This is a genomic window from Pseudomonas sp. PDM20 (genome assembly GCF_014852575.3).
GTDB lineage: Bacteria > Pseudomonadota > Gammaproteobacteria > Pseudomonadales > Pseudomonadaceae > Pseudomonas.
Genome location: NZ_CM181224.1, coordinates 6,603,262 through 6,646,015, shown reverse-complemented (window position 1 = coordinate 6,646,015; position 42,754 = coordinate 6,603,262). Strand labels below are relative to the sequence as shown.

The window sequence follows — 42,754 nt, the reverse complement described above, 5'->3', positions numbered from 1 at the left end:
GGATATCCCCCAAAAGAAGTCGCAAAGCGAAACAGGCGGCTATTGTATCCCCGCCGGACCAACTTATCCACAGTTAAGCGTGCCGGGATGCAAGCAAAATCAAGGTGTTAATGATTTTACCGGTGGTCGGGTAATAGCGCCTTGAACCTTGTGGATAACAGCTTGATGGGGCAGGGGATGACCCTGGTGATGGTTCTGTGGAAAAAATCCCTGTGGAAAAATCCGCATTCCATACCCAGCTTTCCAACCGGCTCCGCACAAGCGGCCCACGACTTCCCGACAGGGTTATCATTTCCTCAGAGGCGCTTGTTCAAAGGCTGAAGGACAGTTATGCACAGGCATTGGCCGCCATAAACATAATCATCGCTTCAATCTCTAGAAAAAGAGATTTCCTCCCTTTCTATAGATTTTGTATCGGGGTCTGGTTGGAAATTGACCTGACCGCGCGATTTCACTAGAATCGCCGGTCTCTTTAAACGGGGTCACTGCGACCTCATGTCGTCAAACCCAGGTACCGAATCATGAAACGTACTTTCCAACCCAGCACCCTCAAGCGCGCTCGCGTGCACGGCTTCCGCGCTCGCATGGCCACCAAGAACGGTCGTCAGGTTCTGTCGCGTCGTCGCGCCAAGGGCCGTAAGCGTCTGACCGTCTGATTTGTCTGACACAGGTGGTGAGTCGAGATTTCAGCCGGGATAAACGTCTTCTGACAGCCCGGCAATTCACAGCAGTCTTCGACTCCCCCACCTCCAAGGTTCCCGGCAAGCACATCCTGCTGCTGGCGCGCGAAAACGGTCTCGATCACCCCCGCCTGGGCCTGGTGATCGGCAAGAAGAACGTCAAGCTCGCCGTCGAGCGCAACCGCCTCAAACGCCTTCTCCGTGAATCCTTCCGCCATCACCAGCAGAAGCTGGCCGGCCTGGATATCGTGGTGATCGCGCGCAAGGGCCTCGGCGATCTGGAGAACGAAGAGCTGCATCAGCAGTTCGGAAAACTCTGGAAGCGCCTGTTGCGCAACCGGCCCAGCCCGGAACCTTCGACAGAATCTCCGGGAGTGGCCGACAGTTCCCATGCGTAGACTGGCGCTGTTACTGATCCAGTTTTACCGCTACGCCATCAGTCCCATGATGGGCAGGCACTGTCGTTTCTACCCCAGCTGTTCCTGCTACGCGCAAGAAGCCATTGAAACCCATGGTTTCCTGCGTGGTGGCTGGCTGGCCGCTCGTCGCCTAGGCCGCTGCCACCCCTGGCATCCCGGTGGCTACGATCCGGTACCGCCAGATCCTTCCAAGCCCGCCCCTTCCTCGACGGCCGAGTAACCATGGACATCAAACGTTCAATCCTATTCGTCGCCCTGGCAATCGTGTCCTACGCGCTGGTTCTCCAGTGGAACAAGGACTACGGCCAGCCCGAACTGCCGGCGCAGACCGCGACCTTCAATCAGACTGAAGGCCTGCCGGACACTTCCGTGCCTGCCGGCAATGCGGCCAATGCCGACGTACCCACCACGCAGAACGCCCAGGCCAGCCTGCCCAATGAGCAGAAGCCGGCTGCAGCCAGCGAACAGCTGATCCGCGTGAAGACCGATGTCCTGGACCTGACCATCGACCCGCGCGGCGGCGACGTGATCAAGCTCGGCCTGACCCAGTACCCGCTGCGCCAGGATCGCCCGGACGTACCGTTCCCGCTCTTCGAGCGTGACAACCAGCGCACCTACCTGGCCCAGAGCGGCCTGACCGGCGCCAACGGCCCGGATGCCGCTGCCAGCGGTCGCCCGCTCTACGCCTCGGCCAAACCCGTCTACGAACTGGCCGACGGCCAGGACCAGATGGTGGTCGACCTGACTTATGCACAGGATGGCGTCAGCTACATCAAGCGCTTCACCTTCCACCGCGGCCTGAAAAACGACTGCACCGAGAAGGAAAAGGCACAGAAGAAGCTCGAGTGCATCAACCCCAATGCCTATCAGGTTGGCGTGAGCTACCTGATCGACAACCAGAGCGACAAACCGTGGAACGCTTCGCTGTTCGCCCAGCTCAAGCGTGACGCCAGCGTCGATCCGTCCTCCACCACCGCTACCGGCGTATCGACCTACCTCGGCGCTGCGGTCTGGACCCCTGAAAAGCCCTACGTGAAAGTGTCCATGAAGGACATGGACAAGGAGCAGTTCAAGGAAACCGTCCAGGGTGGCTGGGTAGCCTGGCTGCAGCACTACTTCGTCACCGCCTGGGTTCCCGCGAAGGGCGATACCCACAGCGTGATGACCCGCAAGGACGCCCAGGGCAACTACATCGTCGGCTACACCGGTCCCAACCTGACCGTTGCGCCGGGTGCCAAGGGCGAAACCAGCATGACCCTGTATGCCGGCCCGAAACTGCAGGCGTACCTGAAGGAACTGTCTCCGGGTCTGGAACTGACCGTCGACTACGGCCCGCTGTGGTTCATCGCCCAGCCGATCTTCTGGCTGCTGCAACATATCCACAACCTCGTGGGTAACTGGGGCTGGTCGATCATCTTCCTGACCATCGTCATCAAACTGGCCTTCTTCCCGCTGTCCGCCGCCAGCTACCGCTCCATGGCCCGCATGCGCGCCGTGTCGCCGAAACTGGCAGCCCTGAAGGAACAGCACGGCGACGATCGCCAGAAGATGTCCCAGGCGATGATGGAGCTGTACAAGAAGGAGAAGATCAATCCGCTGGGCGGCTGCCTGCCGATCCTGGTTCAGATGCCGGTCTTCCTCTCCCTGTACTGGGTACTGCTGGAAAGCGTCGAGATGCGCCAGGCCCCGTGGCTGGGCTGGATCGTCGACCTGTCGGTGAAGGATCCGTTCTTCATCCTGCCGATCATCATGGGTGCCACCATGCTGGTTCAGCAGATGCTCAACCCGACTCCGCCGGACCCCATGCAGGCCAAGGTGATGAAGCTGATGCCGATCATCTTCACCTTCTTCTTCCTGTGGTTCCCGGCCGGCCTGGTGCTGTACTGGGTTGTGAACAACTGCCTGTCCATCGCACAGCAGTGGTACATTACCCGTCGGATCGAAGCGGCCGCGAAGAAGGCTTCTGCCTGACATCGCCGCCCGACACCGATCGACAAGACGCCCCCTCGTGGGGCGTTTTGCTATGTGGATAACTTTGCCTTGCCGCGAGCCACGACAACAACCGCGAGACCGCCGACATGAATGCAGCCCGTGAAACCATCGCCGCCGTCGCCACCGCCCAGGGCCGTGGCGGGGTGGGCATCGTCCGTGTCTCCGGTCCTCGTGCGCGCACCATGGCGATCACCCTGAGCGGCCGCGAGCCCCAACCGCGCTATGCCCACTACGGGCCTTTCCACGCTGATGATGGCGAGGTCATCGACGAAGGCCTGCTGCTGTACTTCCCCGGCCCGAATTCCTTCACCGGCGAAGACGTGCTGGAGCTGCAGGGCCATGGTGGCCCCGTAGTGATGGACATGCTGCTGCAGCGCTGCCTCGAGCTGGGCGCCCGCCAGGCCCGCCCCGGCGAGTTCAGCGAGCGCGCGTTCCTCAACGACAAGCTCGACCTGGCCCAGGCCGAAGCCATTGCCGACCTCATCGAAGCCAGCTCCGCGCAGGCCGCACGCAACGCCGTGCGCTCACTCCAGGGTGAGTTCTCCAAGCGTGTGCATAACCTCACCGACCAGTTGATCGGCCTGCGCATGTATGTCGAGGCTGCCATCGACTTCCCGGAAGAGGAAATCGACTTCCTCGCCGACGGCCATGTTCTCTCGCAACTGGATGCAGTACGCGCGGAACTCGCCTCGGTGCTGCGCGAGGCAGGTCAGGGAGCGCTGCTGCGTGACGGCATGACGGTAGTCATCGCCGGGCGTCCCAACGCCGGCAAATCCAGCCTGCTGAATGCCCTGGCAGGGCGTGAGGCGGCCATCGTCACCGATATCGCCGGCACCACCCGCGACGTGCTGCGCGAACATATCCACATTGACGGTATGCCGCTGCACATCATCGACACTGCCGGCCTGCGCAGCACCGATGACCATGTGGAAAAAATCGGCGTGGAACGCGCCCTGAAGGCCATCAACGAGGCGGATCGAGTCCTCCTCGTGGTGGACTCCACTGCGCCGGAAGCCAGCGATCCCTTCGCGCTTTGGCCGGAATTCCTCGACAGTCGCCCGGATCCGGCGCACGTGACCCTGATTCGTAACAAGGCGGATTTATCCACAGAGAGCATCGGGCTCGAAGAGAGTTCTGACGGCCACGTCACCATCACCCTGTCCGCGCGCTCCGGCAATGGCCTGGAACTGCTGCGCGAGCACCTCAAGGCCTGCATGGGCTTCGAGCAGACCGCAGAGAGCAGTTTCAGCGCGCGCCGGCGCCATCTGGAGGCCCTGCGCCTGGCTGGAGACAGCCTCGAGCACGGCCGCGCACAGCTCACCCTGAGCGGCGCGGGCGAGCTGCTGGCCGAAGACCTGCGTCAGGCCCAGCAAGCCCTGGGCGAGATTACCGGTACCTTCACGCCGGATGACCTGCTGGGACGCATTTTCTCCAGCTTCTGCATCGGCAAGTAATCCACAACGCTGTTTTTCCCTGCCGGTGACGGGTCCATCCCGTCACCGCGCCTCCGGCTGCCCGGCAATCAGCGCCAGGATCAGCTATCCACAGCCATAAACTCCATAGAACGCCCGATATCCGGGGCTTACAGAGCATAAATAGTACATTCCACAGGCCTCCGCGAACCTTGTGGAAAAGTCGCGTACAGATACGTTAACAAACCCTGCCTCATCCAGTGGATAAATCCACCTGTTGATAACAATGCACTTAATCTACAAGCTAGGCACGGGAGATCCCCTGCCAACGTACAGAATCGGCACAGGGTTGTTAGCCTCTGAAACTCAGGAGTTACTTGGCCTTGAGTTGGTTATCCACAGAAAACGGCTTCACCATACATAAACACAAGCTCTAAAAAGATTTAAAAAGATTCCTCTCTTTTAATTTCTATAGAGGCGAACAGGACCCGTTGGCTATTTTTTGTTCAGGTGCCTTCAATCGAAAGCCCTTACCCCCTATACTGTACGGCTCTCTTCTTTCTCCTTGATCAACAGGCACGAGGTGCGTGGTGGATTTCCCTTCCCGTTTTGACGTGATCGTGATCGGCGGCGGCCATGCCGGCACAGAGGCCGCACTAGCGGCCGCACGCATGGGCGTGAAGACGCTGCTGCTCACCCACAATGTGGAAACCCTTGGCCAGATGAGCTGCAACCCCGCCATCGGTGGGATCGGCAAAAGCCATCTGGTAAAGGAAATCGATGCGTTGGGCGGTGCCATGGCACTGGCCACCGATAAAGGCGGCATCCAGTTCCGTGTGCTCAACAGCCGTAAAGGCCCGGCAGTCCGTGCGACCCGAGCCCAGGCTGACCGCGTTCTCTACAAGGCCGCCGTGCGCGAGATCCTGGAGAATCAGCCGAACCTGTGGATATTCCAGCAGGCCTGTGATGACCTGATCGTCGAACAGGATCAGGTGCGCGGCGTAGTGACCCAGATGGGTCTGAAATTCCATGCGGATAACGTCGTACTCACCGCCGGCACTTTCCTCGGTGGACTTATCCACATCGGCCTGGAGAACTACTCAGGCGGCCGCGCAGGTGATCCGCCCTCGATCGCCCTGGCCCGCCGCCTGCGTGAACTGCCGCTGCGTGTTGGCCGCCTGAAGACCGGCACTCCGCCACGCATCGATGGCCGCAGCGTCGATTTCAGCGTGATGACCGAGCAGCCCGGCGATACGCCGATCCCGGTGATGTCCTTCCTGGGCTCCAAGGAAATGCATCCGCGCCAGGTCAGCTGCTGGATCACCCACACCAACGCGCGGACCCACGAGATCATCGCGTCCAACCTCGATCGCTCGCCCATGTACTCCGGCGTTATCGAAGGGGTCGGTCCGCGCTATTGCCCGTCGATCGAAGACAAGATCCATCGCTTCGCCGACAAGGACAGCCATCAGGTCTTCCTCGAACCCGAAGGCCTGACCACCCACGAGCTGTACCCGAACGGCATCTCCACTTCGCTGCCCTTCGATGTGCAACTGGATATCGTCCGCTCGATCCGCGGCATGGAGAACGCGCACATCGTTCGCCCGGGCTACGCCATCGAGTACGATTACTTCGATCCGCGCGACCTGAAGTACAGCCTGGAAACCAAGGTCATCGGTGGTCTGTTCTTCGCTGGCCAGATCAACGGCACCACCGGCTACGAAGAAGCCGGCGCCCAGGGGCTGCTCGCCGGCGCCAACGCCGCGCTGCGCTCGCAAGGCCGTGAAAGCTGGTGCCCGCGTCGCGACGAGGCCTACATCGGTGTACTGGTCGACGACCTGATTACCCTCGGCACCCAGGAGCCGTACCGCATGTTCACGTCGCGCGCCGAGTACCGGCTGATCCTGCGCGAGGACAACGCGGATCTGCGCCTGACCGAGAAAGGCCGCGAACTGGGCCTGATCGACGACGAGCGCTGGGCTGTCTTTGAAGCCAAGCGCGAAGGCATCGAGCGCGAGGAACAGCGCCTGAAGAGCACCTGGGTTCGCCCCAACACGCCGCAGGGCGACGCTATCGCCGAGCGCTTTGGCACTCCGCTGGCTCACGAATACAACCTGCTGAACCTGCTGGCCCGCCCGGAAATCGACTACCTCAGCCTGGCCGAAGTGACCGGCGCCGGTGCCGAAGACCCGCAGGTCGCAGAACAGGTGGAGATCCGTACCAAGTACGCCGGCTACATCGATCGCCAGCAGGAAGAGATTGCGCGCCTGCGAGCCAGCGAAGATACCCGCCTGCCTGTGGATATCGACTACGCGTCCATCTCCGGGCTGTCCAAGGAGATCCAACTCAAGCTGGGCACCGCACGACCAGAGACTCTCGGTCAGGCCGGGCGCATCCCGGGCGTGACCCCGGCGGCGATCTCCCTGTTGCTGATCCACCTGAAAAAGCGCTCGTCCGGTCGACAGCTGGAGCAGAGCGCCTGATGTCCCTGGTCACTGCCCGCCACGCCGAAGAACTCGCGCGTGGCATCCGGACGCTCGGCCTGGATATCGACGAAGCCGCCCAGCAGCGCCTGCTGGATTACCTGGCCTTGCTGGCCAAGTGGAACAAGGCCTACAACCTCACCGCCGTGCGCGATGTGGATGAAATGGTCTCCCGCCACCTGCTCGACAGCCTGAGCATCGTCCCGCAGTTCGAAGCTGCCGGTGGCGAGCGCTGGCTGGACGTCGGCAGCGGCGGCGGCATGCCCGGTATCCCGCTGGCCATCCTGTTCCCCGGCAAATCCCTGACCCTGCTGGACAGCAACGGCAAGAAGACCCGCTTCCTGACCCAGGTGAAGCTGGAGCTCAAGCTCGACAACCTGCAGGTTATCCACAGCCGGGTGGAGGCCTTCCAACCGGAGCTGCCGTTCAATGGCATCGTCTCGCGGGCTTTCAGCAGCCTCGAGGACTTCACCAACTGGACGCGCCACCTGGGTGACACCCAGACCAACTGGCTGGCCATGAAAGGCGTACACCCCAGCGACGAGCTCGCGGCACTCCCGGAAGATTTCCGGGTCGAAGCCGAACGCGCTCTGGCGGTGCCGGGTTGCCAAGGCCAGCGCCATCTGCTGATACTGCGCCGCACTGCATGACGGGGAGTGGGGAAAACCATGGCTAAGGTATTCGCGATCGCCAACCAGAAGGGCGGCGTCGGCAAGACCACGACCTGTATCAACCTCGCGGCATCGCTGGTCGCCACCAAGCGACGCGTGCTGCTGATCGACCTCGATCCACAGGGCAACGCCACCACCGGCAGCGGTGTGGATAAGTTGTCCCTGGACCATTCCATCTACGACGTGCTCACCGGTGAATGCGACCTGGCCCAGGCCATGCAGTTCTCCGAGCACGGCGGCTACCAGCTGCTCCCCGCCAACCGCGATCTCACCGCGGCTGAAGTGGTGCTGCTGGAAATGGACATGAAGGAGCATCGTCTGCGCCATGCCCTGGCGCCGATTCGCGAAAACTACGACTTCATCCTCATCGACTGCCCGCCGTCGCTGTCGATGCTGACGGTCAACGCCCTGTCCGCCTCGGACGGCGTAATCATCCCGATGCAGTGCGAGTACTACGCACTGGAGGGCCTGACCGACCTGATGAACAGCATCCAGCGCATCGCCGAGCGCCTGAACCCGGCGCTGAAGATCGAGGGTCTGCTGCGCACCATGTACGACCCGCGCATCAGCCTGACCAACGATGTCAGCGCGCAGTTGCAGGAGCACTTCGGCGACAAGCTCTACACCACCGTGATCCCGCGCAACGTGCGACTGGCCGAGGCACCCAGCTTCGGCATGCCGGCGCTGGTCTACGACAAGCAATCGCGCGGTGCCCTCGCCTACCTGGCGCTGGCCGGCGAGCTGGTGCGCCGTCAGCGCGCCGCCCGCACCACCGCCCCCGCCTAAGAGATTAAGGAACCCGCATGGCCGCCAAGAAACGAGGTCTCGGACGCGGGCTGGACGCCCTGCTCAGTGGCTCCAGCGCCGCTACGCTGCAGGAAGAAGCCGTTCAGGTGGACAGCAAGGAGCTGCAACACCTGCCGCTGGACCTGATCCAGCGTGGCAAGTACCAGCCCCGTCGCGACATGGACCCGCAGGCCCTCGAAGAACTCGCCCAGTCGATCAAGGTCCAGGGCGTGATGCAGCCGATCGTCGTGCGCCCGATCGACAAGGGCCGCTACGAGATCATCGCCGGCGAACGCCGCTGGCGCGCCAGCCAGCAGGCCGGCCTGGACAAGATCCCGGCCATGGTCCGCGAAGTACCGGACGAAGCCGCCATCGCCATGGCGCTGATCGAAAACATCCAGCGCGAGGACCTCAACCCCATCGAGGAAGCCGCCGCGCTGCAGCGACTGCAGCAGGAATTCCAGCTGACCCAGCAACAGGTCGCCGACGCCGTGGGTAAATCCCGCGTTACCGTGGCCAACCTGCTGCGCCTGATCGCCCTGCCGGAAGAGATCAAGACCCTCCTGTCCCACGGCGACCTGGAAATGGGCCACGCCCGTGCCTTGCTTGGATTGCCCGAAAACAGGCAGGTTGAGGGTGCGCGACATGTTGTCGCACGCGGCTTCACCGTGCGTCAGACTGAAGCATTGGTGCGCCAGTGGCTCAATGCCCCCGAGGAACCTGTCAAAGCGGTCAGGACCGACCCGGACATCAGTCGCCTGGAACAGCGCCTGGCCGAGCGCCTGGGCGCTCCGGTGCAGATTCGCCATGGGCAGAAGGGCAAAGGCCAGTTGGTGATCCGCTACAACTCCCTCGACGAGCTTCAAGGCGTACTCGCCCACATACGTTGATACGAACGTAGCATGTAGGGGTCGTCGGAAATCACTACCTGACGGTTGAACGGGGGGCCTGCAGCCCCCTATACTCTGCGCGCAATTTTGTCGGCACAAAGTATGCCAAGTTATTGATTTGTGACGCCGACGCCAGAGGACTGTGAGCTGAAGATGGAACCCCGCAAGCCCGATCGTTTGCCCTTCCATCAACAACCGGCTTTTCGCCTGTTGCTCGTCCAACTGGTGGTGCTGCTTATCGGTGCAGCAGTCCTGTGGTTTGCACGGGGATCGGTCGCAGGCTATTCCGGTTTGCTCGGGGGCCTGATTGCGTGGTTGCCGAATCTGTACTTTGCTCGCAAGGCGTTCCGCTACAGCGGCGCGCGTTCTGCCCAGCTGATAGTCCGGTCCTTTTATGCCGGTGAGGCGGGAAAACTGATTTTGACGGCAGTGCTCTTCGCACTGACGTTTGCAGGTGTGAAGCCCCTGGCGCCACTGGCGCTGTTCGGCCTCTACCTGCTGACCCTCGCGGTCAGCTGGTTTGCACCCCTGCTGATGCGAAACACATTTACAAGACCTTAGAGCGATTGAGGCAAACATGGCAGCAGAAAGCGCTTCGGGTTACATCCAGCACCACTTGCAGAACCTGACCCTGGGTCGTCTGCCGGATGGTTCCTGGGGGTTCGCCCACACCGCCGAACAAGCCAAGGAAATGGGCTTCTGGGCATTCCACGTTGATACCCTGGGCTGGTCCGTATTCCTCGGCCTGGTGTTCATCCTTATCTTCCGCATGGCAGCCAAGAAGGCCACCAGCGGTCAACCTGGCGGCCTGCAGAACTTCGTCGAAGTTCTCGTGGAGTTCGTCGACGGCAGCGTGAAGGACACCTTCCACGGCCGTAACCCGCTCATCGCACCGCTGGCGCTGACCGTGTTCGTCTGGATCTTCCTGATGAACCTGATCGACCTGGTGCCCGTGGACTTCCTGCCGCTCGCGGCCCAGGCGGTCACCGGTAACGAGCACCTGTTCTTCCGCGCCGTAGCCACCACCGATCCGAACGCCACCTTCGGCATGTCGATCGCGGTCTTCGCGCTGATCATCTTCTACAGCATCAAGGTCAAGGGCATCGGCGGCTTCCTCGGCGAACTGACCCTGCACCCGTTCCACAGCAGCAACATGGTGGTTCAGATCATCCTGATCCCCGTGAACTTCCTGCTGGAATTCGTGACCCTGATCGCCAAGCCGGTATCCCTGGCACTGCGTCTGTTCGGCAACATGTACGCCGGCGAGCTGATCTTCATCCTGATCGCCGTGATGTTCGGTTCCGGCATCCTCTGGCTGGGCGGCATGGGCGTCGTGCTGAACTGGGCGTGGGCCGTGTTCCACATCCTGATCATCACCCTGCAGGCCTTCATCTTCATGATGCTGACCATCGTCTATCTGTCGATGGCGCACGAAGACAGCCACTGATCCAAAGATTCTGTACGCCCCTTCCCGGATGGGAGGGGGTGAAAGAAGAGCTTCACCACCTTAACTTGCTTCACCTTTAACCAACACGACAAAAAAGTCGGGAGGAAAAATGGAAACTGTAGTTGGACTCACTGCTATCGCCGTTGCTCTGCTGATCGGTCTGGGCGCTCTGGGTACCGCCATCGGCTTCGGCCTGCTGGGCGGCAAGTTCCTGGAAGGCGCTGCTCGCCAGCCGGAAATGGTTCCGATGCTGCAGGTCAAAATGTTCATCGTCGCCGGCCTGCTCGACGCCGTGACCATGATCGGCGTTGGTATCGCTCTGTTCTTCACCTTCGCTAACCCGTTCATTGCTCAGGTTGCCCAGTAATTTCCGCAACGCGGGAATCTGTGACTGAACAACGAACGAGCGAGGTATTGGCGTGAACATTAATGCAACTCTGATCGGCCAGGCCATCGCGTTCGCCATCTTCGTCCTGTTCTGCATGAAGTTCGTATGGCCTCCGGTCATCGCGGCTCTGCACGAGCGTCAGAAGAAGATCGCCGACGGCCTGGACGCTGCCAACCGCGCGGCTCGTGACCTGGAACTGGCTCACGAGAAAGCGGGTCAGCAACTGCGCGAAGCCAAGGCTCAGGCAGCCGAAATCATCGAGCAGGCGAAGAAGAGCGCTAACCAGATCGTTGACGAAGCCCGTGATCAGGCCCGTGGTGAAGGTGATCGCATGATCGCTCAGGCCAAGGCCCAGATCGAACAGGAACTCAACAGCGTCAAAGACGCCCTGCGTGCCCAAGTGGGTGCCCTGGCTGTCTCCGGCGCCGAGAAGATCCTGGGTGCTTCGATCGATGCCAACGCGCAAAAGCAGCTGGTTGATCAACTGGCCGCCGAGATCTAAGCAGAGGGCGATATGGCAGAACTGACCACATTGGCTCGTCCATACGCGAAGGCGGCTTTCGAGTACGCCCAGGCTCATCAGCAACTGGCCGACTGGTCCGCTGCTCTGGGTGTGCTGGCTGCAGTGTCGCGGGACGACACCGTGCGCCAGCTGCTCAAGGAGCCCCAGCTGACCGCGGCAGCCAAGGCTGACGCGCTGATCGACGTGTGTGGCGACAAGCTCAATGCTCCGGCCCAGAACTTCGTCCGGACTGTGGCTGAAAACAAGCGGCTCGACCTCCTGCCGACCATCTTCGTGATGTTCGAGCAGCTCAAGGCCGAGCAGGAAAAGCTGGTCGAGGTCGAGGTCACCAGTGCCTTCGCCCTGGACCAGGAACAGCAGGACAAACTCGCCAAGGCTCTCAGCGCCCGGCTCAGTCGCGAAGTGCGACTTCATGCGTCGGAAGACGCGAGCTTGATCGGCGGCGTGGTAATTCGCGCCGGTGACTTGGTAATCGATGGCTCGGTGCGCGGCAAAATCGCGAAACTGGCCGAAGCGTTGAAATCTTGAGTTTGAAGGGGCAGCGGCATGCAGCAACTCAATCCTTCCGAAATTAGTGAAATCATCAAGGGGCGCATCGAGAAACTCGACGTCGCCTCGCAAGCGCGCAACGAAGGCACCATCGTCAGTGTTTCCGATGGCATCGTGCGCATCTTCGGTCTGGCCGACGTCATGTACGGCGAGATGATCGAATTCCCGGGCGGCGTCTACGGTATGGCGCTGAACCTGGAGCAAGACTCCGTCGGTGCTGTGGTACTGGGTGAATACCAGGACCTCAAAGAAGGCATGAACGCCAAGTGCACCGGCCGCATCCTGGAAGTACCGGTTGGTCCGGAACTGCTGGGTCGCGTTGTCGACGCCCTGGGTAACCCGATCGATGGCAAAGGCCCGATCGATGCCAAGCTGACCGACGCAGTCGAGAAAGTGGCACCGGGCGTGATCTGGCGTAAGTCGGTAGACCAGCCGGTTCAGACCGGTTACAAGTCGGTCGACGCCATGATCCCGGTTGGCCGTGGCCAGCGCGAGCTGATCATCGGTGACCGTCAGATCGGTAAAACCGCTCTGGCCATCGACGCCATCATCAACCAGAAGAACAGCGGCATCCGCTGCGTCTACGTTGCCATCGGTCAGAAGCAATCGACCATCGCCAACGTCGTACGCAAGCTGGAAGAAAACGGCGCCCTGGCCAACACCATCGTGGTCGTTGCCAGTGCTTCGGAATCCGCCGCTCTGCAATACCTGGCTCCGTACTCCGGTTGCACCATGGGCGAATTCTTCCGCGACCGCGGTGAAGATGCCCTGATCGTGTACGACGACCTGTCCAAGCAGGCCGTAGCCTACCGCCAGATCTCCCTGCTGCTGCGCCGTCCGCCGGGCCGCGAAGCTTATCCGGGCGACGTGTTCTATCTCCACAGCCGTCTGCTGGAGCGCGCTTCCCGCGTTTCCGAAGAGTACGTAGAGAAGTTCACCAACGGCGAAGTGAAAGGCAAGACCGGTTCCCTGACCGCCCTGCCGATCATCGAAACCCAGGCTGGCGACGTTTCTGCGTTCGTTCCGACCAACGTGATTTCCATCACCGACGGTCAGATCTTCCTGGAATCCGCAATGTTCAACTCGGGTATCCGTCCGGCCGTCAACGCCGGTATCTCGGTATCCCGTGTGGGTGGCGCGGCCCAGACCAAGATCATCAAGAAGCTGTCCGGTGGTATCCGTACCGCGCTGGCCCAGTACCGTGAACTGGCGGCCTTCGCCCAGTTCGCCTCGGACCTGGACGACGCGACCCGCAAGCAGCTGGAACATGGTCAGCGCGTTACCGAGCTGATGAAGCAGAAGCAATACGCGCCGATGTCCATCGCCGAGATGTCGCTGTCCCTGTATGCCGCCGAGCGTGGCTTCCTGCAGGACGTCGAGATCGCCAAGGTGGGCGCCTTCGAACAAGCGCTGATCGCCTACTTCCAACGTGAGAACGCCGCTCTGCTGGCGAAGATCAACGAGAAGGGTGACTTCAACGACGAAATCGACGCAGGCATCAAGGCCGGCATCGAGAAGTTCAAGGCCACCCAAACCTGGTAAGCCGCAGCGGGGGTCGTTAACGGCCCCCGCCTGCTAAACCGATAGGTGTGAAATGGCAGGCGCAAAAGAGATTCGCAGCAAGATTGCGAGCATCAAAAGCACGCAAAAAATCACCAATGCCATGGAAAAGGTGGCGGTGAGCAAGATGCGCAAGGCACAAATGCGCATGGCGGCCGGCCGTCCCTACGCGGAGCGCATTCGCCAGGTGATCGGCCATCTGGCCAACGCCAACCCGGAATACCGTCACCCGTTCATGGTCGAGCGTGAAGTAAAACGCGTCGGCTACATCGTGGTGAGCTCCGACCGTGGCCTGGCTGGCGGCCTGAACATCAACCTGTTCAAGGCTCTCGTCAAGGACATGAGCGGGCAGCGCGATCGTGGCGCGGAGATCGATCTCTGCGTGATCGGCTCCAAGGGTGCATCCTTCTTCAAGAGCTATGGCGGCAACGTAGTTGCAGCTATCAGCCACCTGGGCGAAGAGCCATCGATCAATGATCTGATCGGCAGCGTCAAGGTCATGCTGGATGCCTACCTGGAAGGTCGTATCGATCGCCTGTACGTGGTTTCCAACAAGTTCGTCAACACCATGACCCAGAAGCCGACCGTGGAACAGCTGATTCCGCTGGTGGCCGAGGACAATGCCGAGCTGAAGCACCACTGGGACTACCTCTACGAACCCGACGCCAAGGCCCTCCTCGACGGCCTGCTGGTGCGCTACGTGGAATCCCAGGTGTACCAGGCCGTGGTTGAGAACAACGCCTGTGAGCAGGCGGCCCGGATGATTGCAATGAAGAACGCTACCGACAACGCCGGTGATCTGATCAGTGGTCTGCAACTGATCTACAACAAGGCACGTCAGGCGGCGATCACCCAGGAAATCTCGGAAATCGTCGGCGGCGCTGCCGCGGTGTAAGAACAGGTTCAAAATTCAGAGGAACCAGACATGAGTAGCGGACGTATCGTTCAAATCATCGGCGCCGTGATCGACGTGGAATTCCCGCGCGATGCCGTGCCGAGCATCTACGAGGCCCTGAAAGTTCAGGGCGTCGAAACCACCCTGGAAGTTCAGCAGCAGCTGGGCGACGGCGTGGTTCGTTCCATTGCGATGGGTTCCACCGAAGGCCTCAAGCGTGGCCTGAACGTGGAAAGCACCGGCGCAGCCATCTCCGTCCCGGTCGGCACCAAGACCCTGGGTCGCATCATGGACGTGCTGGGCAACCCGATCGACGAAGCCGGTCCCATCGGCGAAGAAGAGCGCTGGGGTATTCACCGCGACGCTCCGTCCTACGCTGACCAGGCTGGCGGCAACGACCTGCTCGAAACCGGCATCAAGGTTATCGACCTGGTCTGCCCGTTCGCCAAGGGCGGTAAAGTCGGTCTGTTCGGTGGTGCCGGTGTAGGCAAGACCGTGAACATGATGGAACTGATCCGTAACATCGCCATGGAGCACAGCGGTTACTCTGTGTTCGCTGGTGTGGGTGAGCGTACCCGTGAGGGTAACGACTTCTACCACGAGATGAAGGATTCCGGCGTACTGGACAAGGTAGCCCTGGTTTACGGCCAGATGAACGAGCCGCCGGGCAACCGTCTGCGCGTTGCACTGACCGGCCTGACCATGGCCGAGAAGTTCCGTGACGAAGGCCGTGACGTACTGCTGTTCATCGACAACATCTACCGTTACACCCTCGCCGGTACCGAAGTATCCGCACTGCTGGGCCGTATGCCTTCGGCAGTAGGTTACCAGCCGACCCTGGCCGAAGAGATGGGCGTTCTGCAAGAGCGCATCACCTCCACCAAGAAAGGCTCGATCACCTCGATCCAGGCCGTCTACGTTCCCGCGGACGACCTGACCGACCCGAGCCCGGCGACCACCTTCGCCCACCTGGACGCCACCGTCGTACTGTCCCGTGACATCGCCTCGCTGGGTATCTACCCGGCAGTTGATCCGCTGGACTCGACTTCCCGTCAGCTGGACCCGCTGGTCATCGGCCAGGATCACTACGACACCGCTCGTGGCGTGCAGTACGTTCTGCAGCGCTACAAGGAGCTGAAGGACATCATCGCGATTCTCGGCATGGACGAACTGTCCGAGTCCGACAAGCTGCTGGTGGCCCGTGCTCGTAAGATCCAGCGCTTCCTGTCCCAGCCGTTCTTCGTGGCTGAAGTATTCACCGGCTCGCCGGGCAAATACGTCTCCCTGAAGGACACCATCGCTGGCTTCAAAGGCATCCTCAACGGCGACTACGATCACCTGCCCGAGCAGGCGTTCTACATGGTCGGCGGCATCGAAGAAGCCATCGAGAAAGCGAAGAAGCTGTAATCCGTGCGCCCGGCAACGGGCGCTTACGTGAGGCAAGGGTATGGCTATTACTGTCCACTGCGACATCGTCAGCGCCGAAGCGGAGATCTTCTCCGGTCTGGTCGAGCTGGTCGTAGCGCACGGCTCCCTGGGCGATCTGGGTATCGCTCCGGGCCACGCGCCGCTGATCACCGAGCTCAAGCCGGGTCCGATCCGCCTGGTGAAGCAGGGTGGCGAGCAGGAGGTGTACTACATCTCCGGTGGCTTCCTCGAAGTACAGCCGAGCATGGTCAAGGTTCTCGCCGACACCGTGATTCGCGCAGGTGACCTCGATGAAGCGGCTGCCCAGACCGCACTGAAGGAAGCTGAAAAGGCTCTGCAAGGTAAAGGTGCAGAGTTCGACTACAGCTCCGCCGCAGCCCGCCTGGCCGAAGCCGCAGCGCAACTGCGCACGGTCCAGCAGGTTCGCAAGAAGTACGGCGGCTAAGCCGCGAAGTCCCCAGGGACTTCAGCGTCAAATAGGAAAAGGGTAGCCTTGGCTACCCTTTTTCTTTTTCTACACCCGGGGTTTCCCCGCTCACCAGGACGGTCCCTCACTCATGTCCCTCGAAATCGTCATTCTTGCCGCTGGCCAGGGCACCCGCATGCGCTCGGCACTGCCGAAGGTCCTGCATCCGGTTGCTGGCAAACCGATGCTCGCCCACGTGATCGATATCGCCCGCGGCCTCAGCCCGACGCGAATCCATGTGGTGATTGGCCATGGCGCCGACCTGGTGCGCGAGCGCCTGCAGGCGGATGACCTGAATTTCGTGATCCAGGAGCAGCAGTTGGGCACCGGCCACGCCGTGGCGCAGGCCTCCCCGTTCCTGAGCGCGGACAATGTGCTGATCCTCTACGGCGATGTGCCGCTGATCGAGCAGCCCACCCTGGAGCGGCTGATGGCCCAGGCCACGCCGGAGCAGCTGGCGTTGCTGACCGTCGAGCTGGAAGACCCCACCGGCTACGGACGCATCATTCGCGATGGCGCTGGCGAAGTTCAGGCCATCGTCGAGCAGAAGGACGCCACTGCCGAGCAGCGCGCCATCCGCGAAGGCAATACCGGCATCCTCGCTGCGCCGCGTGAGCGCCTGCTCGGCTGGCTGTCGCGTCTTTCCAACTCCAACGCCCAGGGCGAGTACTACCTCACCGACGTCATTGCCATGGCAGTCGGCGACGGCCTGCGTGTGGCCACCGCCCAACCCGAGGTGGCGATGGAGACCCAGGGCGCCAATGATCGCCTGCAGCTCTCCGAGCTGGAGCGTTTCTTCCAGCAGCGGGTGGCGCGGCGCCTGATGGCCCAGGGCGTGACGCTGATCGATCCGGCGCGCTTCGACGTGCGGGGTGAAGTCAGCGTCGGCCGCGACGTGAGCATCGACATCAACGTGATCCTCGAAGGCCAGGTGGAGATCGAGGACGAAGTACAGATCGGTCCGAACTGCTACATCAAGGACAGCACCTTGCGCCGCGGCGCCATCATCAAGGCCAACTCGCACCTGGAAGGCGCCCACGTCGGCCCCGACAGCGACGTCGGCCCGTTCGCTCGCCTGCGTCCGGGCAGCGTGCTGGAGCGCAAGGTGCATGTGGGTAACTTCGTCGAGCTGAAGAACGCCCACCTGCAGGACGGCGTGAAGGTCGGTCATCTGACTTACCTGGGCGACAGCGAAGTCGGTGCGCGCACCAACATCGGCGCCGGCACCATCACCTGCAACTACGATGGCGCGAACAAATGGCGCACCACCATCGGCGAGGATGTCTTCATCGGCTCCAACAATTCGCTGGTGGCGCCTGTGGATATCGGCACCGGCGCCACGACTGGCGCGGGTTCCACCATCACCGCCGAGGTTCCGGCCGGCACCCTCGGCGTCGGTCGCGCCAAGCAGCGGGTGATCGAGGGCTGGAAGCGCCCGGAAAAGATCAAGAAACCCTGATGCACAAGCCATCGTCCTGTGGGTAAGTTGTTATCCACAGGATGATTGGCTCATTCCGTTATTCACAGGCCATCCCGCAAACCGCGAGGTGCCTCCTTCTCGCTGGAGTTTTCCCGGTCATGCTTGGCGTCGCCATCCTGATCTTTCTGATCACCGACCCGTTCGGCAACATCGCGGTATTCCTCGCCGCCCTCAAGTCCGTCCCCGCCGAACGCCGTCTGAAAGTGGCACTGCGCGAGCTGCTGTTCGCCCTGGGCCTGCTGCTGCTGTTCCTCACCCTGGGCGAACACATCCTCACCGGGTTGGGTCTGTCCAAAGAAGCCACCGGCATCGCCGGGGGCATCATCCTCTTCGTGGTCGCCATGCGCCTGATCTTCCCCACCCCCCAGGGCGTGCTGGGCGACATGCCGGACAACGAGCCGCTGTTCGTGCCGCTGGCCACTCCGGCTGTGGCCGGGCCCTCTGCGCTGGCGATGCTGATCACCCTGCGCAGCACCTACACTGGTCCATTGTGGGAGCTGTATCTCGCGGTGATCCTCGCTTGGGCGGCGACTGCCTTCATCCTGATGCAGGCGGCGTTCCTCCAGCGCTTCCTCGGCCCGCGCGGGCTGATGGCCGTGGAGCGCCTTGCCGGCATGCTGCTGATCATGCTCAGCGTGAACATGCTCCTGCAGAACGTGCGCAGCTTCCTGCACATCGCTGCCTGATGCTCTCCTCCTGAGAACCGCCATGATCCTGCGTGTCCTGACCTTCGCCTTGCTCACCACACTGCTTGCCGGCTGCGCCGACAAGGGCCTGCAGATCGATCGCGAGCATGTGTCGAAGAACCAGGACAGCCGCATCCAGTACGTCATCGTCCACTACACCTCGGCCGATCTGCCGCGCTCGCTGGCGCTGCTGACTCACGGTGAGGTGAGCGCGCACTACCTGATCGGTGACAACCCGGCGACCATCTACCAACTGGTGGACGAGAACCGCCGCGCCTGGCACGCCGGCGCCAGCGAATGGCAGGGGCGTACCTGGCTCAATTCCACCTCCATCGGCATCGAGCTGGTGAACCCCGGCTACCGTGATACCCCGAGCGGGAAGATCTGGTATCCCTACTCGGATGCGCAGATCGATGCACTGATTGCCCTGCTGCGGGATATCACCAAGCGCCAGGGCATCACCCCGGAACACATCCTTGGCCACAGTGACATCGCCCCGCAGCGCAAGGTCGACCCCGGTCCGCTATTCCCCTGGAAGAAGCTCGCCGACGCCGGCCTGATCCCCTGGCCTAAGCCGGGCGAGCTGGCACGCCGCCTGACCGAGCTGAACGGCCAGCTGCCGGCTCCTGGCTGGTTCCAGCAGCAGCTGGCGCGCCACGGTTACGCGGTGCCGCTCGATGGGGTGATGGATGAGGAAACCCGCAATGTGATCGCGGCATTCCAGATGCGCTTCCGCCCGGAGCGCTTCGACGGTGAGCCGGACCTGGAAACCGCCGCGCTGTTGCTGGCGGTACCGACCTCTTAAACCGGCAGCAGCAGGTAGAAGCGCGAGCCCTTGCCCTGTTGAGAACGCAGGGCGATGCGCCCGCCGTGCAGTTGCACGATTTCCCGGCATAGCGCCAGGCCAAGTCCGACGCCGCCTTTCTTGCGGCCCACCTGCACGAAGGGTTCGAAGATGCGTCCTTGCTGGCTCAGCGGGATGCCGTCGCCGCTGTCCTCCACCGCAATCGCCACGCGCTCTTCCTGGCAGCGCGCCTGCAGGCGAATGGTGCCGCCATCGGGTGTATGGCGCAGGGCGTTGCCGATCAGGTTGTCCAGCACTCGCTCGATCTGCGTGCGGTCGATACTGATGGCAGGCAGATCCTCGGCGATCTCCAGATCGAGCTCGATTCGCTTGTCTCCGGCCGGCCCGATGAAGCGCTGGTGAGCCTGGCGCAGCAGGTCGCCGACATCGCAAAGCTGTAGCTCGAGCTTCTGGGTGCCGCTCTGGTAGCGCGAGAAATTCAGCAGATCGTTGATCAGCCGCACCAGGCGGTGCATCTCCTCGTCCACGGTGCGCACCAGGTCGCGTTCGCGGGATTCCTCGGGAAACTTCAGGCGCTCGGCGAGCAGGCCGAAGGCCATGTGCATGCCCGTCATGGGCGTGCGCAGCTCGTGGGAAGCACGCAGTACGAAGTCGTTGCGCACGCGCTCGAAGGCCCGCTGCTCAGTGACGTCGCGTACCACCATGACCGCGCCGATGTTGCGTCCGTCGTCGTGGGTGACCGGCGACATGCCCCAGGTCAGCAGCCGACTCTCGCCGCTTACCTCTACCACCAGGTCCTGCGGGGTTTCCTCCAGCAGGTTGCCGCTCAGGACGCGCTGCACGGCCTGGGTCAGCGCCGGGTTGTTGAGCATCGTGCCCAGTTCCTGAGCCTGTGGATCGCTGTGGGAAAACAGCTGGCGCGTGGCCACCGGATTGGCGTGCTCGATGCGGCCGTGACGGTCGAGGATCACCAGGCCGTCGTCGATGCTGTCGAGTACTGCCAGCAGGCGCTTGCGGCCCGAACCCAGCGCCTCGGTATTGCTCGCGCGGTAAAGCCGCAGGGCTTCGGCCATCAGGCCAAAGCGGCGACTCAGGGACGACATCTCGGAGACGCCGGAAACCGGCAGGGTGACGTCGAAATCACCCTGGCCGATCTTGTCTGCGGCCTTGGCCAGCGTCTCGATCGGCGCGCCGAAGCGGCGGGCGATGCTGTGGGCAGTGATGAAGCCGACCACCAGGATGGCGATGCCGATGAGCCCGAGCAGGCCGCTGACCAGCAGGGTGCGGTCGCGTGCCGAGCGTTCGTCGGCGCTGATGTTCTCCATCGCCCCCTGGTGCAACGCCAGCAGGCGATTGCGCAGAACGTCGAGGGTACGGCTGAGGTCGCTGTCCTCCAGCAGTTCCGGGCGCCCCGGACCGGGCGTGTCGGTTGCCTCGATGAACAGCCGGTGAGCATCGGCGATTTCCGTCATGGCCTGACGCTCACTGCTGGTACGCGCCAGAGCCCGCCCCTGCTCGAGCGCCTGGGCGAAGTGCGTGCGAGCCTGCTCCAGGCGTTCCGGGCTGGGCCGCGCACTGAGTACCTGCACCAGTTCATCGCCCAGCGCCTGGCGCAGACGCTGGCTGACCTCGATGACGTCGAAGTTGCGCTGGATCAGCTGGGCCTGCTCGCGGCCGGTCAGCACCACGCTGAACAGCCCGAGCAGCAGGCCCAGCAGCGCTACCGTGATCAGCGCCGAGATACTCAGGAAGAGTCTCGTGCGCAGCGTCATCGGGATCGGCAGGTTCACAGGCTGTACTGCTTGCGCTTGCGGTAGAGGGTGGAAGCGTCGATCCCCAGAGTCTTGGCGGCCTGGTCGAGGGTGGCGCTGGAGGCCATGACGGCAGCGATGTGGGCTTTCTCCAGTTCCTCCAGGCTCATGGCCTCGCCGATGCGCGGAGCCGAGTTGGTGGTTTGCTCACCGATAGCAAGCTGTTCGACACCGATAAGATCTAGATTGCAGATGATGCTTGCTCTTTCGATCACGTTGCGCAGCTCTCGCACATTCCCCGGCCAGTTATAGCGGCGCAGCAGCGCGCGCGCCTCCTCGGTGAAGCCGCGAGCAGGGCGGCCGTAGTCCTTCACGAAGCGGGCAAGGAAGCGCTCGGCCAGGCCGATGATGTCCTCGGCGCGTTCACGCAGTGGCGGCAGATTCAGCACGATGACGTTCAGACGGTAGAGCAGGTCTTCACGGAAAGTGCCTTGGGCGACCATGCCGGCGAGATCACGGTTGGTGGCGGCGAGGATGCGTACGTCGGCGTTGCGGGTTACCGGATCGCCGATCCGCTCGTATTCCTTGTCCTGGATGAAACGCAGCAATTTCGGCTGCAGGATGAGGGGGAAATCGCCGATCTCGTCAAGGAACAGCGTGCCGCCATCCGCCTGGCTGATGCGCCCGAGGGTGTTTTCGGTCGCGCCGGTGAACGCGCCGCGGCTGTGGCCGAAGAGTTCGCTCTCCATCAGTTCGGCGGAGAGGGAAGGGCAGTTGATGGTCACGCAGGACTTCTTCGCCCGCTTGCTCCAGCCGTGGATGGCTCGCGCCAGCTCACCCTTGCCGGAGCCGGATTCGCCGAGGATGAGGATGTTGGCGTCGGTGGCGGCCACCTGCCTGGCCGTCTCCAGCACGGCGGCCATGGCCGGGCTGTGGGATTCGAGCACGTCGCCCTGCTTGCGCATCTCCCCTTCCAGCGCCTCGATGCGGGCGGTGAGCTGGCGCACTTCGAGCTGCTTGGCGGCGGCCAGGCGCAGCTGGTCGGGGCTGCAGGGCTTCACCAGGTAATCCGCAGCGCCGGCCTGCATGGCATCCACGGCGGTGTCCACGGCCGAATGCGCGGTGACTATCACCACGCGCATCCAGGGCGCCTGTACACGCATCTGCGCCAGCACATCCAGGCCGTTGTCGTCGCCCAGCCGCAGGTCGAGGAAGCACAGGTCGAACACCTGGCGCTGCAACAGGTTCTCCGCCTGCTGCGCGCTGCTGGCGGTGGCCACGCTGTAGCCCTCGTCCTCCAGGCAATAGCGGAACGAGCGCAGGATGGCGGACTCGTCATCGACCAGCAGGATCCGGCCTTGCTGTTCAGGCGTTGCGTCCATTCAGCGATTTCCTCGTTGTGTGATTCGTTGTTGTAAGGGGTGCGATTTTTCTTAGTCCAGGGATTTTCGTGCAAGTTGCAAGAATCTTTTGAGTCCTTCGGGCAGGGTGCACAGTCCGGGTTCTGCACAGACCATTCAACACATTGAATTACAAGAATTTTATCCACAAATCGCACTGGCACGGCGCTTGCGAATCCAATGCTGCACCATCGTTTGACGGAGACCGCCATGCCTGACTCGAAGATCCTTGCCCTCGTCCTGGGTTCCGCACTGCTCACCCTGCAACCGCTGGCCAGCCACGCCGCCGAGGCCGGGCTGAGCGCGCAACTGGCCGAAGCGCGTCAGGAAGGTTCGATCTGGACAGCCATCAACCTCAACCGCGAGCTCAAGCCCTACGCGATCAAGGTGGATGTGGAAAACGGCCGCGCGCAGCTGACCGGCGCCGTGGCCAGTGAAGAACAGAAGGCGCTGGCCGGGCAGATCGCCGGCAGTGTCGAAGGCATTACGGCTGTGGATAACCAGCTGGGGGTCGAGGCTTCGCTGGCTGACGCCCAGAAGGCCGACACCACCAAGGATTCAGGTGTGGTGCAGAAGTGGGACGACGCCACGCTGGCGGCGAAGGTGAAATCCAAGCTGCTGCTGGAGAAACACAGCGAAGGCCTGGATATCAAGGTCACCAGCAAGTCCGGCGCGGTCACCCTCGAAGGCACGGTTGTCAGCGAGGAGGCCAGTCAGCAGGCCGCCCACCTGGCGGCGCAGACCGAAGGCGTCAGCGCTGTGGATAACCGCCTGAAGGTCGATCCGGACGCGTCCTCCACGCAGACATTCGAGAAATCCGTCGGTGATGCCCAGGCCGCCGTGAGCGATGCCTGGATCACCAGCCAGATCAAGGCCGGCATCCTCTCCGCTCATGCGCTGCAGGGGCTGTCCATCGGCGTTTCCACCCGCGACGGCGTGGTCACCCTCAGCGGCCAGGTGCCCAACGCCGACGAACGCCAGCAATTGATTGATTCCGCCCGCAAGACCCGTGGTGTGCGTGAGGTGGACGCCACTGCGCTGAAGGTGGCCGGCCAGGCTGCCTGACTCTTCCACCCTTCCTTTGCAGGAGTACCTGTCATGACTCGAACGACCAGTCAGCTCAATGAACTCATCGAGATTACCCGTGACGGCCAGCGCTTTTACCAGCACGCCATCCAGGAAGTGAAGGATGCCCGGCTGCAGCGGCTGTTCCAATCCATGGCCCAGGCCAAGACCGACGTGATCAACGCCCTGGCCGGCAAGGTCGCCGCCAACCACGACGACCCCGCTACCGGCGGCACGCTGCTGGGCAAGCTGCGTCAGGTCTATGCCGACACCCGCGCGACCCTGGCCAGTGACGAAGGCGCCACCTATGTCGCCCAGCTGGAGGAAACCGAGGACCGCATCCTCCACGCCTTCGAGGACGCCCTGGAGAAAGGCACGCCGGAAACCCAGGCGCTGCTTCGCGCTGAACTGCCCAAGGTACGGGCTTGCCACGACCAGATGAGCCAGCTGAAGCACTCGCTTAAGTGATGCGGTTCACAAGAGCGCAGGGAGGCGCTCCGGCCTCGGGATTGCAAATCGCACGACCCATCCCGGCCCATCGTGCAGGATGCGACAGAAAGGCACCTTGGTACCATGTTCAACTTATTGATTTAAAAGGAAAAAATAAGATTCAACAGACTGGCATGCGGCGTGCAATTCCTACTGCAAGACAGTCAACAGAACCACCCGCGACGGCGAGAACCGGAAAGGCCAAGGAAACCGCCACAAGGTTCGACAGACAGATCGGCGACGGGCAGGAGAAACGGGATGAACAGCGGAACCAACAGCCAAGTGCAAGTCGCGCGTATCGATGTGTGGAGCCGGATCTTCTTCGCCGGTGCCCTCCTGCTGTTGCTGATCAACCAGGTGCAGCTGCAGATGCAGGTTTCCCAAGCCCAGGCCGCCAGCGCATCGGTCGCCTACGTTCCAGCTGTTTCCAACACCCCTGATTTGTACCGCGAAGCCTCGCGTTATCCACAGGCAGCCCCCGCCCGCAACCAGGCCCAGGTGCTGCAACCGCCGCAGGCGCAAACCCAGGCTCAGGTCCAGCCGATGGTTCGCCCGCAGGGCGGCTGGGTGTTCTGAGCCCATGCTTCTGAATCAACGGCTTTCTGAATCGCCGGCAGGCCACTGGCTTGCCCGACAGGTCCGCAGTGCCCGGAAGCGCCCGGGCGGACACCCCTTCCGGAGACTGCCTTGCGATGACTCCGGAGCAGGTACCCGAAGCGGTGCCGTACCGACAACGAGAAGAGGAGAGACCCCATGCTTAGCTGGGCACTGACATTCCTGATCATCGCCATCATCGCCGCGGTCCTGGGCTTCGGTGGCATCGCCGGCGCCGCGACCAGCATCGCCAAGATCCTGTTCGTGATCTTCCTGGTGCTGTTCATCGTGTCCTTCGTCATGGGCCGTCGCCGGGGCTGACGCCGCGGATCGGTGGAAGTTGAACAAGGAGCGTAGCGATGAGTTTTACCCGCAATCTGCTGCTGACGGCTGTACTGCTCGGCGCCGGGGCCCAGGCCCTGGCCGCCGAGGCGGACAAGGACGCGCAGTACCGCCTGAACGAGCTGGTGGCCAGTGACCCGCAGTACCGCGACACCTGGCAATCGGTGGTCAAGGACGAGAGCCGGCTGCCCGACTGGGTGATGAACCTCAGTGGCACCGCGACGCCGATGCAGGCGGTGGACGAGCAGGGCGACAAGTACCTGGTCGGCGAGTTGTGCGAAGCGCACAACTGCTCCGCCCATCGGCTGTACGTGGCTTTTACCTGGGACAAGGACAAGGCCTACGCGCTTTACGTGAAGGTTCCGGAGAATCTTCCGGCGGACAAGTCGCCGAGCAAGCACGCCAGTTTCCGCTGGCTGGGTGAGCCGGACGATTCGGTGAAACGGATCCTCGACGACCAGCTCAAGAGTGATCCGAACTGGTACTGACCCTACCAGCAGAGAGTTTCCGAGATACGCGTGCCCAGAAGGCGTACGCACGGCCAGGGGGCCGGGATGTTCGGGATGCGTCAGGTCCTGAATGACCCAGGGGTACAGGGGGTACCTCCGCATCAAGCGGGCCGGGCCAGGCAAAGCCTCCGGAACCGACGCGGGATTCTCGCGCCGGCTCCGGAGCGCTTCATTTCATGCGGCGGCTTTCATGCAGAAGCGGGCATGCAGCAGCGGATCATGGCTTGAAGTTGGCCGCGTCGCGCGCCCAGCCATCGAGTACCGGTTTCAGGTCCGTCAGATTCAGGTGAGTGCTGGTGTTCTCCAGTGTCTTGCCCGCGCCCTTGCGCACTACCTTGGCGACCGGTTTGCTGGTCGCGCCATCCAGAGCCTCAAATTCCACGTAGACCTCGGTGTCCTGGTCGCGGGTGCCAATCGCCGTGGTCGTCGCGGCCACCACCAGGGCAATCGGGATCACCTCATAGGCTTTTAGGCCTTCGGTGGAGATGTTCACCCCGGTGATCGCGGTGCGCAGCACCAGGGTGTCGCGATCAGCCTGCTGGACGATGCGGTAACGACTGCCCAGTTGCAGCTCGACCTGCTTCTTAAGGTAATCGGGGATTTCGTTGAGGGTTTTCTGGTCGATGTTCTCGTTCGGCTTGGGCGGCGGGTAGTAGACCGGCCGCTCGACCAGTACCGAGCTGTAGTTCTGCAGCTTCAGCTCCGGGTCGACCCAGCGCAGCACCGGCTGTCCGCTGGGGGACGTGGCGGGCTTGAGTTGCGAGTAGTCGCCGAGGAAGCCCGAGTACTGCGAGGCGTCCGGTTTCTGGCTGGAGCAGCCGGCCAGCGCCAGGGCGCCAGTGAAAAGCAGGGTGGGTACTACGTAGCGTCGCGTCATAGAGCGTCCTTATTCAGAGTGTCACCGCGTTGTGCTTTCACCACACATTCAACAACCCGTTGCTACCCGGCTGTCGCGGTCATGGCGGCAGGGTATCCGCACGCTCGCTCGAAGCCGGTTGAACTTCACTGATGTCAGTCAATTCGGAGTGCTGTGGAAACGTCTTACAATCACTCGCCGATTCCCGTCGGTTGATTTACCTGACCTGTCGGGAACCAGCCACCGCCACAATGAAGAGCGGAATCCGGCGACTTATCCACAGGAGCGCCCGCATTCCCGCCAGCCTTGCAGTCGAAGGGCCCTTTGCTCGCCCTCGGCCATCCCTGACGGTCTCCGGACGGCGACCGTACATCCGGTAACAAGAAGCCGCGACCCGAACGTCCCGATCTTCCTGACCGATCAATCCGGGCCATTGATGGCCGATTTGCTCCAAGCCTAGACGGCTTTGAACAGCGCTGCGTGACAGGCGTTGAGGAACCTGTGTCATGCAGAAAATCAAGGGTCTCACGACCTGGAACCAAGGTTTCAGATGCCTTTTCCTATGCCGATTGTGCATGGGGTAGGCGTTTCCGGCATTAGACGGGAAAAGGGCGGGTCGGAATCATGCGCCCCTTTTTTCGCTGGCCGTCGGCATCCCGATGGCTCGGCGACCCCGACTTCCACAAGAATCAAGGGTGACTCACTATGGGCAAAGCCAAGCTCAGCCTCGCCTGGCAGATCCTCATCGGCCTGGTACTCGGAATCGCACTGGGCGCCGCGCTCAACCACTTCAGCGCGGAAAAGGCCTGGTGGATCAGCAATATCCTCCAGCCGGCGGGCGACATCTTCATCCGCCTGATCAAGATGATCGTCGTACCGATCGTGATTTCCTCGCTCATCGTCGGCATCGCCGGCATGGGTGATGCGAAGAAACTCGGCCGCATCGGCCTGAAGACCATCATCTATTTCGAAATCATCACCACGGTCGCCATCGTCGTCGGCCTGCTGCTGGCGAACATCTTCCAGCCCGGCGCCGGCATCGACATGAGCACCCTGGGTACTGTGGACATCTCCCAGTACGCGCAGACCGCCAAGGAAGTCGAACACCACCACGCGTTCATCGAGACGATCCTCAACCTGATCCCGTCGAACATATTCGCGGCCATGGCCCGTGGCGAGATGCTGCCGATCATCTTCTTCTCGGTGATGTTCGGCCTGGGCCTGTCCTCGCTGCCGGCGCCGACCCGCGAGCCGCTGGTGAAGATGTTCCAGGGCGTGGCCGAGGCCATGTTCCGCGTCACCCACATGATCATGCGCTACGCCCCCATCGGCGTGTTCGCGCTGATCGCGGTGACGGTCGCCAACTTCGGCTTCGCCTCGCTGCTGCCGCTGGCCAAGCTGGTGGTCCTGGTGTACTTCGCCATCGCCTTCTTCGCCTTCATGGTGCTGGGCCTGGCCGCACGCCTGTTCGGCTTCTCGATCATCAAGCTGATGCGCATCTTCAAGGACGAGCTGGTCCTGGCCTACTCCACTGCCAGCTCCGAGACCGTGCTGCCGCGCATCATCGAGAAGATGGAAGCCTACGGCGCACCCAAGGCGGTGAGCAGCTTCGTGGTGCCCACCGGCTACTCGTTCAACCTCGATGGCTCGACCCTGTACCAGAGCATCGCGGCGATCTTCATCGCCCAGCTCTACGGCATCGACCTGTCCATCGGCCAGCAGCTGATGCTGGTGCTGACCCTGATGGTCACCTCCAAGGGCATCGCCGGCGTGCCGGGCGTTTCCTTCGTGGTGCTGCTGGCGACCCTGGGCAGCGTGGGCATTCCGCTGGAAGGCCTGGCCTTCATCGCCGGCGTTGACCGCATCATGGACATGGCGCGCACCGCGCTGAATGTGATCGGCAACGCCCTCGCGGTCCTGGTGATCTCCAAGTGGGAAGGCGTGTACGACGCACAGAAAGGCGCCCGCTACTGGGAAGCCATGCGCAACGGCCGTGTCGAACAATTCCTCGAGGGGGAAGGTTCCGACAGCAAAGAAAGCCCGGCCATGCATTGACCTGCAAGGGTTAGCCACAAGGCCCCGGTTTCGTCCGGGGCCTTGTCGTTTCTGGCGTAGGACTGGCCCGTGCCGCTATCATCGCGGCCATTCCAAGGGGGACATCGCATGCTCAACGGCCTGTGGCTGGGCTTTTTCATCGTCGCGGCGGTCACCGCGCTTTCCCGCTGGCTGCTGGGTGGCGAGGCCACCGTGTTCGCCGCCATGGTGGAAAGCCTGTTCGCCATGGCCAAGCTGTCGGTAGAGGTCATGGTGCTGCTGTTCGGCACCCTGACGCTGTGGCTGGGCTTCCTGCGCATCGCCGAGAAGGCCGGGTTGGTGGAGAAGCTCGCGGTGCTGCTCGGCCCGCTGTTCCGTCGCCTGATGCCCGAAGTGCCCGCTGGCCACCCGGTCATCGGCCTGATCACCCTGAACTTCGCCGCCAACGGCCTGGGCCTGGACAACGCCGCTACGCCCATCGGCCTGAAGGCGATGAAGGCGCTGCAGGAGCTCAACCCCGGCAGCACCACCGCGAGCAACGCGCAGATTCTCTTCCTGGTGCTCAACGCCTCGTCGCTGACCCTGCTGCCAGTGACCATCTTCATGTACCGCGCCCAGCAAGGCGCGGTGGACCCGACCCTGGTATTCCTGCCGATCCTGCTGGCGACCAGCGCCTCCACACTGGTCGGCCTGCTCAGCGTGGCGGTGATGCAGCGCCTGCGCCTGTGGGACCCGGTAGTGCTGGCGTACCTGATTCCCGGTGCGCTGGCGCTGGGTGCCTTCATGGCACTGCTGGCGGGACTGTCCTCCGCCGCGCTGGCGCAGCTGTCCTCGTTGCTGGGCAACCTGACGCTGTTCGGCATCATCATGCTGTTCCTCGTCGTCGGCTGGCTGAAGAAGGTGCCGGTGTACGAAACCTTCGTCGACGGTGCGAAGGAAGGCTTCGACGTCGCCAAGAGCCTGCTGCCCTACCTGGTCGCAATGCTTTGCGCAGTCGGCGTGCTGCGCGCCTCTGGTGCCCTGGAGATAGCGCTGGACGGCATCCGCTGGGTGGTGGAAGGCGTGGGCTGGGACACCCGCTTTGTCGATGCGCTGCCCACCGCCCTGGTCAAGCCATTCTCCGGCAGCGCCGCGCGGGCAATGCTGCTGGAGACCATGCAATCCCATGGCGTGGACAGCTTCCCGGCCCTGGTAGCCGCTACCGTGCAGGGTAGTACCGAGACCACCTTCTACGTGCTCGCCGTGTACTTCGGCGCGGTCGGCATCCAGCGTGCCCGCCATGCCGTGGGCTGCGCGCTGCTGGCGGACCTGGCCGGCGTACTGGCGTCCATCGGCGTCTGCTACTGGTTCTTCGCCTGAAGCGCGTGAGCGGCCTTGCGCACCGACTGGGCCTGGAACAGCAACCACTCGCGCTGGATCACGCTATAGGGCACGAACACGCTCAGGCGTGACATACCGGCCAGCTCCGGGCGGTTCGCCGGCGGCCGGAAGCCTGCCTGGAAGCCGATGTTGATCCCCAGCACGCTGCCGTCGCTGCCGATCAGCGGCCCGCCGGACATGCCCTTGGCGATGGCCGCGTCGTGCACGCCGTAGCGTTCGCCGCTGGCCGAACCGTCATCGACAAAGGGCACCGGCCAGATCTTGCCCATGCTGCTCATCGGAATCAGCAAAGAACTGCTGCCCAGCGCCGTGACCACCTCGCCAGCGCGGAACTGGCGCCATTGCGGCAGCGCACCGTCAGCCTTGTGCGCGATGAACAGCAGGTCGCAGCCGGTACTGCAGCGATAGGCCTGGTTGCGCAGGAACGGCGTATGAGCGGCGGTCACGGCGTAATCGGCATTCCATTGCACCGCCGAGGCGACGATGAAGCCCGGAATCGGTGGTCCGGAGAGGACGGTGAAGTAGCGCTCCGTCAGGCGGCCATCGGTTTCCGGCGAGACCCAGCCGTTGCAGCCGGCCAGGGAACACAGCAACAAAATTCCCCATAGATTCTTCATGTGAAAGCTCTCCCTTTTTTGTGGGAAAGCTAACTTCTAATTAGGGAAATTTCTTATATAAAAATAAGATTCTTACTTGCGATATTTCATTGGGAATTATCTTGAATAATGAAAGTTTCCTACAGTTAATTGTGTAGGAAGTTAAATATGTAAAGGGTCAAGTAACTTATCTATTGATTTGAATATATTTGGAAGAATGAGAGCTCTATCGCTAAACACAGTCTTCCGACGAGCGGTCACGAAGCTTTCGCCAATCTTTCAATTCCAGTAAATATGGGCCTTTCAGCCATTTTCTGATTGTCGAGCCGAGGCTTTTACACATAGGGTTACAAATCAATCGCCCATCCAGTGCCTGCCTGCCGCGGATGGGGATCATCGATTTCCCTGCCGGGAAGTCCCCCGTGTAACAGCCCTGAGTGATGTTCTTATGGCCTCGAACAACTCCAAAGCCAAAGCCGTCTTCCGTGTGGTGAGTGGCAACTTCCTCGAGATGTATGACTTCATGGTGTATGGCTTCTATGCCACCGCCATTGCCAAGACCTTCTTCCCCGGCGATGACCCCTTCGCCTCCCTGATGCTGTCGCTGGCGACCTTCGGCGCCGGTTTCCTGATGCGCCCGCTCGGCGCCATCTTCCTTGGCGCCTATATCGACCGCCACGGCCGCCGCCAGGGGCTGATCATCACGCTGGGCCTGATGGCCATGGGCACCCTGCTGATCGCCTTCGTCCCGGGCTACGCCACGCTCGGTGTGGCAGCGCCGCTGCTGGTGCTGTTCGGCCGGCTGCTGCAGGGCTTCTCCGCTGGCGTCGAGCTGGGCGGCGTGTCGGTGTACCTGGCGGAAATCGCCACCCCCGGCAAGCGCGGCTTCTTCGTCAGCTGGCAGTCGGCGAGCCAACAGGTTGCGGTGGTCTTCGCCGGCCTGCTGGGGGTGATCCTCAACCACTGGCTGAGCCCGCAGGACATGGGCGAATGGGGCTGGCGCGTGCCCTTCTTCGTCGGCTGCCTGATCGTCCCGGCGCTGTTCATCATCCGCCGCTCGCTGGAGGAAACCCCCGAGTTCCAGCAGCGCAAGCATCGTCCGACCCTGAGCCAGGTGCTGCGCTCCATCGGCCAGAACTTCGGCCTGGTGCTGGCCGGCACCGCCATGGTGGTGATGACCACCGTGTCCTTCTACCTGATCACCGCCTACACCCCGACCTTCGGCAAGAACGAACTGCACCTGTCGGACTTCGACAGCCTGCTGGTGACCATGTGCGTGGGTCTGTCCAACTTCATCTGGTTGCCGCTGATGGGCGCGGTATCCGACCGTATCGGGCGCAAGCCGCTGCTGCTGACCGCCACCGTGCTGGCGCTGGTCACCGCCTACCCGATGCTGTCCTGGCTGGTGGCCGAGCCGAGCTTCGCGCGCCTGCTGGAAGTGGAGCTGTGGCTGTCCTTCCTCTATGGCAGCTACAACGGCGCGATGGTCGTCGCGCTCACCGAGATCATGCCGGCGGACGTGCGCACCACCGGCTTCTCCCTGGCCTACAGCCTGGCGACCGCGACCTTTGGCGGTTTCACCCCCGCGGTCTGCACCTGGCTTATCCACACCCTGGACAACAAGGCCGCGCCGGGCATCTGGCTCAGCGGTGCAGCGGCCCTGGGCCTGCTCGCCACCCTGGTGCTGTTCCGCAAGGGCGCCCGCGTGCGCCCCGGGGCCCTGGCCGCCAGCGCCTGAGTTCAGCTGCGACGTTCTGCCCTAGTACGGTTCCGGGCGGCATTGACCCAGGTCAGGCCCGCCCGGCATCCGTGGGAGAAGGATAGGGTCATCCCAATCCCTCTTCGCCAGCGGAGAACGCGTCATGATGACCCACACCACCGCCGAGCTCGCAGCCCTCGGGGCTGTTGGCGCCGATCACTGGATAGAAACCCTCGACGACGGCAGCCATGTGCTGATCCGCCCGTTGCGCGCGGAAGATCGCGAGCGCGAACGCCTGTTCCTCGAGCGCCTGTCCCCGATGACCCGCAAGTTCCGCTTCCATGGCGAAGTGAAGATCGACGACAAGCTGCTCGATCGCCTCATGGATGTCGACTACCAGACCACCATGGCCTTCATCGCCCTGACCCATGTGGATGGCGAACTGCGCGAAGTCGGCATCAGCCGTTACGCGGCTGTGGATAACCAGCAGTGCGAATGCGCGGTGACCGTCGCCGACGAGTTCAAGCAACTGGGCCTCGGTCTTGCGCTGATGCGCCACCTGATCGACGTGGCCAAGCGCAACGGTTTCCACCAGATGTACTCGATCGACTCGTCCATGGACCGCGACATGCGTGACATGGCGTGCGAGCTGGGCTTCCGCGCCCAGGTCGACCCGGATGATTCCTGCCAGGTCATCCGCCGCCTCGCACTCTGAAGCCTGAAGGCGTTCCGACGGGGTTTCAGCCCCGTCGGCGCCACAGCGCCAGCCCCACCAGTACTGCCAGCAACACCGCGCCCAGCGCCGCCAGCGGATAGACCATGTCGTCATCCAGCAGTGGTTTCTCGATGCGCAGATAACCCTCATCCTTGAACAACTGCTTCGCCACGTCGTTGGCGTGGGCCAGGCTGACCTTCGCCAGGCGCTTGTCCTCGTCCGGGAACTTGCCGTCGTCAAAGTCCGCCAGCGCGCCCCAGTAGTAATCCGCCAGTGTCGAATTGCCCGGCGTGCTCCAGGCCAGTTGCGCCCGCGCCACGCGCTGGATGCGGGCAAAGCGCTGAGGGTCGAGGCCGTCGTGGCGGATCTTTTCCACCAGCTCCCTCAGGGCCTTTTGCGCCACCTCCTGCTCATCCCGCTCGACATTCGCGTTGAGGCTCATGAAGCCCTGGTTGGCCCAGGCGGTGCGTTCGCTCCAGGGGCCGTACGACAGCTCGCGGCGTACGCGAAGCTCGGTGTAGAGCGCATCGTTCAGGTAGGCCTGCAGCAGGTCTAGCGTGGCGCCGTCGGCATCCTCGGGCTCGGGGAATATCCAGTGCAGGACTGCACTTTCGCCGAACAACCCGGTGGTCAGGCTGCGCTGGCGCTCGGCGGCTTTCTTCATTTGCGGCAGGTCGCGGCGCTCCGGCGTGTCGTGATCGACGAGAGCGCCATAGGTGCGGCCCAGGTAGACCGGCAGGCGCGGGTCGAGGTCGCCGACGATGATCAGGGTCATGTTGCTGGGGACGTACCAGTCCTTGCGCAGCTGCTCCAGCTGGGCCTGGGTGAGGTTATCCACAGGCGCGCGCTCATCGCAGGACAGCCCCAGCTCCACGGCCAGTTGTTCCTGGCCGGCGCGGCTGACGTTCTGGTGATCCAGCCAGCGCTGCAGGTGCGAATAGTGGCCGCCATCCTCGCGCACCAGCACCTGCTTGGCGGAGTCGATCTTGCGCTGGTCGAGCTGGGTGCGGGTGATGATTTCCAGCAGCAGGTCCAGCACCTGGCGCTGGGTGGCCGCGGGGGATTCGACGACGAAGGCGGTGTCGCCCTCGCTGGTGTAGGCGTTCCACTGACCGCCCAGGGCCTGCATGCGCGCTTCGAGGTCGGCCTCGTCGCCGCCGTCCAGGCCGCTGAAGAACAGGTGCTCCATCAGGTGCGGAAGCTGCCGGTCGCGGCAACTGAAATCGCTGAAGCCGACACCGACGATCAGGCGGATCGACACGTGGCCCTTCTCGCGGGTGGGCTTGAACAGCACGCCCATGCCGTTCGCCAACTGGTAGGCCTCGACCGTCTGTCGCTGGTCCGCATGGGACCAGGCGCTGAGCAGCAGGGACAACAGGGGGACGAACAACCAACGCATGAGCGGTGTGCCTGAACGCAAAGCCGTGAGGATAGCGGATTGACCGGCGCGAACCCACCGCGTTCAACCTTTGTCGGGTGGCATCTTCGGTCATGGGCACTGGCTTGCATGGTCACTGTCGCTGCCGGACCACGACACTACGCTCAGATCATCTAACCTCACTGATGGACCCGTTGTTCGTTCCGCGCGGAGCGATCTGGAGGCTACATGCGTGTCCTGGTTACCGGCGCCGCGGGAATTCTCGGGCAGAGCCTGCTCAATGAGCTTGCTGTTCAGCATCTGGACTGGACGCTCATTGCCGCCGATATGCAGCGGATCAAGTCCCAGGGCCTGCGGCCGAACATCGAGCCGGTAGCGCTGGACCTCAGCGTGGCCGCCAATACGCGGGCCTGCGTGGAACACTGGAAGCCCGACGCGATCGTGCATTTGGCCGCGGTCGTGAATCCGCCGCGGGAGATGACGCCGCAGAAGCGCCATGCCATCGAGGTCGGCGGCACCCGCGCGCTGATTGAAGCGGCGCGGGACACCGGCGTCCAGCAGCTGATTGTGACCAGTTCCGGCGCCGCCTATGGCTTCCACCGCGACAACGCCGAATGGATCGACGAATCGCATCCACTTCGCGGCCATCCCCACCTGCTCCACGCCCGCTGCAAGCAGGAGATCGAGCAACTGCTGGCCAGCGCACGGGAGCGTTATCCACAGCTCAAGCAGCTGATCCTGCGCCCCGGAACCATTCTCGGCCGGCGTGTGCATAACCCGTTGGCCGAGCTGTTTGCCCGACCCACCCTGGTGGGAGTGCTCGGGCATCGCAGCCGCTTCGTGTTCATCTGGGACCAGGACGTGGTGAACGTGATCCGCCAGGGGCTGGAACGCGGCAGTGAGGGAATCTACAACCTCGCCGGTGACGGCGCATTGTCCATGCGCGAGATCGCCGGCCTGCTCAACAAACCCTACCGGCCAATGCCGGCAAGCCTGATGCGCGTAGGGTTGGGGCTGCTCAAGCCGCTGGGGCTGTCGCGCTTCGGGCCCGAGCAGGTGGACTACCTGCGCTACCGGCCGGTGCTGGACAACCGTCGGCTGAAAGAAGAGTTCGGTTACGAACCGCGCTACTCCAGCCGCGAGGCGTTCCTGGCCTATCTGGCCGCGCGGGGCCCGAACGGCTGATTCGCGGTTCTGTGGAAAACCTGTAGACAAGTCTGTTGAAAAACCTGTGAGCCGATCTCCGGGATCGGCCCCTGGCAGCTCTCGTCAGCTCTCCGACTGGCGCCGCCGCTGGCGATACTCGCCCGGCGTCAGCCCGGTCCAGTGGCGGAAGGCACGGAAGAACACGCTGGGCTCGGAATATCCGAGCAGGGCGGCGATATCCGTGGCCGGCAGGTTGCCTTCCCCCAGATAGCGCTCCGCCAATTGCCGCCGGGTATCGGCCAGCAGCTGTTGATAACTGCTGCCTTCCTCCGCCAGCCGGCGTTGCAGCGTGCGTTCGCTCAGGCCCAGTTCGCTGGCGACGGCAGCACGGCCGGGTTCGCCGCGGGTCAGTTGCTCGCCGAGCAGGGCGACTACCCGGCCACTGACACTGGCGCTGGGCAGGCGGGCGAGCAGGCCCTCCGCGTGCTGGCGCAACAGATCACGCAGCGGCGGGTTGGCCTGCGGCAGCGGAGTATCGATGAGCGCCCGGGGCAGGCCCAGGGCATAGTCCGGTGCGTCGAATTGCAGAGGGCAGTCGAAGGCCTTTTCGTAGTCCGCGAGGCTTTCCGGCTGGCTGTGGATGAAACGGCAGCCGGCCAGTTGCAGGCCGCTGAGCAGGGCGCGCAACTGCCGTGACCAGAACCCCAGCAGCGCCAGCGCGCGGGCGCGGGTGGCTGGCGGTTCCGGGTTCAGCGGGCGGTAGCTCACCCAGATGATCTCGGCCTGGGCCTCGATGGATACCTGGCCGCCTTCGCCCACCAGGCGCTGGTAGCGCATGGCCGACTCGAGGGCGTCACCCATCGTGGTGCTCGACTGCAGCAGGTAGCCCAGCGCGCTGAAGGATGCCGGTGACAGCGCACGGCCCATGGCCAGGCCGGGCTCGTCATGCTTCAGGTCGGTCTGGATCACCTGCCACATGCGCTCCTGCAACGCGAAGTCGATGCGCGCGTCCGGGTCGCTGAGCTGGGATTCTTGAATGCCGCTGGCGGCGAGCAGGGCGTCGCGGTTCAGACCGAGACGCACAGCCGCCAGCAGGATGGCCTGGGTCAGGCTGGCGCTGACCGAGGGAGGGCGTTGGGATTGAGTGCATGCTTCCATGGCGGCGGATTCTGCCCGAACCCTGGGCGTCGTGATATCAGGACTTTGTAGGGGCTGGCGAAGGTTCCGACGGAACGTTCGCACAGGCCCCCTGGCCATCAACCCGTCGCGCTGGAGCCGGGGGGAGCCGGCCGCTGGTGATCCTGTACCGCTTCGACTTCGCGTTCGACGAAGTCTTCGTCTTCCACAGGTTCGCCGATTGCCGAACTGCTGGCATCGGGGTTGTCCAGCACAGCATAGGCGATGGCGCAGAACAGCGAGTTCAAGCGTTTCATGTCGCTGATCAGATCAAGGTGCAGCGAGCTGGTCTCGATGCTCTGCACCACCTGCTGGCGCAGGCGGTCGACGTGGGAGTGGGCGAAGCGTCGTTCCTGCAGGCGGAAGCGCTGCTTGGCGCGGCGCAGGCGCTTGGCGCCTTCCTGGTCGCCATTGAGGAACACCGAGAGCGACAGGCGCAGGTTGGCCACCAGTTGGCCGTGCAGCACGGTGATCTCCTCCAGGCCGTTGTCGGAGAAGGAGCGGCTGCGCGAAGTCTTCTTGTCCTGCACGGCGCCGAGCATGTGCTCGATGATGTCGCCGGCCTGCTCCAGGTTGATCGCCAGTTCGATGATCTCCGCCCAGCGGCGGCTGTCGGCTTCGCTCAGGTCCTCGCGGGGCATGCGTGCCAAGTACAGCTTGATCGCGGTGTAGAGCGCGTCGACATCGTCGTCCTGCTTGCGGATTTCCTTGCCCAGCAGCGGATCGCCGCTGTGGATAACCTGCATCAGGTTGTTCAGCATCTGCTCGACGATATCGCCCATGCGCAGGGTTTCGCGCACCGCGTTGACCAGCGCCAGGCTCGGCGTATCCAGCGCCGCCGGATCAAGGTGGCGCGGGCGGACGGTGTCTTCCGGGGAATGGCGGTCGGGCATGATGCGCGTGCAGAAAGCCGCCATCTGCCCGGTCAGCGGCAGGCAGGCGAGGCAGCGGGTGGCGTTGTAGAGCACGTGGAAGGCGATCACCAGTTCGGCGGTGCTGAACTGCCAGTGGTCGATCCACTCGGCCAGCGGGCCCACCAGCGGCAGCACCAGGGCGCAGCCGGCGACCTTGAACAGCAGGCTGCCCAGCGCCACGCGGCGACCGGCGGCGTTCTGCGAGGAAGCACTGATCATCGCCAGGATGCCGCTGCCCAGGTTGGCGCCGACCACCAGGCACAGCGCCACTTTCAGCGAGATCACCTTGGACGCCGCCAATGTTGCCGTGAGCAGGACGGCGGCCAGGCTGGAGTAGGAAATCATCGCGAACAGTGCGCCAGTCAGGGCGTCCAGCATCACGTCGCCGGTGAGGCTGGAGAACAGCACCTTCACACCCTTGGCCTGGGTCATGGGCTCGGCGGCGGCGACGATCAGCTGCAACGCGAGGATGATCAGCCCCAGGCCGATGAATACCCGGCCCAGCTGGCCGAGGCGCGTCTGCTTGCGGCCGAGGAAGAAGATCACCCCGAAGAAGATCAGCAGCGGCGACAGCCAGGACAGGTCCAGGGTCAGCACCCGCGCCATCAGCGCCGTGCCGACGTCGGCGCCGAGCATGATCGCCAGCGCCGGCGCCAGAGCCATCAACCCGGTGGCGACGAAGGAGGTGGCCAGCAGCGCCGTGGCGTTGCTGCTCTGCACCAGGGCGGTGACGCCGATGCCGGCGGCGAAGGCCAGCGGGCGCTTCTCCACGCTGCGGCTGAGGATTTTTCGCAGGTTACTGCCGTAGACCCTGAGGATGCCGGTGCGGACGATATGTGTGCCCCACACCAACAGGGCGACGGCAGAGAGCAGATCGAGCAGTTTGAGCATGTCGGGCCCCCTCGCACTCAAGCGGGCCCGTGGGCGGTGCGTCCGTCAACGGACCCTGTAACGACCTCGCCCGCGGCTCCGTACAGACAGCGCGGAGGGCCGAGAAGGACACGGCAACGCTCAGGCGATTGTCACAAGACTGTCATGGTAGACCCCCGTTCTTCCTTGAGGGTTCGCCAAATCTCTGATTTGCCGGCAATCCTGTCTGTCAGTAAAGCCGATCAAAAGCGGATGCGAGCGCCTTTGCATCGGTTATTTCGCACGGAATGGCGAGCGGTAATGTCTAGACTGCCTGTCCACTTGCTGAAAGAAACACACCAAGGGTCGAGGAGTAGTCCCATGCGTTGGTCGTTCCCCCTCCTGATTGCGCTGGCGGTTACCGGTTGTGGCGACAAGTCGGCGTTGCCATTCACCGCCGGTACCGGGCCGCAACCGCAGCTGCCGGAACCGCAGAGCAGCCTGCTGCCTACCGTCAACATCGCCAATGCCACCGGCTGGCCTGCCGACCAGAAGCCGCGAGCGGCCGAAGGCCTGGAAGTGCAGCGCTTCGCCGACAAGCTCGAACACCCGCGCTGGCTTTACGTGCTGCCCAACGGCGACGTGCTGGTGGCGGAAAGCTCGGCGCCGCCCAGGGAAGAGTCCGGGGGACTGAAGGACTGGGTCGCCGGCAAGGTGATGGAGAAGGCCGGTGCCAACGTACCTAGCGCCAACCGCATCACCCTGCTGCGCGATACCGATGGCGACGGCGTGCCGGAGCAGCGCAGCGTGCTGCTCGAGGGTTTGTTCTCTCCCTTCGGCATGGCCCTTGTGGATAACTGGCTGTACGTCGCCAATGCCGACGCGGTGGTGCGTTTCCCCTACAAGACCGGCGAGACGACGATCAGCGCCAAGGCCGAGAAGGTCGTCGACCTGCCGGGCGGGCCGATCAACCACCACTGGACCAAGAACATCCTCGCCAGCCCTGACGGCCATTACCTCTACGCCACCGTCGGCTCCAACAGCAACGTCGGCGAGAACGGCCTGGATGCGGAGAAGAACCGCGCGGCGATCCTGCAGATCGACCTGTCCAACCGCAACGTGCGGGTGTTCGCCTCCGGCCTGCGCAACCCCAACGGGCTGGATTGGGAGCCCAACAGCGGCGCCCTGTGGACAGCCGTCAACGAACGCGACGAACTGGGCAACGATCTGGTGCCCGACTACATGACCTCGGTGAAGGACGGCGGCTTCTACGGCTGGCCCTGGAGTTATTACGGCCAGCATGTGGATAAACGCGTTGAGCCGCCGCGCCCGGACAGGGTGGCGGAGGCGCTGGTGCCGGATTACGCCCTCGGCGCGCACACCGCTTCCCTCGGCCTTGCCTTCTATCAGGGCAGTCTGCTGCCGGAGCGCTATCGTGGCGGGGTATTTATCGGCCAGCACGGCTCGTGGAACCGCAAGCCGCGCAGCGGCTACCAGGTGGTGTTCATCCCCTTCGGCGGCGGCAAGCCCAACGGCCAGCCGGTGACGGTGCTGGACGGCTTCATCAACGACAACGACGAAGCCATGGGCCGGCCGGTCGGCGTCGCTGTGGATAAGTTCGGCGGCCTGCTGGTGGCCGACGATGTGGGTAACACCGTCTGGCGCCTGCGCCCGGCGACCCTGAAGTGAATCGACAAGGAGAAAGCATGGCGATTGCCCGGCGTATTGCCCTGATGACCTTGCTGCTGGCGCTGGGCGCCTGCAGCAGCCTGTTCGGCACGCGCGACCCGCTGAACATCGATCTGGTCGGCCTGGAGCCGGCCACCGGGCAGGGCATGGAAGCGCGCTTCACGGTCAAGCTGCGGGTGCAGAACCCCAATGACCAGGCCATCGACTACAACGGCATCGCCCTGGACCTGTCGGTGAACGGCCAGCCGCTGGCCAGCGGGGTGAGCGACGCCAGCGGGCAGGTGCCGCGCTTCGGCGAAACAGTGATCAGCGTGCCGGTGAGCATCTCGGCCTTTTCCGCCTTCCGCCAGGCCTGGGGCCTGTCCGGCGGGCCGCCGCGCCAGGGCATGCCCTACGAGATCAACGGCAAGCTGGCGGGTGGCCTGTTCGGCACGGTGCGCTTCAACGACAAGGGCGTGCTGAACTGGCCGGAGCCGGTCGCACGCCCTTGACGTCGAGCTGCTGTGGATAAGCCGGGCTGTGGATAGCCCGGCTTTTTATTGCCCGGCTGTTATTCACCGCCGGTGGATAACACTTGTGAATTACTGCCCCGGAATGTCCTTGCGCAGTTTCACCGGGTCTTCCTTCTTGCCGCGCGCGGTGCGCATGCGGATGTTCAGCGCTTCCACCGCCAGCGAGAAGGCCATGGCGAAGTAGACATAGCCCTTGGGCACGTGGACTTCGAAGGCTTCGGCGATCAGCACGGTGCCGACCACGATGAGGAACGACAGCGCCAGCATCTTCAGCGACGGGTGCTTGTCGATGAAGTCGCTGATGGCGCCGGCCGCCAGCATCATCACCAGCACCGCGACAACGATCGCCGCGACCATCACCGGCACATTGGAGACCATGCCCACGGCGGTGATCACCGAGTCCAGCGAGAACACGATGTCGATGATGGCGATCTGGATGATGGTGCCGATGAAGCCGCCCATCACGCTCTTGGGTTCGCCCTCGGTTTCGTCCTCGCCTTCCAGGCCGTGGAAGATCTCGCTGCTGCTTTTCCACAGGAGGAACAGGCCGCCGAAGAACAGGATCAGGTCGCGCCCGGAGATGCCCTGGCCGAACACTTCGAACAGGTCCGCGGTGAGGCGCATGACCCAGGTGATCGAGAGCAGCAGCAGGATGCGCGTGACCATCGCCAGCGCCAGCCCGAAGAAGCGCGTGCGCGGCTGCATGTGCTTGGGCATGCGGCCGACCAGGATGGAAATCATGATGATGTTGTCGATGCCCAGGACGATTTCCAGGGCAGTCAGGGTGAAGAACGCAATCCAGATTTCAGGGCTGGTCAGCCATTCCATTTGAGCGGTACTCGAAGTCAGTCGTTAAAGAGAGGAAAAAGGCCCAGCAGCAGGGCCGCGGCGAGGATCGCCAGGCACACCAGCACGGCCCACTTGAGGGTGAAGCGCTGGTGGTCGCCGAAGTCCACCTTGGCCAGCCCCACCAGCAGGTAGGTCGAGGGCACCAGCGGGCTGAGCAGGTGTACCGGCTGGCCGACGATGGAGGCGCGGGCCATTTCCACCGGGGTGATGCCGTACTGCGCGGCGGCCTGGGAGAGTACCGGGAGCACGCCGTAGTAGAAAGCGTCATTCGACATGAAGAAGGTGAACGGCATGCTCACCAGCGCCGTGATGGTCGCCAGGTACGGCCCCAGCGCCGGCGGGATCACCGCCAGCAGGCTTTTCGACATGGCTTCGACCATCCCTGTTCCGGAAAGAATCCCGGTGAAGACCCCGGCGGCGAAGATCAGCGAGACCACCGCGAGGACGTTCTCGGCGTGGGCGCCGATGCGCTTTTTCTGCTCCATGATGCAGGGATAATTCACGATCATCGCGATACCGAAGGCGATCATGAAGAGAACCGGCATTGGCAGCAGGCCGGCGATCAGGGTGCCCATCAGGACCACCGTGAGCACCGCGTTGAACCACAGCAGCTTAGGCCGGCGCGCTTCGGGGAACTGCGAGACGCTGACCTCGGCCATGGCGTCGTGGTCGGTCGGCAGGTGCAGCTCGCCCAGGCGGGCACGCTCACGTTTGCCGTAGACCCAGGCCAGGCCGAAGATCGCCGCGATGCCGGCAAGCATGGCCGGGATCATCGGCACGAAGATGTCTGCCGGGTCCACGTGCAGTGCGCTGGCCGCGCGGGCGGTCGGGCCGCCCCAGGGGGTCATGTTCAGCACGCCGCTGGAGAGCATGATCAGGCAGGCCATCAGCAGCGGGCTCATGCCCAGCCGGCTGTACAGCGGCAGCACGGCCGCCACGCAGATCATGTAGGTGGTCGAGCCGTCGCCATCCAGCGAGACGATCATCGCCAGCGCGGCGGTGCCCATCGATACCTTCAGCGGGTCGCCCTTGACCAGCCTGAGGATGCGCCGCACCGCCGGGTCGAACAGTCCGGAGTCGATCATGATGGCGAAGTAGAGGATGGCGAACATCAGCATCACACCGGTCGGCGCCAGGGTGCGGATGCCGTCCAGCATCATCGGCCCCAGGCCCTTGGCGAAGCCGCCGAGCAGGGCGAAGGCGATCGGGACCAGGATCAGCGCGATCAGCGCCGACAGACGCTTGGTCATG

42 protein-coding genes (1 of these 42 cut by a window edge) are annotated in these 42,754 nt (G+C 63.2%); 33 read left to right on the top strand and 9 right to left on the bottom strand.

Going from position 1 to position 42,754, the window contains the following annotated elements; genetic code table 11:
- Nucleotides 1-521: 521 nt before the first annotated feature.
- From rpmH to IB261_RS30385, 21 genes are all read left to right on the top strand, one after another.
- A complete protein-coding gene (rpmH, locus tag IB261_RS30485) occupies nucleotides 522-656 on the top strand; it encodes a 50S ribosomal protein L34 (RefSeq protein ID WP_003100258.1) in 135 nt (44 codons plus the stop codon).
- Nucleotides 657-670: 14 nt separating this feature from the next.
- Nucleotides 671-1,078 (top strand): ribonuclease P protein component, encoded by a 408-nt coding sequence (gene rnpA / locus IB261_RS30480; RefSeq protein ID WP_081518987.1) that lies wholly within the window; start codon nucleotides 671-673, stop codon nucleotides 1,076-1,078.
- On the top strand, nucleotides 1,071-1,319 hold the full coding sequence (gene yidD / locus IB261_RS30475) for a membrane protein insertion efficiency factor YidD (RefSeq protein ID WP_015479779.1): 249 nt from the start codon (nucleotides 1,071-1,073) through the stop codon (nucleotides 1,317-1,319). Before rnpA ends, yidD begins: the two co-directional genes overlap by 8 nt.
- 2 nt (nucleotides 1,320-1,321) lie before the next feature.
- On the top strand, nucleotides 1,322-3,070 hold the full coding sequence (gene yidC / locus IB261_RS30470) for a membrane protein insertase YidC (protein WP_081518988.1): 1,749 nt from the start codon (nucleotides 1,322-1,324) through the stop codon (nucleotides 3,068-3,070).
- A 107-nt stretch (nucleotides 3,071-3,177) separates the two neighbouring features.
- Nucleotides 3,178-4,545, top strand: coding sequence for a tRNA uridine-5-carboxymethylaminomethyl(34) synthesis GTPase MnmE (mnmE, locus tag IB261_RS30465; protein WP_192225656.1), 1,368 nt, complete (start codon nucleotides 3,178-3,180; stop codon nucleotides 4,543-4,545).
- A gap of 548 nt (nucleotides 4,546-5,093) precedes the next feature.
- Nucleotides 5,094-6,986: a tRNA uridine-5-carboxymethylaminomethyl(34) synthesis enzyme MnmG gene (gene mnmG, locus IB261_RS30460; RefSeq protein WP_081518990.1), complete on the top strand. Its 1,893-nt coding sequence runs from the start codon at nucleotides 5,094-5,096 to the stop codon at nucleotides 6,984-6,986.
- Nucleotides 6,986-7,636 carry a 16S rRNA (guanine(527)-N(7))-methyltransferase RsmG gene (gene rsmG, locus IB261_RS30455; protein ID WP_192383501.1) on the top strand — a complete coding sequence of 217 codons (651 nt, stop codon included), beginning with the start codon at nucleotides 6,986-6,988 and terminating at the stop codon, nucleotides 7,634-7,636. The genes mnmG and rsmG overlap by 1 nt, the downstream gene beginning before the upstream one ends.
- 18 nt (nucleotides 7,637-7,654) lie before the next feature.
- Nucleotides 7,655-8,443: a ParA family protein gene (locus IB261_RS30450; protein ID WP_024765005.1), complete on the top strand. Its 789-nt coding sequence runs from the start codon at nucleotides 7,655-7,657 to the stop codon at nucleotides 8,441-8,443.
- A 17-nt stretch (nucleotides 8,444-8,460) separates the two neighbouring features.
- Entirely contained in the window at nucleotides 8,461-9,333 is an 873-nt protein-coding gene (locus tag IB261_RS30445; protein ID WP_081518992.1) for a ParB/RepB/Spo0J family partition protein, read from the top strand.
- Between the two features lie 153 nt (nucleotides 9,334-9,486).
- Nucleotides 9,487-9,894, top strand: coding sequence for a F0F1 ATP synthase subunit I (locus IB261_RS30440; protein WP_081518993.1), 408 nt, complete (start codon nucleotides 9,487-9,489; stop codon nucleotides 9,892-9,894).
- Nucleotides 9,895-9,910: 16 nt separating this feature from the next.
- On the top strand, nucleotides 9,911-10,780 hold the full coding sequence (gene atpB / locus IB261_RS30435; protein WP_017518843.1) for a F0F1 ATP synthase subunit A: 870 nt from the start codon (nucleotides 9,911-9,913) through the stop codon (nucleotides 10,778-10,780).
- Nucleotides 10,781-10,889: 109 nt separating this feature from the next.
- Nucleotides 10,890-11,147 carry a F0F1 ATP synthase subunit C gene (gene atpE / locus IB261_RS30430; protein ID WP_003457994.1) on the top strand — a complete coding sequence of 86 codons (258 nt, stop codon included), beginning with the start codon at nucleotides 10,890-10,892 and terminating at the stop codon, nucleotides 11,145-11,147.
- Nucleotides 11,148-11,199: 52 nt separating this feature from the next.
- A complete protein-coding gene (locus IB261_RS30425; protein WP_081518994.1) occupies nucleotides 11,200-11,670 on the top strand; it encodes a F0F1 ATP synthase subunit B in 471 nt (156 codons plus the stop codon).
- 12 nt (nucleotides 11,671-11,682) lie between these two features.
- Entirely contained in the window at nucleotides 11,683-12,219 is a 537-nt protein-coding gene (locus IB261_RS30420) for a F0F1 ATP synthase subunit delta (protein WP_017518841.1), read from the top strand.
- 18 nt (nucleotides 12,220-12,237) lie between these two features.
- On the top strand, nucleotides 12,238-13,782 hold the full coding sequence (gene atpA / locus IB261_RS30415; RefSeq protein WP_045213785.1) for a F0F1 ATP synthase subunit alpha: 1,545 nt from the start codon (nucleotides 12,238-12,240) through the stop codon (nucleotides 13,780-13,782).
- Nucleotides 13,783-13,834: 52 nt separating this feature from the next.
- The gene (gene atpG, locus IB261_RS30410) at nucleotides 13,835-14,695 is read left to right on the top strand and encodes a F0F1 ATP synthase subunit gamma (RefSeq protein ID WP_017518839.1); all 861 of its coding nucleotides are present in this window, start codon (nucleotides 13,835-13,837) and stop codon (nucleotides 14,693-14,695) included.
- 30 nt (nucleotides 14,696-14,725) lie between these two features.
- Nucleotides 14,726-16,102 carry a F0F1 ATP synthase subunit beta gene (gene atpD / locus IB261_RS30405; protein WP_045213787.1) on the top strand — a complete coding sequence of 459 codons (1,377 nt, stop codon included), beginning with the start codon at nucleotides 14,726-14,728 and terminating at the stop codon, nucleotides 16,100-16,102.
- A 40-nt stretch (nucleotides 16,103-16,142) separates the two neighbouring features.
- On the top strand, nucleotides 16,143-16,568 hold the full coding sequence (locus tag IB261_RS30400) for a F0F1 ATP synthase subunit epsilon (RefSeq protein ID WP_045213789.1): 426 nt from the start codon (nucleotides 16,143-16,145) through the stop codon (nucleotides 16,566-16,568).
- Nucleotides 16,569-16,680: 112 nt separating this feature from the next.
- The gene (gene glmU, locus IB261_RS30395; RefSeq protein WP_192383502.1) at nucleotides 16,681-18,048 is read left to right on the top strand and encodes a bifunctional UDP-N-acetylglucosamine diphosphorylase/glucosamine-1-phosphate N-acetyltransferase GlmU; all 1,368 of its coding nucleotides are present in this window, start codon (nucleotides 16,681-16,683) and stop codon (nucleotides 18,046-18,048) included.
- Nucleotides 18,049-18,167: 119 nt separating this feature from the next.
- A complete protein-coding gene (locus IB261_RS30390) occupies nucleotides 18,168-18,755 on the top strand; it encodes a MarC family protein (RefSeq protein WP_017518835.1) in 588 nt (195 codons plus the stop codon).
- A gap of 25 nt (nucleotides 18,756-18,780) precedes the next feature.
- Nucleotides 18,781-19,560 carry an N-acetylmuramoyl-L-alanine amidase gene (locus IB261_RS30385; RefSeq protein ID WP_494515535.1) on the top strand — a complete coding sequence of 260 codons (780 nt, stop codon included), beginning with the start codon at nucleotides 18,781-18,783 and terminating at the stop codon, nucleotides 19,558-19,560.
- Here the strand turns inward: IB261_RS30385 and IB261_RS30380 are convergent.
- Together IB261_RS30380 and algB are read right to left on the bottom strand one after the other, a co-directional pair.
- Entirely contained in the window at nucleotides 19,557-21,344 is a 1,788-nt protein-coding gene (locus IB261_RS30380; RefSeq protein ID WP_225606185.1) for a KinB sensor domain-containing domain, read from the bottom strand. The two genes, IB261_RS30385 and IB261_RS30380, sit on opposite strands and share 4 nt — an antisense overlap.
- Nucleotides 21,345-21,346: 2 nt before the next feature.
- Nucleotides 21,347-22,693 (bottom strand): sigma-54-dependent response regulator transcription factor AlgB, encoded by a 1,347-nt coding sequence (gene algB / locus IB261_RS30375; RefSeq protein ID WP_081518997.1) that lies wholly within the window; start codon nucleotides 22,691-22,693, stop codon nucleotides 21,347-21,349.
- A gap of 228 nt (nucleotides 22,694-22,921) precedes the next feature.
- Here algB and IB261_RS30370 point away from each other — a divergent pair, with 228 nt between their 5' ends.
- The 5 genes from IB261_RS30370 (at nucleotide 22,922) to IB261_RS30350 (ending at nucleotide 25,689) form a co-directional block, all read left to right on the top strand.
- Complete coding sequence (locus IB261_RS30370) at nucleotides 22,922-23,776, top strand: BON domain-containing protein (protein ID WP_192225660.1); 855 nt, start codon at nucleotides 22,922-22,924, stop codon at nucleotides 23,774-23,776.
- A 33-nt stretch (nucleotides 23,777-23,809) separates the two neighbouring features.
- The gene (locus tag IB261_RS30365; protein WP_081518999.1) at nucleotides 23,810-24,244 is read left to right on the top strand and encodes a ferritin-like domain-containing protein; all 435 of its coding nucleotides are present in this window, start codon (nucleotides 23,810-23,812) and stop codon (nucleotides 24,242-24,244) included.
- 279 nt (nucleotides 24,245-24,523) lie between these two features.
- A complete protein-coding gene (locus tag IB261_RS30360) occupies nucleotides 24,524-24,841 on the top strand; it encodes a hypothetical protein (RefSeq protein WP_151188825.1) in 318 nt (105 codons plus the stop codon).
- Nucleotides 24,842-25,018: 177 nt separating this feature from the next.
- Nucleotides 25,019-25,180, top strand: a complete 162-nt coding sequence (locus IB261_RS30355) for a DUF1328 domain-containing protein (protein ID WP_081519001.1) — start codon at nucleotides 25,019-25,021, stop codon at nucleotides 25,178-25,180.
- Between the two features lie 38 nt (nucleotides 25,181-25,218).
- A complete protein-coding gene (locus IB261_RS30350; RefSeq protein ID WP_081519002.1) occupies nucleotides 25,219-25,689 on the top strand; it encodes an inhibitor of vertebrate lysozyme family protein in 471 nt (156 codons plus the stop codon).
- A 238-nt stretch (nucleotides 25,690-25,927) separates the two neighbouring features.
- On the opposite strand, the gene IB261_RS30345 is transcribed toward IB261_RS30350, so the two are convergent.
- Nucleotides 25,928-26,587: a DUF3313 domain-containing protein gene (locus IB261_RS30345; protein WP_192225662.1), complete on the bottom strand. Its 660-nt coding sequence runs from the start codon at nucleotides 26,585-26,587 to the stop codon at nucleotides 25,928-25,930.
- A 684-nt stretch (nucleotides 26,588-27,271) separates the two neighbouring features.
- Here IB261_RS30345 and gltP point away from each other — a divergent pair.
- Together gltP and IB261_RS30335 are read left to right on the top strand one after the other, a co-directional pair.
- On the top strand, nucleotides 27,272-28,621 hold the full coding sequence (gene gltP, locus IB261_RS30340) for a glutamate/aspartate:proton symporter GltP (protein ID WP_081519004.1): 1,350 nt from the start codon (nucleotides 27,272-27,274) through the stop codon (nucleotides 28,619-28,621).
- Nucleotides 28,622-28,729: 108 nt separating this feature from the next.
- Nucleotides 28,730-29,959 carry a spore maturation protein gene (locus IB261_RS30335; protein ID WP_192383505.1) on the top strand — a complete coding sequence of 410 codons (1,230 nt, stop codon included), beginning with the start codon at nucleotides 28,730-28,732 and terminating at the stop codon, nucleotides 29,957-29,959.
- Here the strand turns inward: IB261_RS30335 and IB261_RS30330 are convergent.
- Nucleotides 29,941-30,597: a S1 family serine peptidase gene (locus tag IB261_RS30330; protein WP_192210495.1), complete on the bottom strand. Its 657-nt coding sequence runs from the start codon at nucleotides 30,595-30,597 to the stop codon at nucleotides 29,941-29,943. The two genes, IB261_RS30335 and IB261_RS30330, sit on opposite strands and share 19 nt — an antisense overlap.
- A gap of 427 nt (nucleotides 30,598-31,024) precedes the next feature.
- Here IB261_RS30330 and IB261_RS30325 point away from each other — a divergent pair, with 427 nt between their 5' ends.
- A complete protein-coding gene (locus tag IB261_RS30325) occupies nucleotides 31,025-32,314 on the top strand; it encodes an MFS transporter (RefSeq protein ID WP_081519007.1) in 1,290 nt (429 codons plus the stop codon).
- Nucleotides 32,315-32,438: 124 nt separating this feature from the next.
- Nucleotides 32,439-32,990, top strand: a complete 552-nt coding sequence (locus tag IB261_RS30320; protein WP_192383506.1) for a GNAT family N-acetyltransferase — start codon at nucleotides 32,439-32,441, stop codon at nucleotides 32,988-32,990.
- Between the two features lie 25 nt (nucleotides 32,991-33,015).
- Here IB261_RS30320 and IB261_RS30315 read toward each other — a convergent pair whose 3' ends face one another.
- A complete protein-coding gene (locus tag IB261_RS30315; protein WP_151188822.1) occupies nucleotides 33,016-34,389 on the bottom strand; it encodes a M16 family metallopeptidase in 1,374 nt (457 codons plus the stop codon).
- Between the two features lie 207 nt (nucleotides 34,390-34,596).
- Between IB261_RS30315 and IB261_RS30310 the strand changes: the two genes are divergently transcribed.
- Nucleotides 34,597-35,553 carry an NAD-dependent epimerase/dehydratase family protein gene (locus IB261_RS30310; RefSeq protein ID WP_151188821.1) on the top strand — a complete coding sequence of 319 codons (957 nt, stop codon included), beginning with the start codon at nucleotides 34,597-34,599 and terminating at the stop codon, nucleotides 35,551-35,553.
- 84 nt (nucleotides 35,554-35,637) lie between these two features.
- On the opposite strand, the gene IB261_RS30305 is transcribed toward IB261_RS30310, so the two are convergent.
- Together IB261_RS30305 and IB261_RS30300 are read right to left on the bottom strand one after the other, a co-directional pair.
- Nucleotides 35,638-36,672: an AraC family transcriptional regulator gene (locus IB261_RS30305; protein ID WP_081519011.1), complete on the bottom strand. Its 1,035-nt coding sequence runs from the start codon at nucleotides 36,670-36,672 to the stop codon at nucleotides 35,638-35,640.
- Between the two features lie 98 nt (nucleotides 36,673-36,770).
- Complete coding sequence (locus IB261_RS30300) at nucleotides 36,771-38,495, bottom strand: Na/Pi cotransporter family protein (RefSeq protein ID WP_081519012.1); 1,725 nt, start codon at nucleotides 38,493-38,495, stop codon at nucleotides 36,771-36,773.
- A 339-nt stretch (nucleotides 38,496-38,834) separates the two neighbouring features.
- On the opposite strand from IB261_RS30300, the gene IB261_RS30295 reads away from it, so the two are divergent.
- A complete protein-coding gene (locus IB261_RS30295; protein WP_192383507.1) occupies nucleotides 38,835-40,142 on the top strand; it encodes a PQQ-dependent sugar dehydrogenase in 1,308 nt (435 codons plus the stop codon).
- A gap of 17 nt (nucleotides 40,143-40,159) precedes the next feature.
- Entirely contained in the window at nucleotides 40,160-40,633 is a 474-nt protein-coding gene (locus IB261_RS30290) for an LEA/WHy family protein (RefSeq protein ID WP_081519014.1), read from the top strand.
- A gap of 90 nt (nucleotides 40,634-40,723) precedes the next feature.
- Here IB261_RS30290 and IB261_RS30285 read toward each other — a convergent pair whose 3' ends face one another.
- Together IB261_RS30285 and IB261_RS30280 are read right to left on the bottom strand one after the other, a co-directional pair.
- Nucleotides 40,724-41,482: a TerC family protein gene (locus IB261_RS30285; protein ID WP_081519015.1), complete on the bottom strand. Its 759-nt coding sequence runs from the start codon at nucleotides 41,480-41,482 to the stop codon at nucleotides 40,724-40,726.
- 17 nt (nucleotides 41,483-41,499) lie between these two features.
- Nucleotides 41,500-42,754, bottom strand: partial view of a CitMHS family transporter gene (locus IB261_RS30280; protein WP_081519016.1) — the 3' portion only. It continues 50 nt past the right edge of the window; only the last 1,255 of its 1,305 coding nucleotides appear in the window; the start codon falls outside the window, past its right edge; it ends in the stop codon at nucleotides 41,500-41,502.

Coding starts and splice junctions, on each gene's coding strand:
- IB261_RS30345 (WP_192225662.1), bottom strand. CDS start 26,587: ATGACGCGACGCTACGTAGTACCCACCCTGCTTTTCACTGGCGCCCTG.
- atpE (WP_003457994.1), top strand. CDS start 10,890: ATGGAAACTGTAGTTGGACTCACTGCTATCGCCGTTGCTCTGCTGATC.
- IB261_RS30315 (WP_151188822.1), bottom strand. CDS start 34,389: ATGCGTTGGTTGTTCGTCCCCCTGTTGTCCCTGCTGCTCAGCGCCTGG.
- IB261_RS30445 (WP_081518992.1), top strand. CDS start 8,461: ATGGCCGCCAAGAAACGAGGTCTCGGACGCGGGCTGGACGCCCTGCTC.
- IB261_RS30440 (WP_081518993.1), top strand. CDS start 9,487: ATGGAACCCCGCAAGCCCGATCGTTTGCCCTTCCATCAACAACCGGCT.
- IB261_RS30290 (WP_081519014.1), top strand. CDS start 40,160: ATGGCGATTGCCCGGCGTATTGCCCTGATGACCTTGCTGCTGGCGCTG.
- IB261_RS30370 (WP_192225660.1), top strand. CDS start 22,922: ATGCCTGACTCGAAGATCCTTGCCCTCGTCCTGGGTTCCGCACTGCTC.
- yidC (WP_081518988.1), top strand. CDS start 1,322: ATGGACATCAAACGTTCAATCCTATTCGTCGCCCTGGCAATCGTGTCC.
- rpmH (WP_003100258.1), top strand. CDS start 522: ATGAAACGTACTTTCCAACCCAGCACCCTCAAGCGCGCTCGCGTGCAC.
- rsmG (WP_192383501.1), top strand. CDS start 6,986: ATGTCCCTGGTCACTGCCCGCCACGCCGAAGAACTCGCGCGTGGCATC.
- IB261_RS30450 (WP_024765005.1), top strand. CDS start 7,655: ATGGCTAAGGTATTCGCGATCGCCAACCAGAAGGGCGGCGTCGGCAAG.
- glmU (WP_192383502.1), top strand. CDS start 16,681: ATGTCCCTCGAAATCGTCATTCTTGCCGCTGGCCAGGGCACCCGCATG.
- IB261_RS30355 (WP_081519001.1), top strand. CDS start 25,019: ATGCTTAGCTGGGCACTGACATTCCTGATCATCGCCATCATCGCCGCG.
- IB261_RS30325 (WP_081519007.1), top strand. CDS start 31,025: ATGGCCTCGAACAACTCCAAAGCCAAAGCCGTCTTCCGTGTGGTGAGT.
- yidD (WP_015479779.1), top strand. CDS start 1,071: ATGCGTAGACTGGCGCTGTTACTGATCCAGTTTTACCGCTACGCCATC.
- IB261_RS30420 (WP_017518841.1), top strand. CDS start 11,683: ATGGCAGAACTGACCACATTGGCTCGTCCATACGCGAAGGCGGCTTTC.
- IB261_RS30330 (WP_192210495.1), bottom strand. CDS start 30,597: ATGAAGAATCTATGGGGAATTTTGTTGCTGTGTTCCCTGGCCGGCTGC.
- IB261_RS30365 (WP_081518999.1), top strand. CDS start 23,810: ATGACTCGAACGACCAGTCAGCTCAATGAACTCATCGAGATTACCCGT.
- IB261_RS30350 (WP_081519002.1), top strand. CDS start 25,219: ATGAGTTTTACCCGCAATCTGCTGCTGACGGCTGTACTGCTCGGCGCC.
- atpD (WP_045213787.1), top strand. CDS start 14,726: ATGAGTAGCGGACGTATCGTTCAAATCATCGGCGCCGTGATCGACGTG.
- IB261_RS30305 (WP_081519011.1), bottom strand. CDS start 36,672: ATGGAAGCATGCACTCAATCCCAACGCCCTCCCTCGGTCAGCGCCAGC.
- algB (WP_081518997.1), bottom strand. CDS start 22,693: ATGGACGCAACGCCTGAACAGCAAGGCCGGATCCTGCTGGTCGATGAC.
- IB261_RS30390 (WP_017518835.1), top strand. CDS start 18,168: ATGCTTGGCGTCGCCATCCTGATCTTTCTGATCACCGACCCGTTCGGC.
- mnmE (WP_192225656.1), top strand. CDS start 3,178: ATGAATGCAGCCCGTGAAACCATCGCCGCCGTCGCCACCGCCCAGGGC.
- atpB (WP_017518843.1), top strand. CDS start 9,911: ATGGCAGCAGAAAGCGCTTCGGGTTACATCCAGCACCACTTGCAGAAC.
- IB261_RS30335 (WP_192383505.1), top strand. CDS start 28,730: ATGCTCAACGGCCTGTGGCTGGGCTTTTTCATCGTCGCGGCGGTCACC.
- IB261_RS30360 (WP_151188825.1), top strand. CDS start 24,524: ATGAACAGCGGAACCAACAGCCAAGTGCAAGTCGCGCGTATCGATGTG.
- atpA (WP_045213785.1), top strand. CDS start 12,238: ATGCAGCAACTCAATCCTTCCGAAATTAGTGAAATCATCAAGGGGCGC.
- gltP (WP_081519004.1), top strand. CDS start 27,272: ATGGGCAAAGCCAAGCTCAGCCTCGCCTGGCAGATCCTCATCGGCCTG.
- IB261_RS30320 (WP_192383506.1), top strand. CDS start 32,439: ATGATGACCCACACCACCGCCGAGCTCGCAGCCCTCGGGGCTGTTGGC.
- IB261_RS30285 (WP_081519015.1), bottom strand. CDS start 41,482: ATGGAATGGCTGACCAGCCCTGAAATCTGGATTGCGTTCTTCACCCTG.
- IB261_RS30400 (WP_045213789.1), top strand. CDS start 16,143: ATGGCTATTACTGTCCACTGCGACATCGTCAGCGCCGAAGCGGAGATC.
- IB261_RS30300 (WP_081519012.1), bottom strand. CDS start 38,495: ATGCTCAAACTGCTCGATCTGCTCTCTGCCGTCGCCCTGTTGGTGTGG.
- IB261_RS30310 (WP_151188821.1), top strand. CDS start 34,597: ATGCGTGTCCTGGTTACCGGCGCCGCGGGAATTCTCGGGCAGAGCCTG.
- IB261_RS30295 (WP_192383507.1), top strand. CDS start 38,835: ATGCGTTGGTCGTTCCCCCTCCTGATTGCGCTGGCGGTTACCGGTTGT.
- atpG (WP_017518839.1), top strand. CDS start 13,835: ATGGCAGGCGCAAAAGAGATTCGCAGCAAGATTGCGAGCATCAAAAGC.